This is a genomic window from Sphingomonas chlorellae (genome assembly GCF_056485145.1).
The window spans coordinates 1-57,671 of sequence record NZ_JBQXXM010000002.1; the positions used below are offsets into that span (position 1 = coordinate 1).

The window sequence follows — 57,671 nt, forward strand, 5'->3', positions numbered from 1 at the left end:
GGCTGAAGGGCTTTGGCGGGGCGGTGGTGCGCAACGCCGCCGCCGGCCTGGCGGGCGCCGCCACGCGCAGCCTGCTCGACGGCACCGACTTCGGCGACAACATCCTCGCCGCACTGCCCGACGTCATCGGCGGTACCATCGGGAACCTGGTCGCTGGCGCCGTCGCAGGTGGTGGCAAGATGTCGCCGGGTGAACAGGCGCTCGTCGCCGAGGCAGAAAAGAGCGCCAATCGGGTTTCTGCTGCTGAAGCGGATCGTCGTTATCGTGGAGAGCTAGTGAATTTGGCCGTCGCGTTCGCTGAGGTTGAACAGGCTGCGGCACAGTCCGAATATGGCGACATCGTCGTGACTGGGCAGCTTCGGAACGCACTGTATACTCGTGGGGTTGACCAGCCGCTGTTCTTTCAGATCGGCGGAGGCTCCTCTCGCAATTCTCGCGCGCGTATCGGAGGCAACGGCGGGCCGCCTCTGGAGGACTGGCGGGCGCTGCGCCAGATCGGTGTGCCGCAGATGAACGGTCCTGCTGGCGCCATCTTTGGCGTGCTCGACAATCTGTTCGACGCACCGATCGCACGCAAGGGTATTAACACATTCCAGGTCAGGCAGTTCTATACGTCGCCGAAGGTTCAATCCGTGTTTATTGTCAGGCCGACCAGCATGGGCGGCTCCTACTTCCTACCAATGAGAAGCCGCTGATGGCCTACATCCCCCAAACCTTAGGTGAACTTAGCGATCAATTCGCAGTTATGGCAACAAGAGCTCCCCGTTATGAACAAATGTATAACCCTGATGGCAGTCCGGAGGAGGAGTTCGAGATAACACGGAAGGGGTTGACGAACGTCCGATCGAAGCTGGGTGAACGAGCATATGAATATCTACTAGCTCGAGTCGAGGAGAACTGGCATCGGCTTCAATCAGGAGACCCAGAAGATCTCCGGCAGCTCAAGCTTAGTTTCGGCGAAATGCAACACTTCTTGCAGGCAAAGCATTATAAGGCAGATAATATCACAAGTGACCTGATCGCCCATACCAGCGTTCGCTAGGATTCTGCCAGATGGTTGTCTGACCTCTGGTCTGCTAAATACTTGGCTTGATCGCAGTGTGAAGTTGGCCGCACGGGGTCTCCGGCTTCGTCACCTGTACGATCTGGAGGGGGGGGCGCGTGGAGACCAGCCGAGTCCGGTATCGTGCCCGTCGATCGCGCCGATCTGTGCGCCGTCGCGGATGCCTAGCGCCTCGGCGAGGCTCGCGCGGCTATCGGTATAGATGGCGGCGTGGGATCGGGCGCGGCTGATGGCGACATAGGCGGCGCCGGCATCGACGGTGTTGGCGCGGAAGCTCTCCAGATGGGCGATGACGCGCTCGGCGGTCGTCCCTTGCGCGCTGTGGATGGTGCGGACCCAACCGTGTCGGATATGGCGATCGGCGAGGTGCGCCAGATCGAGCCTCTGGCAGGTGCCGTCGCCGTGCTCGACCCAGAGGCCGGCGCCGCGCGGATCGACCGCGACGACGGTCGCGACCTGGCCGTTCAGGCGGTGCGCGCGGTAGTTGTTGCGGGTGAACTGCACCTTGTCGCCGGCGCGGAACTCGGCCTCATGTTCGGTGAAGGCCTCGGCATGGTCGGCGCCCCAGCGGGCGGGATTCCAGGGGATCGTCTTGTCGCTGGGGCCGATCAGCCGCACGGCGCCGGTCTCGGCATCGACCTGCTCCAGCCGGTAGCCGATGCCGGGGCGCGGCTGCCCCTTGGCGCCCTTGCGGAACGTGACGATCTGCCTCGCCGCGGCGCGGCGCGAGCGGCAGCGCCGGTCCTCCTACTGCGTTGCGGCGCTGCGGGTGGCCCTGCCTCGAAAGGTGCGTCTGCCGGTCGATTCCGCCGTCCGTCCCGTTGACCGGGTTCGTCCGGCGGCGGTTATACGGTGCGGGCGGGCGAGACGCTGCAGTCGATCGCGCAGGCGGTGTGGGGGGACGCCAATCTTTGGTACCGGCTGGCGCAGGCGAATGGCCTGTCGGGACCGGCGGGTGTGGTGGAGGGGCAGCGGCTGACCCTTCCGTCTGGGGTGCAGCGTTCGAGTTTCAACGCGGCGACGCTGAACCCCTATGACCCGGCAGAGGCGCAGGGGGACACCAACCCGACGACGCCGACGCCGCAGGCGCCGTCGAAGCGCAACAAATGCGGGGTGTTCGGCCAGATCCTGCTGGTAGTCATTGCCGTGGCGGTTTCGATCGCGACCTATGGCGCGCTTGGCGGCACGGCGCTGACGGGGCTCAACGCGGTGGCGGCGGGCGCGGCGTCGGGCGCGGCGGGCTCGATCGTCAGCCAGGGTGTCGGGGTGGCGACGGGGATCCAGGACAGCTTCAGCTGGGAAGGGGTTGCGCTGTCGGCGATCGGCGGCGGGGTGGGGGCGGGGCTTGGCCAGATCGGCGGAGCGGTCGGCAAGGTCCTCAACGCCAACGGGTTCGTCAGCGGCGCGGTGCGGGGCGTGGTGGGGAGCGCGATCACGCAAGGGATCGGGGTGGTGACGGGGCTGCAATCGAAGTTCGACTGGGTCGGGGTTGCGGCCGCGGGCGTGGCGGGGGGTGTGTCGAGCGAGATCGGCTGAAGGGCTTTGGCGGGGCGGTGGTGCGCAACGCCGCCGCCGGCCTGGCGGGCGCCGCCACGCGCAGCCTGCTCGACGGCACCGACTTCGGCGACAACATCCTCGCCGCACTGCCCGACGTCATCGGCGGTACCATCGGCAATCTCGTGGCCGATCGCCTGGGAGCGCCGGGGCGCTTGACAGAGCGGGCAAAAGCGCTCGCAGGTGCGCTCGATCCGACGATCCTGGAGGACCCGAAGCGCTTCGCGTCGTTCCGCAGCGATTACAAGACGACCCTCAAGCTGATCGAGCGGCAAGCCGGCGGCGACAGTTCGAGCCTCCTCGCCCGCCGGATCGCCGAAAGTGAAGGACGGCTGCTGGCTGCGGCACCGGACGCCGCTCCACAACCGTCGATACAGCCTGGGTCAGGCGAACCCAGCGATATCGTGGTCACGGCAGATCGCATCCTGATGAGCTTCGAGCGTCAGATGGACACGGCCACCAGAGACCGGTTCGCTGCTTGGGCTACCAAGCTTCAGGCTGACCGCTACGCCTATGAGGACAGCCACCCAGGATATACCTATGAAATCCTGCCCACCGAACGAGCGACAGCGCTGGATTATCTGATCAAGGCGCCGTTACTCAGCGCCGGTTCGTCCGTATATGACAACGCTCCTATCGTGGGCACAGCCAAGAACGCCGCACAGCTCTATACCGGCCGCGATGTCGTCACCGGCGATCATGTCAATCGCTGGGTCGAAGGTGGAACACTCGCAATCAGCCTTATCCCGTTCGGTAAAACCGCTGGAAAAGCCGTTTTCGGATTGGGTGAAAGGGCGCTCGGGCGGGCCGTAGAGCGCGAATTGCCCACGATTGCGTTCAGTAAAACGCACACCCCTGGAATCGCCGACAATATTGAGGCCGCCTTTGCTGACGGTCACCCGTCGGTTTTGAACCGCCTCGAAGGCCGAGACGCTATCCGAGCCCAGCGTGCTGACGCCCTTGCTGGGCGGGCTAGGCCACCATCAGGTTATTCGTTGGACGAGTTCCCGTTCGCGTCTAGCCAGCAGGGCGGCGCCGGGGCGAGAGTTGCGCATGTGCCTGTGACAGAGCAGAACATTCAAGGTGGAATGCTCTCCAGTTTTTATCAAAAATATGGCATCATACATGGTGATCCATTTAAGATGATTGTGGTACCGTGAACACTATGAACATGGCTCTCGAAGCGCTGATCGATCGTATTTTTGACCAACTACGACAGCTTGGATCGGTGCTTCCAGGTAAGCGCCGTGCTGGGCTGCGTCCTGAGCAGGTGCAGAGTGCCATTCATGGTTTGGGCCTGGATGTGCCTGATGAACTGCTGGCAGTGTATAGCTGCTGTGACGGCACCTCTACTTATGAAGGCGATGCCCTAGACGAGATTCAGTTCTTCCCCGGATTCTATTGGATGAGCCTCGCTGATGTCCTGCAAGTCTATCGGGCAATCTCGAAGGGCGACCAGTGGAATCGTGCGTGGCTTCCCATTTTTGCAAATGGCGGTGGCGATTTTTACGCGATAGTTTGCGACAAAGCATCTCCCTATTTTGGAGAGGTCGTTGGGTTTGTACTCGGAGAGCCGGATCAGATCATTGAGTTTGAGAATATTGTGATTCTGCTTGAAACCATCGAACGCTCGTTCGCGGAAGGCATATTTTTTGCTTCTGAGGGCAGGCTGAAAGCTGACTATCCTAAGATGCGGACAATCGCGCGTCAGCTACAACCAAGTTTCATGGAGCATGATGCATAGGCCTGCGCAGGCTAATTTGTTGCCGCAGAGACTGCTGTGTCCAGAGGTTGGAGCGTTGGGGACGACATTTACACACTCACCAAGTCGGGGAACGAACCGGCCTGGTCCACCGTCAGGGGGAGATTCTGGAAAAACGAGGCCGCTAGGTCGTGAACCCATAAACGGGCGTCAGGGGCGAACCTCTTCGCCAGCCGCATAACGTGGTAGATCAGCGGCTGCATCGTTGAGGGCTGAGGTGGTCCCGGAAAACTGGACAGGATGCTAAGCTAATCCCGACGTGAGGAACGAACGGGAATGAAGGCGACGAGGAAGCGCTACGGCGCGGATTTCAAGGCGAAGGTGGCGCTGGAGGCAATCCGTGGGGATCTGACGCTGGCGGAGCTGGCGGCGAAGCATGGGGTGCATCACACGATGATCGCGGCGTGGAAGCGTCAGGCGATCGAGGGGATGTCGGCGACGTTCTCCGGCGCGGGTGATGCGGCGCGAGCTGCCAGCGACGCCGAGGTGGACAAGCTGCACGCGAAGATCGGGCAGCTCTTGGTGGAGCGGGATTTTTTAGCGAAGGCCTCCGGTCGATGAGCGTGGCACGGAGGCGGGAGTGGATCGATCCTGCTCACCACTGCCTGTCGATCGCGGCGCAATGCCGGCTGCTGTCGATCAGCCGGTCGAGCTACTATTACGTGCCGGTGCCGGAGACGGAAGAGACGCTGGTGCTGATGCGGGTGATCGACGCGGCGTTCCTCGACATGCCCTGGTATGGCAGCCGCCAGATGGTCCGGCATCTGCGCCGCAATGGCCATGATGTTGGACGACGACGGGTGCGGCGGCTGATGGCGAAGATGGGGCTGTCGCCGATCTACCAGCGGCCGCGCACGAGTGATCCGCACCCGCAGCACAGGGTCCATCCCTATTTGCTGCGCAAGCTGGCGATCGAGCGGCCGAACCATGTCTGGTGCGCTGATGTGACCTACCTCCCGATGCGCCGGGGCTTCCTGTATCTGGTCGCGATCATGGACTGGGCGACGCGCAAGGTGCTGGCATGGCGGCTGTCGAACACCATGGACGCGGGCTTCTGCGTCGCGGCGCTGGAGGAAGCGCTTGCGCGCTTCGGAAGGCCTGAGATCTTCAATACCGATCAGGGCAGCCAGTTTACCAGCTTCGCCTTCACCAGCGTGCTGCGCGGCGCCAAGGTGCGGATCAGCATGGACGGCCGGGGCCGCTGGATGGACAATGTCTTCATCGAGCGGCTCTGGCGATCGCTCAAGTACGAATGCGTCTATCTGCACGCCTTCGAGACCGGCTCGGAGTTGCGCGCTGGTCTTGGCCGGTGGATCACCTATTACCATCACCAGCGACCCCACTCGGGCCTGGTCGGGCGAACCCCGGCGGAAGCCTATGGGTGGATCGGCGCTTCAGATCATGGGGGGCATGCCCCCCATGATCTGATGACCAGAATGGCGGCATGAACGACAACCCGGATTAGCTTAGCTCAGCCGCAAAACTGTCCAAATAGCCGGGACCACCTCAATCAGCCGCCGGCCTGGCTTGGCGGCAACTCGAATCTTCCGCCTAATTTGTTCGTTCCGAGGTAGGTGCAACAATGGATCAACGTCTTAGATCGATCGTGAGCGATCTGCGAAACAAGGGGTCGAGCGAAGCAGTCGATTGGCTGACTGAGCACTATCCTGCCGGCGGTGCGAACTCCGGCGAGGCCTTCACGATCATCTCGCATCTCTCGTGGAAAAAGCCCGACCAGCGGCGCTTGGCGGACCACTATCTGAGCGGTTTACCCTTTGCCAGTGCGCGGCCTTATGAGGCCTTTGCATCGTTCATGAAGGTGCCTTTGCTGATCGAAATCATGCGGAAATATCTGCCGACGGGCGATCGCAGGCAGTTGTTCGAATATCACGCTGCGCCGGTGCTGACGCGGGCTGCGAAGACCCCGGAAGAACGGGAAGCGGTGGAGAGCTTCCTTGCTGAGGTGAAAGCAAGATAAAAGAAATGGTGGCCTGCTGCCGGTTTCCCGGAATTCTCGGCTTATGCAACGCAGGCCGTGACAATCAATCAGACCGGGCAGGGGGTGAACGTCTGGCGAACGCTCCCGCAGGGTTAAGAACTACGCCAAAGGGATATACTTGGCATCATCATCAGGATGGTATGACAATGCATTTTGATACCTCGCGACATCCACCGTGCGACTGGACACACGGGCGGCGTTGGCTTGAAGGATAAACCATGATCAGAATATGCGAAAAAGGCGAAACCATAACCTCTGACGATATAATGGCGGCCGAGGTAAGGCTAAAAATTGTCATCCCTGAGCCATACCGATCTTTTTTGTTGGAGAATAACGGCGGAAGACCCGAGCCTAGTGGTGTAGATATTATGGAATTCTCGGGTGGTGAGGTGGACATTGCTTGGTTTACGGCGATACGTGACAAAGAAGATAGCAATACAATCGACTCTAATTTGAACATCCTTAGAGAAGGGTACCCTGAAAAGCACGTTCTTCCCATAGCAACTGACTCCGGAGGAGGTATATTATGCATCGATCTCGAAGAAGAAAAAGGCTTTCCGGTGGTCTATTTTGAATGGGGTGGCGCGTGGCAGGGTGATCCCTGCGAGCCACTTTTTGTTGCACCTGACTTTAATGCATTTCTGGATATGATTCACGAATAATATTCTCAAAAGCCACCTTCACTGTCGTTACTGTTCGCACTCGCTTTGCTCGTGCGGTGTGCGGCACTCACGCCGGAGGCGTAAGGAATGTAAAGCACCGTACGCACAGGTGCTGTGCGGAAAAGTAGCGCTTCTCCAATGGCTTGCGCTGGGTACCATGTCACCCGCCGGACATGAGTGTTGTCACCCCTGTCACCTAGGGCGTTGCGGCTCTCGCTGAATGTCCCGGAGTTCTGCGGTTCCTGACCGGGTGTCATGGGTGACGGCGGGGTCGCCGGGGTGCCATTGGCGGCGCCAGGCGAGCGGCGTTGTTCCCACCCAGCGGCGGAACAGTCGCGTCAGGTGCGCCTGATCGGTGAGGCCGCACGCGCCGGCGATCTGTGCCAGCGTGTCGCGCGAGCCGAGCATCAGTTGCTGCGCGCGGCGGACGCGCTGGCGCGTGACATAGGCGTGCGGCGTCTCGCCCAGGCTTGCCTTGAACGCGCGGCAGAAATGCCCCGCGCTGAGCTGGGCCACCGCGGCGAGCCCGGCGGTGACGAGCGGCTGATCGAGATGGCGCGCGACATGATCGGTCACGCGCCGCAACTGCCAGCCGGCGAGCCCGCCGCGCGCCGTGCCGGGCAGGACGAGCCGGTCGGGGACCAGCGCGGGCGCCGGATCTGCCGGGGACGGGGACGGAGGCGCGACGCGCGGCGCGCGGGGCGCGTCGAGCAGGTGCGCCAGCCGTTCGAGATAGCGCCGCGCGCGCCCCGGATCGCCGTCGAGCGCGGCGATCGCGCCGTCGATCAGCCCGGCGAGCGTCGCGGGGCAGGGACGCGGGGCCGGGGGGCCGGACGCACCGGACGCACCGGACGCGCCGGCGGCGAAGGGGGAGTGGAACTGCGCCATTCCGCAAGGGTGCCGCGTCGCCGCGCCGCCGCCCAGCCCAGCCCGGGACGGTGCGGCACCCCCCAAATGGGGGAGGCCGGGGCAGGCGCAGCCCTGTCCAAATCACCGGCGGGTTCGCCAAGACGCGCGCGGGCGGCGGCGGCACGGTGCGACCGAAGCGGGCCGCGCGTGCGGCGCGCCGGAGGAGCCGAGACGATGACCGATGCCGCCCAGCCGCATGCCGATGATGCCACGCCCGCCCCGCCCGCCCCGCCTGCCCCGCGCGATCCGCGCGCCGAGCGGATGGCGCCGCTCGCCACCCCCAGCCGCCTGGGCGAGGCGGCGACGCGCGACCTTTCGACGGGGCTGACCGCGCTGCTCGCCGACCTGTTCGCGCTGTATGTGAAGACCAAGAATTTCCACTGGCACGTCTCCGGGCCGTGGTTCCCCGACTATCACCGGATGTTCGACGCGCAGGCGAGCGAGATCCTGGCGACGACCGACGCGGTCGCCGAACGCGTGCGCAAGATCGGCGGGACGACGATCCGGTCGATCGCGCACATCGCGCGGGTGCAGCGCGTGCTCGACAACGACGCCGATTATGTCGACGCCGCCGACATGCTTGCCGAACTGCGCGACGACAATGGCGACCTGGCGCGGCGGCTGCATGCGCTCCACACGCTGTGCGACGCGCATGGCGACATCGCGACCGCCGGGCTGATCGAGAACTGGATCGACGCCGCCGAGGGCCGCCGCTGGTTCCTGTTCGAAGCCTCGCGGCGGCGGTGAGCGCGCGCCGGCCCGAGCGTCTTCACCCGGGGCGAAGACGCGCCGGAGGGCCGGTGCCGCATTTGCCGAGGCGTCGACCGGAGACGGGCGGCTTGAACCGGTCGACTCGACCATGCCCTAACCCACCAGCCGCACCGGCGCGTGCCCGAACCGGTCGGCGACGACCCGCTCGATCGGGTGCACGATGCCGCGGGTGAGCGCGCGCGGCACGTTCACGGCAAAGCCGCGCGCGACCAGCCCCTCGATCGCCCAGCGCACGCAATAGTCGGCGGCGACACCGATCACCGTCGCTTCGGTGATGCCGGCGGCCTTCAACCCCGCGAAGAAGGCGTCGCGTTCCCGGGCCTTGCCGGTGGCGGGCGTTGCCACCGGCAGATCGCGCTCGGCCCACATGTCGAACACGCCCTTTTCCAGCCGGTGCACCGGGATGCCGGGCGCGATCGCCGCCGCATCGAGCACATTGGCCCATCCGGGCGTGCCGCGGACGCAATGGATCGGGAACTGCGCAGCCTCCGCCGACGCCGGATAGCGATCGGCGCAATGCGTGTCGAAGGTGAACAGCACCCCCGGCATGGAACAGGACTTTCTGGGATTCGACTGGGGCCGCCGTGTCTCGGTCGCGCCTGCGGCGGATGCGCTTCGGCTGGTGCGCGGGTGAGGTGTGGGGCGCGGGCGAGGGGCGCGGGGGACGCCGGGTCCGCCGTCGTGCATTGTGGTCGTGACGATGCGCGTTAGGATCGCTGCATGGCCGATGTCTCGCTGCCGCTGATCGCGACGATCGTTGCGACATTCTTCCTCGCCGGGATCGTCAAGGGCGTGACCGGGATGGGGTTGCCGACCGTGGCGATGGGCGTGATGGGTGCGGTGCTTTCGCCCGTCACCGCCGCGGGGCTGTTGCTGGTGCCGTCGTTCGTCACCAACATCTGGCAGCTTTTCTGGGGTGCGCGGACGGGCGCGCTGTTCCGCCGGCTCTGGGCGATGATGCTGGGGATCGTCGTGGGCACCGTCGCCGGGTCCGCGATGCTGGCGCGGGTCGACGGCGACCGCACCGTCGGCGCGCTGGGGGCGGCGCTGGCGCTCTATGCCGCATACACGCTGTTCGCGCCGGCGCGCGCGGTGCCCGAGCGGTGGGAGCCGTGGCTGTCCCCGGCGGTGGGGCTGGCCACCGGGCTGGTCACCGGGGCGACGGGCGTGTTCGTCATTCCCGCCGTGCCGTACATCCAGTCGCTGAGGCTCGAGCGCGACGACATGGTACAGGCGCTGGGCCTGTCGTTCACCATTTCCACGGTTGCGCTAGCCATCGGGCTGTACTGGCACGGCGCGGCGGCGTTCGGGAACCTGCTCGCGTCGACGCTGGCGGTCCTCCCCGCGCTGCTGGGCATGGCGGCGGGGCAGCGGCTCCGCAAACGCATCCGTCCGCCGCTGTTCCGGCGGATCTTCCTGGCTTTCCTCCTGCTGCTCGGCGCGGAGATGATCGGCCGGGCGTGGTTTTGACGCGGGCGGGGGCGCCGACACCCCCGATCGCCTGACGCTTCCCCGCCGCGATCGTCCCGTGGCGGACGCGATGCGTCGCTGGCGGCGCCGCGAGCGTCAGGTCACGGCGCCGTCGCGCCGTTCCGGGCCGAACGCGCGCGTTCGCGCGCAAGATCGACGAACAGCCTGAATGCCGCGGGCGGATTGCGGCGGCTTGGGTAATAGAGACACAACGGCGCCAGCGGCGGCGTCCATTCGGACAGCAGCCGCACCAGCCGCCCCGCCGCGATATCCTCGCGCACGTCGGATTCCATGAAGAAGCCGATCCCGGTCGAGGCGAGGACCGCCAGACGTGCCAGGCTGGCTTCGTCGAGCGTGATCGGGCCGTCGACATCGACCTGGACGGGCTGGCCTTCGGCCTCGAACTGCCAGCGGAACATCGCGCCGTTGGGCAATCGCGTGCGGATACAGGCATGTGCCAGCAGGTCGGCCGGGACGCGCGGCAGGCCGTGCCGGGCGAGATAGGCGGGCGAGGCAACCACCGCATAACGCCGCGCGGGGCCGATCGGGATCGCGATCATGTCGGTCGGGACCAGATTCTCGCTGCGTATCCCGAAGTCGAACCCTGCGGCGACGATGTCCACCAGATTGCCTTCGGTGACCAGGTCGATCCGGACTTCGGGGAAACGCCGCAGGAATTCGAGGACCAGCGGCGCCAGGATCTCGCGCCCCGCCGTCGCGAAGGTGTTGATGCGCAACGTGCCCGAGGGCGTCTCCTGCTGCGCGCGAACGGCGTCGAGCGCGCGGCGGATGTCGTTGAGCGCCGGCGTGACCTGCTCGACGAACCGGCGCCCCGCCTCGGTCAGCGCAACGCTGCGCGTGGTGCGATTGAACAGCCGCACGCCCAGTTGCGCTTCGACCGCGGCGATCGCGTTGCTGAGCGCACTGGTCGACATCCCGAGATCGAGCGCCGCGGCGCGGAACGACCCCCGGCGGCCGATGGCGAGCACCGCATCAAAATCCGTGAGACTGAAGCGTCGCATTGTCCCGATATACGCAATTCCGCGTCCCTGTTTATCCTGCTTATGCGAACATCGTCAAAGCCCTAAATCCTCGGGTGAACACCAGCGAGGAGAAGGACCGTGACGATCATCCTGCCCGATGTGATTGCCCGCTATTTCGCGGCCGACAAAAGAGCGAATGCCGAGGCGATCGCCCAATGCTTCACGCCGGACGCCGTCGTTGTCGACGAGGGCAACACCTATGCCGGGCGCGAGGCGATCCGGCGGTGGATGGCCAATGCCTCGACCCAATATTCCTATGTGGTCGAGCCGTTCGCCCTGTCCGAAGCCGACGGGCGCGTGGTGGTCACCAGCCATCTGGTCGGCAACTTTCCCGGCAGTCCGGTGGACCTGCGCTATCTGTTCGTGCTCGACGGCGACCGGATCGCCGAGCTGACGATCGTTCCCTAGCCCCGTTCCCGCCCCGCAGCGGCAAGCCGCCCCGCCAGACGCCGCTCCCGGATTGCGGGGGATAAGGGCGCCGCATGGTCCGCCAGCCCCCGGTTGCGCCGTCGCATTTCGCGGTGCCGGACGGATGGTTCGTCAAGCGGGGCGGGCCGGCAAAAGGGGACGGGCCGGGGCGCGACTTTCCGCTGGGGCTCGCGGCGGTGGGCGACGGCGCGCCGGGTTGCAGCGCCCCGGCGGACTGCAAAACGCAACGGCGCCGCGCGGGTCTCCCCGCGCGGCGCTATATGCTTTCGGCGAGGGCGCGTCAGAACTTGGCGCGCGCACCCGCGAAGAAGGTGGTGCCCGTATAGTCGGTCGGGTTCGCGAGCGAGCCGAGGTCGGGCTTCTGGTTGAACAGGTTGTTCACGCCGCCGAAGAACTGGAAGCTCTTGTTGACGTCCATGCTGGCATAGATGTTATGGATCCAGCGTTCCTTGAAATAGGCGTATTGCGGCGCGACGTAGTTGGGATTGCCCTGGAGGCGATCCTTCGAATAGCGCTCGGTCTTGTCCCACCACGACAGGCTGTAGTTGAACGAGAACGGACCGCTCGAATAGGTCACGCTGGTGAACGCCTGATATTTGGGCATGTAGGGCTGACCGCGGTCGTCGGTCGGTTCGGCGCCCGGCGTGCCGATGAAGGTCAGCTTGTCGAGATAGTTGCCGATCACGCGGATGTTGAAGTCGCCGACCTTGGGCAGCGAGAACGAGTAGTTGAGGTTGACGTCGAGGCCCGCGGTGCGGAAGTCGGCGACGTTCTGCGGAAACACGCTGAACCCGGTGATGAGGCCGGTGCCCTGCTGGCGCGTGATGGAGGTGCAGAACGGATTGTTGATCGACTGCTGGTCGACGCACAGCTCGGCAAGCTGCTGCGGCGTGACGGTGTTGATCGCGTTCTTGAGCTTGATGTTGTACCAGTCGACCGAGACCTGGAAGCCGCGCAGCATCCGCGGCTGGAGGACGACGCCCGCCGTCCAGGTGCGCGCCTCTTCGGGACGCAGCGCGGTGTTGCCGCTGGCAATGCCCGCAATGTTGACCGTGCGCGGGTCTTCATAATTGTCGATCTGGGCCTGCGTCAGCCCGGCCTGCGACAGGATCGCCTGGCAGTTGGCGGCGCGGCTCGACTTGCCGAGCCCGCGGTTCGCCACGATGCACGGATCGTCGAAGAAGGCATAGGTCTGCGATGCCGCGCTGTAGAGTTCGCCGATGTTCGGCGCGCGCACCGCCTTGGACAGTGTGCCGCGGAAGCGGAGGTCGCGGATCGGTGCCCAGGTCAGGTCGGCCTTCCACGTCGTGGTGTTGCCGATCGACGAATAGTCCGAGTAGCGCAGCGCGCCGCTGAGATCGAGCGTGTGGAAGAACGGCCGGTCCTTGAGCAGCGGCAGGTCGATTTCGCCGAACACTTCCTTGACGTCGAAGCTGCCGCGCGACGGCAGCAGCTTGTTCGAGAAGGTCAGCCCCTGCTGTTCGAGCACGTCGGGCGTGAAGCGCGAGATCTCCTTGCGATATTCGGCGCCGATCGCATAGCCGACGGCGCCGCCGGGCAGCGAGAACAGGCTGCGCAGATCACCCGTGATCGACGCCGACACGACGTGCTGGTTGATGCGCGAATGCTGCGTGGTGTTCGCGCGGATGAAGTCGAGCCCCGCCTGGCTGGTCATGTTTTCGCCGAACAGGTTGATCGGCTGGCACTGGCCGCGCGTGAAGGTGGTGGGGGAGAGCACGGTCCGCCCGCTCGAATAGGGCTGGTCCGGCGCCCAGTTCGGGTCGAGATTGGCGCGGCAGGTGATCGCGCCCGTGGGATCGCGAACGGCGTCGAGTGCCGCGAAGAAGCGGTCGCTGTAGATGTCGTTGACGAAACGATTGGTGATGTCGGTCTGGCCGAACACATAGGAAATTTCGAAATGGGTGGTGGGGCTGAAATCGCCCTTGACGCCGACGACCGAGCGCCACGTCTCGCGCTTGATGTTCTCGCCGCGCTGACCCAGGTCGAAATTGTCGCGCGTCACCAGCACACCGCCCGCCGCAGGGTCGATCGCGTTGCGGATCGCGGTGGGGATGTAGGGATTGTCCTGCGGAACGAAGAGGTAATAGTCGAAGGTCGGCTGGCCGAGCGAATAGGACTTGGTGTTGGCGTACTTGCCCTCGACGAAGAACTGCAGGCTGTCGGACACGTCATAGTGCGCGAACAGGTTGGCGACATGCCGCTGCACGCTGGGCAGCAGGTCGTTGCCATAGTCGGACACGAGCGTGTCGTCGCTGTTGCGCGTGTAGCCGCCCGGAATGTCGATCCCGCGGTTGTAGACCGCGCCGCTGCCGGTGAAATCGGGGATGCCGTCGAAATCGACGTCGACCGCCCCGACGCGCGAGGTCTGCCCATAGCGGACGCCGCTTTGCGGGATCACGTAGTAGGAGCCCGTCTGCCCCTTCACATAATTGGGGTTGCGGTAAAAGCCGACGCGGTTGGTGCCGACCAGCGCCGAGCGGTCCTTGGTGGTCAGCCGGTCGCTGTCGTTATATTCATAGGCGAGCGCGATGTTGCCACGGCCGTCGGCGAAGTTCTGGCCCGCGGTGACGGCGATCAGCCGCTGGCCGGCGTCGCCATAGCGGCTGATATTGGCCTGGGCCCGCGCGGTAATGCCCTGGAAGTTCTTCTTCATGATGAAGTTGACGACGCCCGACACGCCGTCGGCACCGTAGATCGCCGACGCGCCGCCGGTGAGGATGTCGATCTGCTCGATCAGGTCGGCGGGAATCGTGTTGATGTCGACCGCCTGGGTGCCCTCGAGCCCCGCGACATGGCGGCGGCCGTCGATCAGCAGCAGCGTGCGCTCGGTACCCAGGTTGCGCAGGTTCGCGAGGTTGAGCCCGGTGGCACCGATGCCGGCGCGATCGCCCGAATTGTCACGCGAGGTCGACGAGCCGACCAGCGCGGGCAGCCCGGTGAGGAAGTCGGTGACGTTGGTCGTGCCCGCCTGCTGAAGCGTCTGTGCGCCGAGCGACACGATCGGGCTGGCCGTTTCATAGTCGGGGCGGCGGATGCGCGAGCCGGTGACGACGATCTCGCCCGAGGTTTGCGCGGGCGCGGCTTCGGGCGCGGCGGGTGCGGCCTGATCCTGCGCATGCGCAACCGACGACATCGCGACGGCAAGCGAGAACATCGAGGCCGCGACGCGCAATGCGGTGCCGGCGGGGCGGTGGAACGAAGACATCAAGAACCCCCTTTTTCTGGTTCGTCGAATAGCTTGGCGCGCGTTGCTGCGATCGTCGCCTGCTGCGGAGACATGAATGTCGGTTCATCTTCGCTTGGCAACCGCCATCTTCGCGGATCGGCAGGAATATGACGAACCTGTTGCAGCAAGGACACAAGATGGTCGGGCGCGGCGCGGTCGCGACCGGCCGATGATCGCGCACAAGCCGCTTGCGGGGCGGGGGACGGCTTGTCAGGGTGGGCGGGGCGGCGCAGCAGCGGAAAATCCTTTTTGAACCCTGGCATTCCTGATCGTGCGCGCGGTGCGGCGCTGGGGCTGGCGTTTGCGCTGGCGGCGCTGGTCGGCGGGGCGGGGCCGGCGGGGGCGCTCGACGTCGCGCGGCCGCTCCACCAGTTCCGCCACACGCGCTGGACGCTGGCCGAGGGCGCGCCGGGCAATATCCGCGCGATCGTGCAGGGCCGCGACGGCGATCTGTGGCTGGGCACCGCGACCGGCCTTTATCGGTTCGACGGCATCCGGTTCGAGCGGCTGGTGCCCGACAAGGACGATCCCCGGCGATCGTTGCAGGTCACCGCGCTGCACGCCGCGCGCAACGGCGACATCTGGGTCGGCTATGACTTCGGCGGTTTCGGCGTGGTGCGCGGCGGGCGGCTGATCGACGCCAATCCCTGGGCGCCGCGCGGCGGGGTGCACAGCATCGTCGAGACGCGCGACGGGTCGATCTGGTTCGCCGCCGACGCGCGCGGGCGGCTGTTGCTGACGCGGCGCGACCCGGCGGGACGATGGACGCGGGTCGGCCCGCCCGCCGGCTGGCCCGAGGGGATCGCGGGGCCGGCCTTTGCCGCGTCCGACGGCAGCCTTTATCTCGTCGCGCCGCCCGCGGTGTTCCGGCTGCGCCCCGGCGTGCGCGGGTTCGAGCGGCTGGCGGCGACCGCCGCGCCCTCGGCCGCGCTGGCCGAGGACCGGCTTGGGCGGATCTGGATTGCCGACGATGCGGGGCTGCGGCCGTTGCCGGGCACCGGCGCGAGCCGCGCGGCAGGGCCCGCGCTGGCCCTTGCCGGGGTCAACACCCCCTATGTCGTGCGGCGACTGGCGATCGACCATGACGGCGGCATGTGGATCGCCGGGCAGGATGACGGGATCGTGCGCGTGGTGCCCGGCGGGAGCGGTGCGGGCAGCGCCGGGCGCGCGCCGACGGCCGAGACGCTGTCGGCGGCGGGCGGGATGACGGCGACGCTGGCGCTTTCGAGCCTGGAGGATCGCGAAGGCAATATCTGGATCGGCACCGTATCGGGGCTCGACCGGCTGGCGCCCGCCAATGTCGCGCGGGCCGACGGCGGCGAGGCGATGGTGACGGGAATCGTCGGCGACCGGGCACATGCGCGGATCTTTTTTGCCGGGCTTTCGGGCGTGTACCGCGCGGCGCGCGACCGGGCGCCCGAACTGATCCTGCGCCAACGTTCGATCGGCGTGCTGTGCGGCGACGCGCGGCGGCTGCTGGCGATCAGCCTGGACGGCGCGTTCCGCATCGACCTGTCGCCCGAGGGCGCGGCGACGCGCGTGACGCGCGTGGCGGGGCCGTTGTCGGTGACGTGCGCGATCGACGCGGCGGGCGATTTCTGGACGGGGATGGATCGCGTCTATCGGCTGCAGGGCGCGGCGCTGATCCCCGCCGCGGGACAGGGCGGCGAAACGGGGCCGACGGTGATGCTGCTGCGCCCCGGTTCGGCGGGCGGGCTGTTCATGTCGCGCAGCCTGACGGGGCTGTTCGCGCTGAACGACGGACGCGCCGCGTTGCTGTGGCGGCCGCAGCCGCAACAGAGCATCGGGTCGATCACCACGCTGACCGACCTGGGCGGCGGGGTGCAGTTGCTCGGCGGCGCGCGCGGGCTGGCGCGCGTGGCGGGCGGGCGCGGCGTCGTGCTTTCCGAACGCGACTATCCCTTTCTGGCGGGCGTGACCGGGGTTCGGCGCACCGCCGACGGCGCGACCTGGGTGATCGGCGCCATGGGGATCGTGCGCATGGCGAGCGCGGCGCTCGATGCCGCCTTTGCCCGGCCGGGGACGCCGATCGCGGTCGAATGGCTGGGGCGCGAGGACGGCTATCGCGCCCGGTCGAACGTGTTCGACAGCAACGACATCGTCGAGGATGCGAGCGGGCGGCTGTGGTTCGCGACCAACCGGGGGCTTGCCTGGATCGATCGCGACCGCCTGGTCCACAACCGGCTGGCGCCGCCGGTGGTGATCCGGAGCCTTGCCGCCGACGGGCGGCCCCGCGCGATCGACGCCGCGGGGCTGCGGCTGCCGGCGGGAACGGCGCGCGTCCAGATCGACTATGCGGGCCTGAGCCTGACCGACGCGCCGGCCAACCGCTTTCGTTACCGGCTGGAGGGCGCCGAGCGCGACTGGGTGGAGGCGGGCGGCGAGCGCCAGGCGCTGTACACCAACCTTGCGCCGGGCCGCTATCGCTTCCGCGTGATCGCGGCGAACAACGAGGGCGTGTGGAACCGCGAGGGCGCGGCGATCGATTTCGAGATCGCGCCCTTTTTCTGGCAGACGCGGTGGTTCCTTGCGCTGTGCATCGCGGCGGGCGCGGCGGCGGCATGGGCGCTTTACCGCTGGCGGGTGCGCGCCGTGGCGGCGGGAACGCGCGACCGGATCGAGGCGCAGATGGCCGAGCGCGAGCGGATCGCGCGCGAGCTGCACGACACGCTGTTGCAGGGATTCCAGGGGCTGATGCTGCGGTTCCAGGCGGGCGTCGAGCAGATCGCGCCGGGCGACCGCGCGCGCGCGACGATCGAGGGTGCGCTCGAACGCGCCGACGACGTGCTGATGGAGAGCCGCGACCGCGTGCGGACGCTGCGCGAAGGCGCGGCGCCGGTGCCGCTCGAGCCGCATCTGCGTGCGGTGGCGATGCGCACCGTGCAGCCGGTGGCGCCGACGCTTGCCTGGGGCATCGCCGAGGCGGGAACGCCGCGCGCGGTCTGCGCGCCCGTCGCCGACGAGATCGGCGCGGTGGTGGGCGAGGCGCTGGCCAACATCGTCCGCCATGCCGGTGCGCGCCTGGCCGAGATCCGCATCCGCTATGGCCGCGAGCGGCTGGAGATCAGCGTGACCGATGACGGTCGCGGACTTCCGCCCGCGCTTCGCGACGGCGCCGCCCCGGCGGGGCATTACGGCCTGATCGGGATGCGCGAGCGGGCGCAGCGGCTGGGCGGCACGATCGACATCGCCGCGCGCGCCGAAGGCGGGACCGAGATCCGGCTGAGCGTGCCCAACCGGGTGGCGTATCGGTGAACGATGCGGGGAACGCGGCGTCGGGTTGCATCAAACTGAAACGTGGCGCGGGCAGGTGCGGCGGATCGATGGCGGCTAGGCGCGAGGGGGCGGACGCGGTGCGACGGGGCTGGACGGCAAGGGGAATCGGACCCGCGCTTGCGATGCTGGGGGCGACGGCGACGATCGGCGCCGACGCGGCACCCCCGGCGCGGGGGCAGGCGGCGCCCGCGTCGCCGGTGGTCGCAGCGGCAGCGGCCCCGCGCTTCAGCATCGGCGCGATCGCCGATGCGCAATATGCCGACGAGGCCGATTCGGCGCCGCGCCTGTACCGGCGCACGCCCGCCAAGTTCGCCGCCGCCGTCGCCGACATGAACGCGCGCGACCTTGCCTTCGTCGTCCATCTGGGCGACTTCATCGACCGCGACTGGGCAAGCTATGCCGTGATGCTGCCGATCGCGCGGCGGCTGCGCCACCCGATCCATTTCGTGCTGGGCAACCATGAATTCGCGGTCGACGCGGCCCACAAGCGCGCGGTGCCCGCCCGGCTGGGGATGCCGCGCCGCTATTACAGCTTCGTCCGCCACGGCTGGCGCTTCATCGTCACCGACGGCAACGACCTGAGCAGCTATGCCTGGCCCGAGGGCAGCCGCGAACATGCGCGCAGCATGGCCGCGCACGCCGCGCGCTGGCCCGACAAGCCGCTGTGGAACGGCGGGATCGGCGCGGTGCAGCTCGCCTGGATCGACCGCGAGCTGCGCACCGCCGACCGGCGGCACGAGAAGGCGATGCTGTTCAGCCATTTCCCGCTTTGGCCCGAAAACCCGCACAATCTGTGGAACGCGGCCGAGGTGATCGCGCTGCTGGAGCGCCACCCGTCGGTCAAGATCTGGCTCGACGGGCACAACCATGAGGGCAATTACGGCGTCCGCGCGGGCATCCATTATGTGAACCTGAAGGCGATGCTCGACACGCCCGAGACGAGCTATGCACGGCTCGATTTCCATGCCGACCGCGTCGAGCTGCGCGGCACGGGGCGCGAGCCCGACCGGACGCTGATGCTGCGCCCCGACTGATGCGCGGCCCGCGCCGCCGGGGCTTGCGGCGGGCGGCAAAGGGCGCGATGCCGCCCGGCGGAAGGCCGCCGTTGCCCGCACCCGAACGCACAGGAGCCGCATGATCCGCCTGATCCCGTTTGCGCCGCCGCATTTTCCGGTGCTGGCCGGGTGGTTCGCCAATGCCGCCGAACTGGTGCAGTGGGGCGGGCCGGGGCTCGACTTTCCGCTGGACGACGCGGCGATGGCGGCGATGCTGGCCGAGGCAGCGGCGGTGCCGCCGTTGCGGCGATGCTGGATGGCCGAGGCGGCGGGCGCGATCGTGGGGCATGCCCAGCTTGCCTTCGACCGGGCGAACGGCAATGCGCGGCTGGCGCGCGTCGCGATCGCGCCCGAGGCGCGCGGGCGCGGGCTGGCGGCGGCGATGCTGCGCCCGGTGATCGACGCGGCCTTTGCCGAGGCGGCGATCGCGCGGCTGGAGCTCAACGTCTATTGCTGGAACGCGGCGGCGATCCGGACCTATCGCGGGCTGGGCTTTGTCGACGAGGGCGTGCGGCGCGCGTCGGTCCGCGTCGGCGACGCGCGCTGGGACACCGCAATCATGGCGATGCTCCGTCCCGAATGGGAGGCGCTGCGCGCGGGCTGAGCGCAAGGCGGCGGGCGGGGTGTTTCGGCCGGCGGCGGCTGCGGCGGCGCGCGATCGTGCGCCGTTTGCATCCGCCGACATTGGCGCTATCGTGACGCCGGATTTGCCGGTGGCTCTTTCACATCGTGATTTTCGACGCGAACCCAATCGGGTAGCGACATGAGTGTTCCCCGCGTGCGCGGGGATGAACCGTATTCGGGCCTCATCATCGGCGCTGCCGAAATGTGTTCCCCGCGTGCGCGGGGATGAACCGCGGGAGTGGGTCCGTTGGGAACGCGAATATCAGTGTTCCCCGCGTGCGCGGGGATGAACCGCCCCCCACACCCCCAAAAATTAACCCCCACCCGTGTTCCCCGCGTGCGCGGGGATGAACCGACGGTTCCGCGCGGCATGATCTTCCCGCGCGTGTGTTCCCCGCGTGCGCGGGGATGAACCGGTGCTTGGGTTCAATGGTGCGACCGGCGCGCTGTGTTCCCCGCGTGCGCGGGGATGAACCGGCGTGATTTCCGAAACGCGCGTCACGCAGATCGTGTTCCCCGCGTGCGCGGGGATGAACCGCAGGTGGCCGCGATGTGCGATGGCTGGTTCATGTGTTCCCCGCGTGCGCGGGGATGAACCGGGGAGATCGCCGCGCAGACGGTGCTGAATACTGTGTTCCCCGCGTGCGCGGGGATGAACCGCCACCCGCCAGCCATCGACCGACAAGACGCCAGTGTTCCCCGCGTGCGCGGGGATGAACCGTCGCGGACAAGCAGGTTGCGCTTGAGCTGGATGTGTTCCCCGCGTGCGCGGGGATGAACCGTATGCGGCCCAGCAGCGGTTCGATGCGGAGATGTGTTCCCCGCGTGCGCGGGGATGAACCGACGTTCGGCGATTTCGCCACCGCCGTAGACAAGTGTTCCCCGCGTGCGCGGGGATGAACCGAAGGCGCTGTCGGGGTGGACGGGTAATTTCGCGTGTTCCCCGCGTGTGCGGGGATGAACCGCGCGTCCCCGGCGACTTCGTGCTCGCGGTCGAGTGTTCCCCGCGTGTGCGGGGATGAACCGACCAACGAGGCAGCTCCCGATTTCGACGGCAAGTGTTCCCCGCGTGCGCGGGGATGATTTGCGATGGGTGCTTGACTTGGGTGCGCCGGGGCGTGCCCCTTGTCGATGCGAGGGGGCAGGGCGCATGGCGCAGGACGCAGGGGACTGGATCGGCGATTACTGGGGCAAGGCGCAGCCCGATCCGCATTATTCCGCCGCCGATTTTCACCCGCTGGCCTGGCATATGCTGGACGTGGCGGCGACGGCGGCGGCGTTGTTGCGCGTGCGGCCGGTGATCGCGGCGCATCTGGGGCGGCTGCTGGGCATGGCGCCGGCGCAGGCGGGGGACTTGCTGGTCTGGCTGGCGGCGAACCATGATCTGGGCAAGTTCGCGCGCCCGTTCCAGTCGAAGGTGCCCGCGCTGTGGCGCGAAAGCGATGTCGATCCGCGCCTCGTTCCGCCGACCCGCCACGATGCCGACGGCATGGCGCTGTGGACGCGCTGGCTGTCCGAGCCGGGGGTCGTGCAGCGGATCTGGGCCGATCCGTCCGCGCCGCCGGGGCAGCCGGAGCCGCCGGGGCAGGGCGCGCGGGGGTTGTCGCCGTTGCTGGCGGCCAGCCTGTGCCACCACGGCGCGCCGGTGGCGGCGAGCCGGGCGCCGCTGTTGCGCTGTTTCGGGCCGGGGCTGGCGGCGGCGGCGCGCTGTCGCGACAGCCTGTTCGCGCTGTTGCTGCCCGAGCCGGTGGCGGCGGCGCCGCTGTCGCGCGAGGCGGCGCGCCGGGCCAGCCACTGGGTTGCGGGGCTGGTGACGCTGGCCGACTGGCTGGGATCGTCGCAGCGCTGGTTTCCCTATGCGCCGGCCGACATGGCCGCGCCCGGTTACTGGGACAAGGCGCAGGCGCAGGCCGAACGGGCGGTGCGCGAGGCGGGGCTGGTCGCGCCGTCGCACCGCGTGGCGGCCGATTTCGCGACGCTGATCCGGCGGCCCGACGCGCCGACGCCGTTGCAGCGCTGGGCGCTGGAGGTGCCGATCCCGGCGGGGCCGGCGCTGTTCCTGCTGGAGGACGTGACCGGCGCTGGGAAGACCGAGGCGGCGCATGTGCTGGCGTATCGCCTGCTCGCGGCCGGGCGGGCAGGCGGGCTGTGGTGGGCGATGCCGACCATGGCCACCGCCAACGCGATGTATGCGCGCCAGGCCGAGATGCTGGCCGGGCTGTTCGACCCCGACGGGCCGCGCGCGAGCCTGGCGCTGGCGCATGGCCAGGCGGGGCTGCACCCCGCATTCCGGGCGAGCGTGACCGATTGGGGCGCGGACGAGACGGGGCCGGACGGGGACGCCGACGCGATGCCCGCATCCGCCGCCTGCGCCGCGTTTCTGGCCGACGACCGGCGGTTGAGCCTGCTGGCGGACGTGGGCGCGGGGACGATCGACCAGGCGGTGCTGGCGGTGCTGCCGTCGCGGTTCAACACCGTGCGCCTGCTGGGGCTGGCCGACAAGGTGCTGATCGTCGACGAGGTGCACGCCCATGACGCCTATGTCACCGAGGAGTTGCGCAACCTGCTGGCCTTTCACGCGGCGCAGGGCGGTTCGGCGATCCTGTTGTCGGCGACGCTGACCAACGCCCAGCGGCGGGCGCTGATCGCGGGCTGGCAGGGCGCGGTGTCGACGACCGAAGGCGGCGTGCCCGAAACGCGCTATCCGCTTGCCACCGTCGCCGACGACGGCGGTGCGCGCGCCGATGCGATCGCCCCGGCGCCCTGGTCGGCGCGGCGCACGCCGGTGACGCGGGTCGAGAGTCCCGAGGCGGTGCTGGACCGGCTGGAAGCGACGCTGGCGGCGGGCGGGTGCGCGGCGTGGGTGCGCAATACCGTCGACGATGCCGTGGCCGCCGCCGAGATGGCGCGGGCACGCGGGCTGGCGCCGGTGCTGTTCCATGCCCGCTTCACCCAATGGGATCGCCAGCGGATCGAGGCGGCGGTGGCGGCGCGGTTCGGTCGGCGCGCGGCCGCCGCCGACCGGGCGGGCGGGCTGGTGATCGCGACGCAGGTTCTGGAGCAGAGCCTCGACGTCGATTTCGACCAGTTGGCGAGCGATCTGGCACCGATCGACCTGTTGCTGCAACGCGCCGGGCGGATGCGGCGCCATCCCGAACGCCGCCGCCCGGCCGGGGCGGGCGAGGCGATGCTGGTGCTGTCGCCGGCCGCGCGCGCGGATGCCGGCGCGGCGTGGCTGGCGCCCCATTGGAAGGGGACCGGCGCGGTCTATCGCGACCATGGCGTGTTGTGGCGCACCGCGCGCGAGATCGATCGGCGCGGCGCGCTGGTGGTGCCCGATGCGGTGCGGGCGATGGTGGAAGCGGTGCTGGGCGAGGACGCCTGCCCCGAAGGCCTGCGGGCGGCGGTGCTGCGCGCCGAGGGCGCCGCGCGCGGAACCGCTGCGGTGGCGCAGACGCACCTGTTGCGGCTGGAGCAGGGCTATACGGTCGATCAGCCGTTCGAGGACGAATTGCGGGTGATGACGCGCAATGCCGAACCGCGCCTGAGGCTGCGGCTCGCGCGGCGCGATGCCGCGGGGCGGATCGTGCCCTGGGCCGAGGCCGAGGGCGGCGGCATGGGTGATGCGCGGCGCGCCTGGGCCCTGTCCGAGGTTGCGGTGGGGAACCGGGTTGCGCCGCGCGACGCGCAGAGCCCGGCGGGGATCGCGGGCGAGCTGACGCCGATCGTCGCGCGCTGGGGGCGTTTCGAGCGCGACATTCCGGTTTGCGTGCTGTCCGAATCGGGCGGCGGCCGATGGGAAGGCGCATTGTCGCGACCGGGGGCGGGGGAAGTGCGGCTTGGGTACGGCGCCGAGCTCGGGCTTTTCAAAATCGCGGCGGAGGCATAGTCGTGGCTCTCCCATTGAGCGTGGGATGGACCGTCAGTGGAGTTCCCCTCAGGAGCGTTCCCCACAAGCGCATAGTTAGCGTTGTTTGCAGATAATTCGGGTGCCTATGTGCTCCCGAATAGCGTCGTTTCGGTCCAGTATGGACCGCGTCGCGGTAATTCATAAGTCAGTAGCGCTATATTCAGCTTCATTGAAGCTATCCTCAGCGGATTTGCGCATCCCTGTTGACAAGATATGTTTTCTCTGAAATTTCCCGGCCCAGTAAGAAAAGATTATGAGTGCTACAACGCTCAGACGGTGGGTTGCAGCCGTAAATTAGCCTTTGCGCCAGATGGCGTGCCGGGCTGAGTTGTTGCGTAATGCGGGTTCGAAACCCCGCCAGTCGTTCTTTTGGAAATTTGCGGAGTCGGCGCCTGTGGTTCCGACGACGATGTCTGGCGTCTTTCCCGGAAGCTTGAGTGAACGGGACTGCGCCTTGGGGGTGGCCGATGTCCTATGATCTTCGTGTTGCGCCGTGGATTCCGTTTCGGCGCCGTTCGGGGGCCGTCGAATGGCTGCCGCCCGATGCGGTTGCCGCCATTCACCACAACGATCCGATCGTTGCGCTCGGCTGGCCGCGACCGGACTTCAACGGGGCGACGCTCGAGTTTCTGATCGGGCTGTTTTCGGTGGCGCTCGCGGTGCAGTCCGAAACGGCATGGGACGACCTCGCCGCCTGTCCGCCCGCCCCCGATGCGTTGCGGGCTGCGCTGATGGCCTTGCCCGACGCGTTTCGGCTCGACGGCGACGGGCCGCGTTTCCTCCAGGATCATGCGGCGGCGGATTTCGACAAGCAGGCGGAGCTGCCGATCGAGAATCTGCTGATCGACGCCGCGGGCGAGAACACGCAGAAGCTCAACAAGGACCTGTTCGTCAAACGCGGCCGGATCGCCGCGATGGGCCGGGCGGCGGCCGCCGCCGCGCTACTGACGCTGCAAAGCTATGCGCCGTCGGGCGGGCAGGGCCACCGCACCTCGCTGCGCGGCGGCGGGCCGCTGACGACGCTGGTCGACCCGCGCGCCGACGGTGGGGGCGCCGATGCCGGGCTGGAGGCGCCGTTATGGGCGCTGATCCATGCCAACCTGTTGCTGGCGGACGGCACGAGATCGTTGCCCGCCGACTGGAACAGCGACGAAGGGCGCGCGACGGCGGCGCAGATCTGGCCGTGGCTCGCGCCGACGCAGGTTTCGCGCGACAAGGGGTCGGAGGTCACGCCGCAGCGCGCGCACCCGTTCCAGGCGCTGTTCGGGATGCCGCGCCGGATCCGGCTGGTCTTTCGCGACGGCGAGGGGGTGTGCGGGCTGACGGGCCAGGCCGATACGGTGATGGTTCCGGCGTGGCGGACGCTCAACTTCGGGGTGAACTATGGCTCCGGGCTGTGGATCCATCCGCTGTCGCCGCATTACCGGAGCAAGGAACTGTGGCTGCCGATCCATCCGCAGCCCGACGGGCTGGGATGGAAGGACTGGGCCGGACTGGTGATGGCGCGCGACAAGCGCGTGGCGGCGTGTGTCCAGCGCTATCGCGACGACCATGCCGATTTCCTGGGCGGTGGCGGCCGGTTCGCGGTGCGCGCCTTTGGTTATGACATGGACAATATGAAGGCGCGGGGCTGGGTCGAGGCGGTGCTGCCCGCCTGGCCCGCGGGCGGAATGGGGCCGGACGTGGCCGGCAGCATCACGCTGGCGGCGGAGCAGATGGCGGACGCGGCCCGGATCGCCGCCAATCTGCTGGTCGGCGCGGTGCAGGCGGTGCAGTTCCGCCGGCGCGAGGACGCGCGGGGGGATTTCAGCCATCTCAAGGCGGCGCTGTGGTCGGCGACGAGCGAGCCCTTTTACCGCCGCATCGACGCGGCGGCGCGGCTGAAGATCGACGATCCGCTGTTCATCGTCGATGCCGGGCCGGTCGATCGCGTGCGCTTCGTCGACGAACTGGGACGCGAGACGCTGCGCGTCTTCGACTTCCACGCCGACCAGTGCGCGCTGGACGTGGCCGACGCGTACCGCCAGGTCGCGGCTCGGCAGGGACTGGTTCGCGCCTTTCGCGGCCAGGGCAAGGCGGGCGCGGCGCTGTTCAACGCGCTGGGGATGCCGGTGCCGGCCAAGCCGGCACGCAAGAGCAAGGAGAGCAAGGCATGAAACGCGATGCCGTTGTGCGCGGGTGGTGGCGACAGCGCCTGCGCCCGCAAATCGATACCAGCGCGGCGCGGGCGACCCGCGCGCGGTTGCGCCGCGCCGCGGATTGGCGCGAGGCGATGCTGGAGCCGGCCGCGATCGAACTGGCGCAGCGGCTGGGCGTGCTGGATCAGGAATACCGGCTGGAGATGGCGCTGGGCCTTGCCGTGGTGCTGGCGCATGTGAAGGAGGATTCGCGCTTTCAGCCGCTGATGCGCGCCGCGGGTTATCGCACGACGCCCGCCGACCCCGCGACCGCCGAGCCGCCGCTGCTCGCGCCGCAACGTTTCCGGCGGCTGATCCGCTCGCGCCCCGAGGAACTGCCGCGCGCGCTGGTCCGGCTGGTGCACCTGCTGGGCGGCACCGCCAATATCGGCGAACTGGCGGCCGTGATGCTCGACTGGGCCGCAGAGGACAGCCGCGAGGCGCGGCGCCGTCGCTGGGCCTTCGATTATTATGCCGCGCCGCACGAAGCGCCGGACACCGATGCCGCATCCTCGACCGATACCGACACGACCGAGACCGAAAGGACTTCCGCATGACCCAGTTCCTGCAGCTTCACCTGCTGACCGCCTATCCGCCCGCGAACCTCAATCGCGACGATAGCGGCCGGCCCAAGACGGCGATCTTCGGCGGCGTCGAACGCCTGCGCATCTCGTCGCAGAGCCTGAAGCGCGCGTGGCGGACGAGCGATGTGTTCGCGCAGGTGCTGGGCGAGCGGATCGGTCAGCGCACGCAGCGCATCGGCGCCGAGGTCGAGCGGCACCTGCTCGAACAGGGCGTCGCGGAGGACAAGGCGCGGGCCGCCGCACGGACCGTCGCGGCCGCGTTCGGCAAGGTGAAACCGGAGAATGACGCGAACCCCACCTATACCGAACAGCTGGTGTTCATTCCCCCCGAGGAGCACGCACGCGCGCTGGCGCTGGGCGAGCAACTGGCGGCGGGCACGATCGCGACGATCGAGCCCGAGGATGTGCTGGTCCACGCCGACAGCGCCGCCGATCTGGCGATGTTCGGCCGGATGCTGGCGGACGATCCGGCGTATAATCGCGAGGCGGCGGTGCAGGTCGCCCATGCCATCACGACGCACCGCGTGACGGTGGAGGACGATTATTACGTCGCGGTCGACGACCTGAAGGATGCCCATCGCCGCGAGGATGCAGGCACGTCGTTCATCGGCGTTCAGGAGTTCGGCGCCGGGCTGTTCTACCTCTATATCTGCGTCGATCTTGACCTGCTGGTCGCCAATCTGGGCGGGCAGCGCGCGCTTGCCGCCGACGCGGTCGAGGCGCTCATCCGGGCCGCCGCGACGGTGGCGCCGCGCGGCAAGCAGGCGAGCTTTGCCTCGCGCGCCTATGCGTCGTTCGTGCTTGCCGAAGCCGGCCCGGTGCAGCCGCGCACGCTGGCCGCAGCGTTCCTGGAGCCGATCGGCGAGCGTGCGAACGATCCCGCCGGCGCGTCGGTGACGGCGTTGCTCGCGTTGAAGACGCGGTTCGACGACGGTTATGGTGCGGCGGGGCTGACCCATGCCAGCATGGACCTTACCGGCGAGCAGGCGACGGGATCGCTCGACGCGGTGATCGCCTTTGCCCGCGACCAGGTACCGGCGGCATGACCTCCTTCCTGCTGGCCACGCTCTATGCCCCGATCGCCTCATGGGGCGAAATCGCGGTGGGCGAGCGGCGGACGAGCTGGGACCGGCCCAGCCGTTCGGCGCTGCTCGGCCTGGTCGGGGCGGCGCTGGGCATCGATCGCGAGGACCAGGCGGCGCATGATGCACTCGACACCGGCTATGGCGTCGCCGTGCGCGTCGATGCGCCGGGCCGGTCGATCATCGACTATCACAGCGCGCAGACGCTGGCGCAGCCCGAAATCAAGCGCGCCCGCCCGCACACGCGGCGCGCGCTGATCCGGCACGGCGAGCGGCGGCATCGGCTGGAAACGATCCTGTCGTGGCGCGAGATGCGCGTCGACGCGGCGTATACGGTGGCGATCTGGGCGCGGGAGGACGCGCGCTGGCCGCTGGCGGCGCTGGCCGAGGCGATGCGGACGCCGGCGTTCACGCTCTATGCCGGGCGCAAGGCGCACCCGCTCGGCTGGCCGTTGCAGCCGGCGATCGTCGAGGCGGCGACACTTGCGGCCGCACTGGCGATGCGTAGGGCCCCGAAGGAAACGGCGCCGACCCGATCGGGGCGCCCGGCCAGCGTGAGTTGCGACCAGGACGTCGCGGTTCCGCACGGCCTGATCGCGCCGCGGATCGAGACGCGGCGCGATGCCGCGGCCCATCGGGGGCGCTGGCAATTTGCCGAGCGCCGCGTGCTGACGGGGCAGATGCCGGAGCCGGTGCAATGACGGCGCCCGCCTATCTGACCCGGCTGCGGATCAGCCGTGCGCCGAGCGCTCGCGCGCTGATCCAGTTCATGCTGCCGCGTGACGGCGCGGCGCGTGTGGCGAGCAGCCATCGGTTGCTGTGGACGCTGTTCGGCGACGATGCCGAGCGACGCCGCGACTTTCTGTGGCGCGAGGAGGGCGAGGGACAGTTCCTGCTGCTGTCGCGCCGCCCGCCGGAGGATCATCACCGCCTGTTCGAGATGCAGCCGCCCAAGCCCTTTGCACCCGCGCTGACGGCCGGCGACCGGCTGCGCTTTGCGCTGCGCGTCAACGCGACCGTCCGCCGCAATGGCGATCCGCATCGGCGCGACGTGGTGATGGATGCGATTCACGCGCTGCCGCCGGGAGAACGCGCCGTCGCTCGCCGGGCGGCCGAGCAGACGGCGTCGCGAGCGTGGCTCGACCGGCAAGGGACGGCGCATGGCTTTGCCGTGCGCGAGGCGGCGTGTCTGGGCTATGAAACGCTCAGCATTCCGCATCGGGGCGGCGACATGCAGCTTGGCGTGCTTGACCTGGAAGGCGTGATCGAAGTGACCGATCCGGCGCGGCTGATGCCCAAGCTGCTGGACGGTTTCGGCCGCGCGCGGGCGTTCGGCCATGGGCTGATGCTGATCGCGCCGGCCTAGGCAGCCATGGCACGCGGACCGCATCTTCCGCTTCGGCCGATCGCGGTCCGGGATCGCGCGTCGATCCTGTTCCTGGAATATGGGCAGGTCGATGTGATCGACGGCGCGTTCGTGCTCGTCGACCAGCAGGGCGTGCGCGTGCAGATCCCGGTCGGCGGGCTGGCCTGCCTGATGCTGGAACCCGGCATTCGGATCACCCATGCGGCGGTGGCGCTCGCGGCGCGGGTGGGGTGCCTGCTCGTCTGGGTGGGGGAGGGGGCGGTGCGGCTCTATTCGGCCGGGCAGCCCGGCGGTGCGCGTGCCGACCGGTTGCTCTATCAGGCACGCTGTGCGCTCGACGACACGGCGCGGCTCAACGTGGTGCGCGAGATGTTTCGCGTGCGGTTCGGCGAGGCGCCGCCCGAGCGCCGATCGGTCGACCAACTGCGCGGGATCGAGGGCGTGCGGGTCCGCACGCTGTATCAGGGGATGGCGCGCCAATATGGCGTGTCCTGGGTCGCCCGTCGCTATGAACAGGCCGACTGGGGCGCGGCCGACCTGCCCAATCGCTGCCTCTCCGCCGGCACGGCGTGCCTCTATGGCCTGTCGGAGGCGGCGATCCTGGCCGCAGGCTATGCCCCGGCGATCGGTTTCCTGCATCGCGGGCGTCCGCTCAGCTTCGTGTATGACATCGCCGACATCTACAAGTTCGAGACCGTGGTGCCGGCGGCATTTTCGGTCGCGGCCAAGATCGCGAAGGGCAAGCTGGACGCCGCGCAGGCCGAGCGCGCGGTGCGGATCGCCTGTCGCGACCTGTTCCGCAAGACGCGCCTGCTCGACCGGATCATCCCGTCGATCCAGTCGATCCTCGCGGCGAGCGGGATCGACCCGCCCGACGACGCACCCGAAGCGCAGCCGCCCTCGTTCGCAACGGAGACATCGGGCGATGATGGTCATCGTGGTTGAGAATGCGCCGCCCCGGCTGCGCGGCCGGCTGGCGCTGTGGCTCGCGGAGATCCGGGCGGGCACCTATGTCGGCGTCTATTCGCTGCGCGTCCGGGAGCGGATCTGGCACGAGGTCGCCGAATTGATCGGCGAGGGGTCTGCCTGTATCGCGTGGAGCGCCCCCACCGACAGTGGTTTCGCGTTCGCGGCGGTGGGCGCCAATCGGCGCGAGGCGATCGACCTTGACGGCCTGACTCTGGTGCGTTTCCATCCGGAAGGATTGGCGGTAATCTGACGGCCGGATTTTTGGTGGCTCTTTGAAATTGTGATTTTCGGTGGTAGGCCAAATGGTTATTGGCATGAGTGTTCCCCGCACGCGCGGGGATGAACCGGGTTTTTCGGATTTCGATGCTGCGTGGTTGGAGGTGTTCCCCGCACGCGCGGGGATGAACCGAAGCGCGGGGAACAGGCGTCGCCCGACCTGGCGTGTTCCCCGCACGCGCGGGGATGAACCGAAGTCGGTCCGGACCGGGCTCGAGCAGAAGAGGTGTTCCCCGCACGCGCGGGGATGAACCGTTCAGGTCGACGCCCTTCTGGGTCGCAACCTGGTGTTCCCCGCACGCGCGGGGATGAACCGTCGTCCTGGGCGGCGATCGCGGCCAGTTCCTCGTGTTCCCCGCACGCGCGGGGATGAACCGGCACGGCCGGCTATCAGGCGATGCAGCGGGCGGTGTTCCCCGCACGCGCGGGGATGAACCAGGGGATGTTTCCACCTTTCACTTCCTCGACAACGTGTTCCCCGCACGCGCGGGGATGAACCTCCGCTGCGAGATGCCGTCGATGCGACGCCGCAGGTGTTCCCCGCACGCGCGGGGATGAACCGCGCTCGATGTCCCAGCGCTGCACCTCGTCGGCGTGTTCCCCGCACGCGCGGGGATGAACCGCGTCCGAAACGGGGCTGCTCGATCCTGCCGAGGTGTTCCCCGCACGCGCGGGGATGAACCGTTCAACGCGCCGCAGGGCGACTCTCAGGTCGAGTGTTCCCCGCACGCGCGGGGATGAATCGGGACCGCGCACCCAATACAAGCAGGGGCGGGTGTGTTCCCCGCGTGCGCGGGGATGAACCGAAGAAGAAGTTCTTCGGGATCATCACGGGCCGGTGTTCCCCGCGTGCGCGGGGATGAACCGTCGAAAACCGGCAAGTCCGTCACCTGCTGGGTGTGTTCCCCGCACGCGCGGGGATGATCCGACCCGATTTTCCGGGTTGCCGTCGAAGGCGCGTGTCGTCCCCCATGCGCGGGGATCCGATGCCGACACGCGGATGATGATTCCGCTGCTCTGGAACGTTCTCCGAGGGTGTGACGGCGAAAGGACTTGGCACGCGAGGTCTGGGAGGCTGCGGTGCCGCTTCAGATTTCCGGCAGCGCGTCGGGTGCGGCGTGGGTGTGGCCGTGGGCGATGAAGCGGTCGAGCAGCCAGCGCGTGGCGGGGCCGGGGGGCGTGTCGCGGCGCCAGATGGCGGCGAAGCGATAGCTGCCGCCCGGGTGGTCGGGCATCGCCAGCCGCACGAGCGTTCCCGTCGTCAGGTCGTCGGCGACCATCGGGAGCGGCATGTTCCCCCAGCCGATGCCTTCGCGCAGCAGCGCGTGCTTGGCACCGAGATCGGCCAGGCGCCAGGTGCGCGGGCTGAGCACCGCGAAATCGCGCCCCTCGGTCGCGCGCGAGCGGTCGGTGAGGACGAGCTGGATATGATCGCGCGCGGCGCCCGGCGGGATCGGCGCGAGCCGGGCGAGCGGATGGTCGGGGGCGGCGACGGGCACCATCTCGACCGCGCCCGCCGCGATGCTTTCGATCCCCGCCGTCCCCGACCAGAGCGGGCCGGAAAGACCGAGGCCGGCGGTGCCGTCGACCACCATCGCGGTGACGGCGCCCAGCGCCTCGACATGAAGGCGGAGGCGGACGGTCGGAAAGGCCTGAACGAAATCGCGCAGGATCCGGCCGAGCCGGTCGGCCGGAAACATCACGTCGACCGCCAGATCGACCTCTGCCTCGAGCCCCTGGAGCAGCCCGCGCGCGGTGGCGCGCAGCGCGTCGATCCCCTGCGCGACCGTTCGCGCCTCTGCGAGGACCGCGCGGCCGGCGTCGGTGAGCCGCGGCTTGCGCGTCCCCTGGCGTTCGAACAGCGTCAGGCCGAGCTGCGCCTCGAGATTGGCGACGCCGTAGCTGATGACCGACACCGCGCGGTTGAGCCGGCGGGCGGCGCCGGCGAAGCTGCCGCAATCGACCACGGCGAGGAAAATGCGCAACTGGTCGAAGCTGGGGGTGCCGGGATTGGCCATGCGGGGCGCGCGCTATTCCATTTCATCGAACAACATGGTCGAAATTATCCCCCTGATCGAAAAAGGAGGCAAGCCCTAAATCCCGGTCCAGCAACGGGCGGCGGTCCCGCCCGACCAATGGAGACCCGCGATGATCGAACTTCGTCCCTTTGCCGGCCTGGGCGGCGCCAATCATGGCTGGCTCGATGCCAAGCATCATTTCTCGTTCGCCGATTATCACGATCCGGCGCGGATGCACTGGGGCAACCTGCGCGTGTGGAACGACGACACGATCGCGCCGGGTACCGGCTTTCCGCCGCACCCGCACCGCGACATGGAGATCATCACCTATGTCCGCGAAGGCGCGATCACGCACCAGGACAGCCTGGGCAACAAGGGCCGCACCGAGGCAGGCGACGTGCAGGTGATGAGCGCGGGCACCGGCATCCGCCATTCGGAATATAATCTGGAGCCGGGGATCACGCGCATCTTCCAGATCTGGATCATGCCGACCCGCACCGGCGAGGCCCCGCGCTGGGGCGCCAAGCCCTTTCCCAAGGGCGACCGGTCGGGGCATTTCGTGACGCTGGCGTCGGGCTATGCCGAGGACGGCGAGGCGCTGCCGATCCGCACCGATGCGCGGGTGGTGGGCGCGACGCTGAAGGCCGGCGAGAGCGCCGAATATCCGCTGGGACGCGATCGCAAGGCGTATCTGGTGCCCGCGACCGGCGCGGTCGAGATCGACGGCGTGCGCGTCAACGCCCGCGACGGCGCCGCGATCGCCGAGGTCGAGGTGCTGCGCGTCACCGCGATCGAGGACAGCGAGATCGTGCTGGTCGACGCCGCCTGAGCGGCACCCCGCGTCGCGGCCGTCCCGTTTCCCCGCCACGGGGGCGGGGCGGCCGTGCCGTGTCGGGCGCGCGCGAAAAGGGGATCGTTTCGCGCCGGAAAGCGGTTAACAGGGCACGGCCCCTGCGCGATCCGGCGCGGCGGGCGCAAAGGAGATTCTGCCCCATGGTCCGCCGACTTGCCCGTTCCGCGATGCTGCTGACGCCGTTGGTCCTGCTCGCCGGCTGTGGCGGCGGCGGCGGCTCGGCGAACGCGGTCATGGGCGAGAGCGGCGGGACGGCGAACCGGGCGGCACCGATCCCCGAAGCGCCCGACACGCGCCCGCGCGGCGAGGCGGCGGCGGAGGCAGCCGGGGCGAACGCGATCGCGTCGAACACGACCGGGCCGGCCGCCGCCGATGCGACGGCGATCGCCGACACCGGCCCGCGCAGTTGTGCCGCGACGATCGGCGCGCGGGCGGCCGCGGCGCGCGCGGCGTTGTGCCGCAACGTATCGCCCGCGACGCATCCGCCGTGCAATGTGGCCAATAGCTGCGCGATGATCGAGGACGAGATCGCGCGCAGTTGTGCGATGATCGCCGGCGACGACGCGCCGGTGAAGGGATGCACCCCCGCGCCGACGAGCGCGGCCGCCGCGGCGGCGGTGGTGACGCGCTATTACGCAGCGCTCGACGCGCGCGATTTCGGGACCGCGTGGGACCAATGGGGCGAGAACGGTGCGCCGGGCCAGACGCGCGACCAGTTCGTCGCGGGCTTTGCACACACGCGCGCGACCCGGGTGACGATCGGGCGACTGCCCATGGGCGAGGGGGCGGCGGGATCGCTGTTCCAGCGTGTGCCGGTGGTTGTCGAGGCGGTGCAGGACGACGGCCGCCGCCAGCGCTTCACCGGCGAATATGTCGTGCGGCGCGTCAACGACGTCGACGGCGCGAGCGCCGAGCAGCGCCGCTGGCACCTGGCGTCGGCCAAGCTGGCGCCCGCGCGCTGATGCGGGACGCGGCGAACCGAGGGAAACACCGGATGGGGTGGATTTTCGCGTTCCACGAGCTTATGTACCGAACGTTATGAAACCCGCTGCCTGTGCCTGTGCCGCGACCAAGGGCCGCCCCCGCGAATTCGATGTCGACGAGGCGCTCGCTGCCGCGCTGCGCGTCTTTTGGACCAAGGGCTATGAGGGCGCGTCGCTGACCGACCTCACCGAAGCGATGGGGATCACGCGCCCGAGCCTCTATGCCGCATTCGGCAACAAGGAGGCGCTGTTCTGCAAGGCGCTCGACCTCTATGAGCGCGAGAAGATGTGCTATATCGGCCGCGCACTGGAAGCGCCGACCGCCCGCGGGGTGGCCGAGGCGCTGCTGCGCGGTGCGCTGGAGCGGCAGCGCGATACCAGCGATCCCAGAGGCTGCATGGGGGTGATCAACTCGGTCGCGTGCGGCGCCGAGGCCGAATCGATCCGCGAGGAAGTGCTGAAGCGCGGCGAGGCGGCCAAGCGCGCGATCGTGGCGCGGTTCGAACGGGCGAAGGCCGAGGGCGACCTGCCCGAAAGTGCCGATCCGGAGGGGCTGACCGCCTATATCATCGCGCTGATCCAGGGCATCGCGTTGCAGGGCGGCGCGGGCACGAGTTGCGCCGACCTCGAACGGCTCGTCCAGACCAGCCTGGCGATGTGGCCGGCGCGCTAGGCCGGCCCTTGTAGCGCCGGCCGCCGGCGCTCAGTCGTTCGGAACGGAGAGGACGGCGTTGGTCTTGTCGTCCTGTCGCGAGATCGCGATCGACACCTGCTTGCCGTCCTTTTCGCCGGAGAGCAGCGCGCTGTCGCCGGTCAGCAGCGACTGGGGCGTGTTCCAGCCCTGTTTCGCCAGCGCGGCCTTGTAGAAATCGGCGACCTTCGCGACCGGGTCCGTGGTGGCGAGCGTGACCATCCGGGACTTGTGCCCGCCGGCGTCGGCCTCGATGACGCCTTCGACCGTCGCCCCCGGATAGAGCGGGGCGAAGGCGGGCATCGCCACGGCCGCCGCCGCCTTGCCTTCTGTCGTCCGGATGCTGCCGTTCGCGGTGGTGATCGACGCGGTACCGGCGCTTTCGTCCGACTTGAAGGTCGCGCCGCCCATCGTGGCGGACTTTTCGTTCGATCCGCAGGACGCGAGCAGAACGGCAGCGGCAAGGAAGGCACAACGCATCGGGCAGGTCTCCGCCAGGCCAGGCAAATCGCGCAGGCGTCTGAAACGCCTGAACAAGATGCGGTCTAGCCGCCGCCGCGACGGATGGCAAACGGCCCGCTTGCCGTCGCTGCTCGGGCACCCGCCGGACGGTGCGAGAAGAAATCGTTTTGCCCGGGCAAAAGAGCGTTGCGCCGAAAAATACCGGCCGGTATAAAAAGGCGGTTGACGCGCGGCGAGGCGATTTCTATACCAGTCAGTATGGAAATGCGATCCGTCGCCATCGGGGCAGCGGACCGGCGTGAGGAGGAAGCTGCCATGCGACAGCTTGCGAACAAAGGCGTGCGCGCCCGCTAGGCGCGCCCGGACGAACCGGTGCGGCGGGCAGTGCCTGCCGCAGCCAGCGACATCATCAGGATAGGCAGCCACGGCGCGCGGATGCGGGCCGAAGGCTGGTGCGATCATGGCCGACGCGAGGCCGCCCGGAACGGCGGCCGGCGGCGCGGGACGTGCGGCGACGCGCGCCGCGGGTCCGATCGTGCGGCAAGGGCAGCCCATCCAGACCAACCGACGAACGGCACCTGCCGCCGATGGGCGCGCGGAAAGGACGGCGCACGTCCGGCCGAGGGCACAGGGAGACGAACGATGGCCTATCTCGATCTTGCCGACATGCTTGCCAACGCCGCCCGGGCACCGGTGCCGACGACGATGCCGCGCCGTGATGCGTCCGAGCCGTCGCATCCGTGCCTGGCCGCGATCGCCGCGCGCGCCACGGGCGCCGTGGCGGTGCCCGCACCGGCGCCGACGCTGTCCACGCTGGAATGGCAGGTGGTGACGATCGCGCGGCGTGACCGGCTGTCGTCGCTGAAGGCGCCGGGACTGCTGGCGCGGGCGATCGCGCTGATCTTCGGCATCCGCGGCACCAATCCACGGCTCGCCAATCCGCGGCTGGAGGCGCTGCGCCGCATCGCGGTGGCGGCGTGGCACAAGAGCTATCGCGTGCCGGCGGACGAAATCCGCCGCTTTCTGGCCGCCGGCTATTCGACCGACCAGCTCGAAATGCTGCTCGACCATATCGGCCGCGGTCGCGCGGCGCTCAATCAGGGGAAGAACCATGAACATGCACGCGCCCGTTGAGGGCGAGACGGCGACGACGCGCGTCGCCGATGTCGCGCCGACGCGACGGTTGAAGGGATGGCACAAGCTGGCGCTGGTCGCGGCGCCGGTGGCGCTGGCCGGTGCGGGTGTGGCGTTGAGCGGGCACAAGGCGCCCGCCGCCGCCGCGCCGCCGCCGCCGGTCGTCACCGTCGCCACGCCGCTGGCGCGCGACGTCAACGAATGGGACGATTATGTCGGCCGGTTCGAGGCGAGCCGCACCGTCGAGGTGCGGCCGCGCGTGTCGGGCGCGGTCACCGCGATCCACTTTACCGACGGCGCGATCGTCAAGCAGGGCCAGTTGCTGTTCACGATCGACCCGCGCCCCTTTGCCGCGGCGCTGGCCGAGGCGAAGGCGGGGCTGGCGAGCGCGCAGAGCGACCTGGCGCTCGCGCGTTCGGACCTCGATCGCGCGCAGCGGCTGGTGAGCGTCGAGGCGGTGTCGAAGAGCGATGTCGAGCGGTTGCAGGCGCGGGTGCGCGCGGCCGGTGCGGCAGTCGCGGCGGCGGAGGCGCGGGTGCGTGCCCGTGCGCTCGACGTCGAGTTCACGCAGGTGCGCGCGCCGATTTCCGGGCGCATTTCGGACCGCAAGGTCGATCCGGGCAATCTGGTCGCGGCGGGCGAGGGGCAGGGCGGCACGTTGCTGACGACGATCAACGCGCTCGACCCGATCTATTTCACCTTCGACGGGTCCGAGGCGCTGTTCCTGAAGGCCAAGCGCGCGCGTGCCGAAGGGGCGGGTGACAGCCCCGTCGAAATCCGCCTGCAGGACGAGACCGATTATCGCTGGAAGGGCCGGATCGACTTCACCGACAACGGGCTGGACCCCAAGTCGGGGACGATCCGCGGTCGTGCGGTGCTCGCCAATCCGGGGCTGTTCCTGACGCCGGGCATGTTCGGCAACATGCGGCTCGCCGCGGGCGGCAAGGCGCAGGCGCTGCTGGTGCCCGACGCCGCGATCCAGACCGATCAGGCGCGCAAGCTGGTCCTCACGGTTGCCGCCGACGGCACCGTGGTGCCCAAGCCGGTGACGCTCGGCCCCGTGCTCGACGGGTTGCGGATCGTCCGCACCGGGCTGACCGCGCACGACAAGGTGGTGATCGCGGGGACGCAGATGGCCGCCCCCGGCTCCCGGGTCCAGCCCCGGCCCGGCCGCATCGCGCCGGTGGTCAACGCGTCCGCACCCGCCATCGCCGCCCCGGTCACGGGCCAGGCGACCTTCGCCCGCTGACCGACGCCTGCCGCCGGGTTGCCCCAGGCCCGGCGGCAGGCACCCCATTCCGGCCCCGCCGTCCCCCGTCCCCGCACCATGTGGCGCGGACGGGCGGGCGGCGGCGTGCCCCCGCGACAGGAGGAGAAGGCCATGCGCCTCTCACGCTTCTTCATCACCCGCCCGATCTTTGCGGCGGTGATCGCGATCGTCATCACGATCATCGGCGCGATCGCCTATTTCGCGCTGCCCATCTCGCAATATCCCGACATCGTGCCGCCGACGGTCACGGTGACGGCCAGCTATCCCGGCGCCTCGGCCGAGACCGTTGCGGAAACCGTCGCCGCGCCGATCGAGCAGGAAATCAACGGCGTCGACGACATGCTCTACCAGTCGTCGCAGTCGACCGGCGACGGCAACGTGACGATCACCGTCACCTTCAAGACGGGCACCAACCTCGATGCCGCGCAGGTGCTGGTGCAGAACCGCGTCGCGGTCGCGATCCCGCGCCTGCCCGAGGAAGTGCAGCGCCTCGGCGTCGTCACGCGCAAGACCAGCCCCGACTTCCTCATGGTCGTCAACCTGATCTCGCCCGACAACTCGATCGATCGCAGCTACATCTCCAACTATGCGCTGACCCAGGTAAAGGACCGCCTCGCGCGGCTCGAGGGCGTGGGCGACGTGCGCATGTTCGGCGCGCGCGACTATGCGATGCGGGTGTGGATCGATCCCGGCCGTGCCGCCGCGCTGAACCTCACCGCGGGCGACATTGTCCAGGCGCTGCGCGGGCAGAACATCCAGGTCGCGGCAGGCACGCTCGGCCAGCCGGGCTCGCAACCCAGCGGCAACGCCTTCCAGCTCAACGTCGAGACGCAGGGGCGGCTCAAGACGCCGGCCGAATTCGGCCGCGTCGTCATCCGCACCGATAACGAGGGCCGCCAGGTCCGCGTGAGCGACGTCGCGCGCGTCGAGCTCGGCGCTGCCGACTATTCCTCGAACACCTATCTCTCGAACAAGCCGACCGTGATCCTGGCCGCGTTCCAGCGCCCGGGCTCGAACGCGCTCGCCGCCGCGATGCGGATCAAGGCGGAGATGGACGAGATTTCGAAGACCTTCCCCAAGGGCCTCGAATATCGCGTGATCTACAACCCCACCGAGTTCATCGCCCAGTCGATCGACGCGGTGTACCATACGCTCGGCGAAGCGGTGGTGCTCGTCGTCCTCGTCGTGATCGTGTTCCTCCAGAAGTGGCGGGCGGCGATCATCCCGGTGGTGGCGATCCCGGTCTCGCTGATCGGCACGATGGCGGTGCTGCTGCCGCTCGGCTATTCGCTCAACAACCTGTCGCTGTTCGGGCTGGTGCTCGCGATCGGCATCGTCGTCGACGACGCGATCGTCGTGGTCGAAAATGTCGAGCGCAATCTCGCGCGCGGCATGACCCCGCTTCAGGCGGCGCGCACCTCGATGGACGAAGTTTCGGGTGCGCTGGTCGCGATCGTGCTGGTGCTGTTCGCGGTGTTCCTGCCGACGCTGTTCCTCAACGGTCTGTCGGGCGCCTTCTACAAGCAGTTCGCGGTCACGATCTCGGTCGCCACCGCCATTTCGCTGCTCGTGTCGCTGACGCTCTCCCCGGCGCTCGCCGCGGTGCTGCTCAAGCATCACGAGGGCGAGGCGAAGGGGGCGGTGGGGCGTGCCATCGGGCGCGCGGCCGATGCCTTCAACCGCGGCTTCGAGCGGATGAGCAACGGCTATGCCCGCCTCACCCACAGGCTGGTCACCCGGCCGAAGCGGATGATGGTCGTCTATGCCGGGCTGATCGCCGCGACGGTGGCGACCTTCTGGGTGACGCCGGTCGGCTTCATTCCGGCGCAGGACCAGGGCTATTTCCTGACCGTCATCCAGTTGCCGCCGGGCTCGTCGCTGGAACGCACCGATGAAGTGATGCGCAAGGTCGTCGCGCGCATCCTGCCGATCCCCGGCGTGAAGGGGTCGGTGATGCTCGCGGGCTTTGACGGCCCGTCGCAGACGCTCGCCCCGAACAGCGCCGCAGCATACGTGCCGCTGCAGAGCTTCGAGGAGCGCAAGAAGCTGGGCGTCACGCTGGCGAGCATCATGGACGAGGCGCGCAAGCGCACCGCCGACATCAACGAGGCGATGCTGCTGGTGGTCCCGCCGCCGCTCATCCAGGGGATCGGTTCGGCGGGCGGCTATCGCCTGATGGTCGAGGACCGGGGCGAGCACGGCTATGGCGATCTGGCCAAGACCGCGTTCGGGCTGATCGGCGAGGCGAACAAGACGCCGGGGCTGAAGCAGGTCTACACCTTCTTCAACACCGCGACGCCGCGCGTCTTCGCCGATATCGACCGGCGCAAGGCCGAGATGCTGGGCGTACCGCCGGAACGCGTGTTCGAAGCGCTCAACGTCTATCTCGGCTCGGCTTTCGTCAACGACTTCAACATGCTCGGCCGCACCTATCGCGTGACCGCACAGGCCGATGCGCCCTTCCGCGCGACCGAGGCCGATATCGCCAACCTCAAGACGCGGTCGAACAGCGGCGCGATGGTGCCGATCGGTTCGGTGGCGACGTTCGAGAACAAGACCGGCCCGTATCGCGTGACGCGCTACAACCTGTTCCCGGCGGTGGAAGTCGACGGCGACACCGCCCCCGGCTACAGTTCGGGCGCATCGCTGGCGGCGATGGAGAAGATCGCGGACGCGCTGCCCGCCGGCTATGCGAGCGAGTGGACCGGCATCGCCTATCAGCAGAAGATGGCGGGAAGCACGGCCGGGCTGGTGTTCGCGCTGGCGGTGCTGTTCGTCTTCCTGGTGCTGGCGGCGCAATATGAGAGCCTGACGCTGCCGCTGGCGATCATCCTGATCGTGCCGATGTGTCTGCTGGCGGCGATGGCGGGCGTGAACCTGCGCGGCATGGACAACAATGTGCTGACGCAGATCGGGCTGGTCGTGCTGATCGCGCTTGCCGCCAAGAACGCGATCCTCGTGGTCGAGTTCGCCCATCAGGCGGAAGTCCGCGACGGCCTGTCGCCGGTGGAAGCCGCAGTGCGCGCGGCGCAGGACCGGTTGCGGCCGATCCTGATGACCAGCTTCGCCTTCATCCTCGGCGCGGTGCCGCTGCTGATCGCGAGCGGTGCGGGCGCGGAGCTCCGCCAGGCGCTGGGGACCGCCGTGTTCTTCGGGATGATGGGCGTCACCGGCTTCGGCCTGCTGTTCACGCCGACCTTCTATGTGGTGTGCCGGGCGCTCGGCGCGCGGCTGGGCCGGATGCGCCGTCGCCCCGCCGGGACGCATGCTGCCGGTGACAGCCACGGTCCGGCCGGGCTGATGCCCCAGCCCGCCGAATAGGGTGTGGCGCCGTTCGCCCCCTGTCTCTGCCCGGTGCCGGGGCGGGGGCAGGGGGCGGCGGCGATGCCTCCGTTTCTTCGTCCCCCATTTCGTTTGCAACCCCAACGCCGGTCGCCGGCGTGCCAGGGAGAACCACCGCAATGCAACGCCTTGCCCCGTTCCTGTCCGCCGCCTCTGCGCTGGCGCTTTCGGCCTGTGCGGCCGGTCCCGATTATGTCGCCCCCGCGCGCCCGGCGAGCGCCGGCGGCAGCTTTGTCGCCGCCGGCCCGGCGGTGACGCCCGCCGCGCCGCATGCCGACTGGTGGCGGCTCTATGACGACCCCGTGCTCGACGGCCTGATCGCGCAGGCGCTTGCCGCCAACACCGACATTCGCGAGGCGGTGGCGCGGATCGAGCGCAGCCGCGCCGTGCTGCGCGGGGCGCGGGCCGACCGGCTGCCCAATGCCGAAGCGAGCGCGGGCGCCGATTACGGCCGGATGACCCAGGCGCAACGCGCGCCCGGCGGTGCGCGTGAGGACTGGCAGGTCGATCTGGGGCTCAACGTCCAGTATGAGGCCGACCTGTTCGGGCGGATCGGCCGCAATGTCGAGGCCGCACGCGGCGATGTCGCGGCGGCCGAGGCGGATGCCGATGCGGTGCGCGTGATCGTCGCGGCGGAGACGGCGCGTGCCTATGCCGATGCCGTGTCGAGCGCCGAGCGGCTGGCGGTGGCCGAGCGGATCGTGACGCTGCTCGACCAGTCGCTCGACCTGACGCAGCGGCGGCGCAGCGTGGGCCTGGCGACGCGGCTCGACACCGCGCGGATCGCCGCGCTGCGCAACCAGCGCCAGGCCGATGTCCCCGCGCTGGCGGCGCAGCGCGATGCCGCGCTGTTCCGGCTGGCGACGCTGATCGGCAAGACCCCCGCCGAGCTGCCCGAGGCCGCGCGGACGCGGCGCACGACGCTGCGTCTCACCCAGCCGATTCCGGTGGGCGACGGCGCGACGCTGCTCGCGCGGCGACCCGATGTACGCGCGGCCGAACGGCGCCTGGCGGCGGCGACCGCGCGGATCGGCGTCGCGACCGCAGACCTCTATCCCCGCATCACGCTGGGCGCGTCGGGCGGTTCGACCGGGACCGGGTTCGACAATCTGTTCGGAGCGGGGCCGCTGCACTGGCTGCTCGGCGGACTGATCCGGTGGACGCTCAATCCCGAGCCGGCGCGTGCGCGGATCGCCGCCGCCGAGGCCGACAGTCGCGCCGCGCTGGCGCGTTTCGACGGGACGGTGCTGACGGCGTTGCAGGAGACCGAGACCGCGCTGTCGGCCTATGCCCATGCCCTCGACCGGCGGACCGCATTGCAGGCGGCGAAGGACGAGGCCGAGGCGGCGGCCCGCATCGCGCGCGCGCGCCAGGCCGAGGGCGACATCGATTCGCTCCAGCTGCTCGACGCCGAGCGCACCTTTGCCGACGCCCAGGCGGCGCTGGCGGCGCAGGATGCCGCGATCACCGCGGCGCAGGTCGACCTGTTCCGCGCGCTGGGCGGTGGGTGGCAGCGGGGGTGACGTTACGGAAAGCAGCGACGATCGGAGGGCGAGCAGCGGCAATACTCGCGCGGTGTGTCGGGGATTTCCGGCGATGTTTCGAAAATGAAAATCTTCGCACAGTCGAATATATTCCGAAATGGGACAGTCATTGAGGGGCTTTTTATTGAAAAAGCCTGTCGGCAACTCGACGAATCGTGAAGAACGAAGATAAGGACTCGCTTGGGCAACAAGCTCAAGGGGGATTTCATGAAGTATCTGATGCTGCCGGCGATGCTGCTGGCGGTTGCGCCCGCCTATGCGCAGGACGCAGCCAAGAAGCCCGACGCGGTTCCTGCCACGATGGCGCCGCCGTCGTCGGTGATGGCAACGGCGCGGAACGTGATGCCGGGGGGCAGCGCCGTTCTGCCGTCGAACACCGAAGTGCTGGTCTCGACCAACAGCGAGATCAACTCGAAGAAGGTGCGTGAAGGTGACAAGTTCGTTCTGAGCGTGGCGCAGGACGTGATGCTGGGCAATTACATCGTGATCCCGCGCGGCACGCCGGCGCACGGCGTTGTCACCTATCGCACCGGCAAGGGTGCGTTCGGCAAGTCGGCGAAGATGGAGATCGAGGTTCGCAGCCTTGACCTCAACGGCCGTTCGGTGCCGCTGGTCGGCCATTTCCGGCAAGAAGGCCGCGGCAATACCGGTGCGACGGTGGGTGCCGTCGTCGCAGTGGGCGTGTTCAGCGCCTTTGTGACCGGGCGCAGCGCCGTGATCGAGCAGGGGCGCGAGTTCCGCGTCTATACGCGCGAGCCGCTCGACGTGACGATCCCGGGCGCGCCGTCTGCCGCTCCCGCTGCGGCACCAGCGCCCAGCAACCCGTAAACGAGAGGGGCCGGCGGGGCGATCTCCCGTCGGCCTCGATCGGTCTTGTTCGGGCCTGATTGCGTCTGGCGCTTGGCGTCCCGCCTCGCAGGGAGGCGGGACCTAAAACCGGCCATCGCATGATCCACAAAGGGCTGCGCGCATCTCGCGAGCAGGACGTCCGAGACCGGTGGATCGTGTTCGAGCCTCAACCACGATGCCTGGCCGGTGGAACGCACGGCTCGACGTTGTGGCGGGCCTTTCCCCTGCGATCATTTGTGAGGCAGCGCGCGCTTCGCCGGTGTGTCTTTGGCGATCGGGATGAACAGCCGGAACGTCGTGCCGCCGCGGCTGCCGGGTTCTACTTTGACTTGTCCGCCGATCACTTCGGCGCGGCGGCGCTGGTTCGACAGACCGCGCCCGCCGCTGTCGGCGGCGAGATCGAAGCCGCAGCCGTCGTCGGTCACGCCGATCACGATCGATCCGCCGATCACCTGCGTCGTGACGGTAATCGTCGATGCGCCGGCGTGCTTGATCACATTGGTGAAGGCCTCCTGCATGATGCGCAGGATGTGGAGCGTGTGGCGCTGGTCGAGCCATTCGAGCGGCGGCGTATCGCCGACTTCCCAGCGCAGCCGGATGCCGCTGCTCTCGAGACGCGGCTGCAGCCGGAAGCGCAGCGTTCCGAGCAGCAGGAGCAAGTCGGTTTCCGTGGGCTCCATCGAATCGATCGTCAGCTTCAGGTCGTCGATGCAGCCGCGGAGGATCTGGGCGATCTCGTGTGCGTCGATCCTGCCGTGTTCGACGACGCGCAGCGCCGTAACGAGCGACGAGCCGAGCCCGTCGTGCATGTCCTGCATCAGCCGCTGGCGTTCTTCGAAAATGAGTTCACGGCGTTCGATCGCTCGCAGCTTCTCGTGGCTGGTGCGGAGTTCCGCCTCGCGTTCGGCCAGCCGCTCAGCGAGCATCAGATTCGATCGTTCGACCTGGGCGATCGCATCATTGTAGCGGCGCAGCAGAATGTGGCAGAAGGCGATCGTCGTCGCGATCTGAGGATAGACGGACAGGAACAGCCGCTCGATATCGACCAGGTTGTTCTGGAGAAGCATGTCGTGCAGCCCGAGCTGCATGGTGATCAGTCCCCAGACGCCGAGCGCCAGCCCCTCCACCGAGCGCGCGCGCCAGCTCCAATACGCGCCGCTTGCCGACATCACCGTACCCATCAGGTACATCGCCGGATACATCATCGGCGCCGCCAGTGTGGCGTCCACGCCGCCGCTGAAGAGGGGCAGGGTGAGCAGGCCGAAGAACAGGGCCATGCCGATCAGCGCGCCGCTCAGCACCGGCTGGCGGTGATTGTGGACGCGCACCAGAAAGAGGTGGACGTTGACGATCATCCACATTGCCGAGTTGACCGTGATCCATCCGAACCACGCATCGGAGATCGGCATCCGGTCGATCCCCAAATAGCTTTGCATGCATCGCAGGAAGGTGACGACCGACATGGAGAAGAACAGCAGGTACAGCGTCTCGCGCCGACGCTTCATCCAGACGAACAGTGCGAAGAACCCGGTGGCGAGAAATGCCGCGCTGCTCAGATAGGGAAGCTCGGCCTGGAAGAAGTTGCGCACCATATAGGCCGGCCGGACTGCGCCATATCCGCCCACCCACAGGCTCGACAGCGCCCCGCCGATGCCGCGCACATGACACAGCCGGAAAACGATCTCTCGCGGGGGGGCTGCATCGGCGGTGTCGTCGAACGCGATCCATAGCGGCAGGTTGGATCCGTTCCACTGAAGGTTGGCGTGCGACTGATAATGGAGGCGACCGTTAACGTAGATCGCAAGTTCCCCATCGGACTTCCAGCGCGGCACATAGAGATAGGCCTCGGCCGGAAGCCTGGCGCCGGCAGGCAGGCGAAAGCGGTACCAGGTCGTCTGTGTGGGCGTGACGCTCAGGTCGGCCGGTCGGCTGGGCAGGATTTCCGGCCGCGGGGCATAGGGCATGTGCACGGCGTGCCAGGTGCCCGCGATCCGCGCCGAATCGATCGTCGACGGCGGGCGAGCATAGCCTTCGCCATATTGGACGAGCACCTCGGCACGGTCGAGGTGAACCCCGGCTGGCCGGCTGGCCCAATAGACGAGCGCCACCAGTGCAGCCACTGCCGCCACGACGATCGCATAGGTCCGCAGGTTCCTAGAGAATTCCATGGCTCCGCGCTTCGAAGATCGCCTCCGCCTTCGATTTGACTTCAAGCTTCTGGTAGATGCGGCGGACGAAGGTCATCACGGTGTTGCGCGAAACCCCCATCAGTTCGGCGATCTCGTCATAGCTGAAACCCTTGGTGATCAGTTCCAATGCCTCGCGCTCGCGCGGTGACAGCGGTGTGGCGAGCGGTTCGGGCGGTTGCGGCTCGGGCGGCTGCGGTTCGGTGGGGCGGAACCGCAGCAGAATCCGCCGGGCAATGCGCGGGCTGATCGGACTGCCGCCCGAATGGAGACAGCGAATCTCCTGCGCCATCGTCTGGGCCGAGCTGTCCTTCAGCAGATAGCCCGCTGCGCCTGCCTCGATCGAGCGGATCACGTGACGATCGTCCGCGAACGTGGTGCTGACCATGATCCCACAATCGGGCCAGGCGAGATGGGCGGCCCGAATGACGTCGATACCCGACCCGTCGGGAAGCCCCAGATCGACAACCAGAACATCGGCCGGAGCCCCGCCCAACAAGGCGAGTGCCTGCGCGACGCTGTGTGCGGTTCCGGCGAGCGACAGATCCTCCGCAGCTTCGATTGCTGCGACGAAACTGTCCTGGAACGAAATGTCGTCCTCGACAAGGGCCACACGGATCGACGCCATCGCTGCGGTGTCGGACATATACTCTCCCCGGCAGTAAGCCTGCCTAACATGGTTTCTCATCCGTAATGTCGCTATTTCTAGCGATATGCCGATCCAGCCGACCTGCACATATCAGGGGCTTGCAGGTCGGCGAATTCGGTTCGCGCGGTCCTGCACGGGGAGGGGGGACCGTCGGTGGGATCGAAGAGGAAACGCGCAGCAACCTGTGCGGCGTTGCTGGCCGGCGCCGCGCTGCCGGCGCCTGCGCTGGCGCAGACCGCGAGCCAGATCACGCCGCCCAGCTTCGCGCCCGCCGAGCGCGCCCCGGTGCGGGCGCCGCTGGCACTTCCGACCGACACGCTGGAGGTGCCCGAAGGGGCAGAGCGGATATTCATAACGCCGGCAAGGGTTGAGGTGATCGGCGGCAGACTGGCGCCCGATGCGGCGGCGGCGCTGCGCGCGCGGCTGACGGGCAAGCGCGTGTCGCTTGCCGAGATCTTCGCGGCCGCACGCCGTGCCGAAGCCGCCGAAGCACGCGCCGGCCGCGTGCTCGTGCGCGTGCTGGTGCCACGCCAGGAAATGGCCGACGGGGCGGTGCTTCGCATCGTCGTGGTCGAAGGGTTCGTCGAGCGTGTCCAACTGTCGGGCGTGCCCGCGCCGGTGCGCGCTCGGGTCGCGGCGTTGCTCGCCGGAATCGAGGGGCGGGCAGATCTTGACCTTGCCGAGATCGAGCGGCGGCTGACCCTGGCGGCAGACGTCCCCGGGCTGACGCTGCGCTCGACGCTTTCGGCGGGGGTGCGTCAAGGCGGAACGGTGCTCCGGATCGACGGCGCCTGGCATCCCGTGACCGGGTTCGTTGCCGTCGACAACAGCCTGTCTTCGGCATTGGGGCGGACGGCATTCGCAGCGGGAGTCGATTTCAATTCGGTGCTGGGGGCCGGCGAACTCCTCTATCTGCGGGCGTCGGGACTGCCCAATATCGGCAACGGCACCAGCATGCTCGACGCGACGCCCCGCAACCGGGCCCTGGCCGTGGGGACGATCCTGCCGTTCGGCGGTGACGGGCTGACGCTGCGTGCCGAGTTCACCGATGCGCGCACGGCACCGCGCCATGTCGCGACCCTGCCGGGATTCGCCAGCCGCTATCGGCGGCTGGCGATATCGTTACGCTATCCGCTGGTGCGCCGGCGGGCGCTGTCGGTCGGGCTGGAGGGGCGGTTCGACGCCGAGAACGAACGCGTGCGGATCATTGAACCGCTCAGCTTGCCGATCTCCAGCGACCGCCTGCGCAGCCTGCGCATCGCGACCGATTTCGCCGCATGGCTGTCGGGAGGGGGCGTGGCGACGGCGCGGGCAGAGGCTTCGTTCGGGATCGACGGCCTGGGCGCGCGATCCGCAGCCGATGCCAGCGCGATACTACCGCTGTCGCGTGCCGGTGGCGACGCCGATTATCGCAAGCTTGAGGTATCAGCGCGGATCGAACAGCCCTTTGCGGCGCATCTTTCGCTGAATCTGAGTGCGCGCGCGCAGACGAGTTTCGGGGAGGCGCTGCTCAATTCGCAGCAGTTCGGCATCGCCGGGCCGGATGCGATCTCGCCGCTGCCCTCGGGTGCGCTGCAGGGCGATGCCGGCCATGTCGTCCGGGTCGAGGCGCGCGCGCCATACAGCGTCGACCGCGCGGGCTGGTCGGCGCGGCTCTCACCCTATGTCTTCGCGGCGCAGGGCGCAGTGCGGCTGGAGCAGCCGACGGCGGTCGAGCGGCGCGTCACCCAGGCCCTTGCCTATGGTGTCGGGCTACGGATCGCCGGCCAGTCACGCGGCGCGCCCGACCTGTCCGTCACGGTCGAATATGGCCGCGCGCACGTGGCCGGGTACAGGCCCGACCGCCTGTCCTTTTCCCTGTTGACCCGCTTCTGATCGGAACGCTGCCATGAACAAGCTATCGCTGGCGCTGCTCGCCACTTCCGCGCTTTACCCGGCCGCTGCGTTTGCGCAGGACCTGCCCTCAGGCGGCGCGGTGCGTGCCGGAACCGCGACGATCGAGACGCAGGCGCCCGGGCGGTTGACGATCACCCAGGGCACCGATCGTGCGATCATTGAATGGCAGCGCTTCTCGGTCGGCGAAGGCGGGCGCGTCGACATCCGTCAGCCCAGCGCATCGTCGGCGTTGCTCAACCGCGTGACCGGCAGCGCCAGCAGCGAGATCGCAGGGCAGATCAACGCGAACGGCCGGGTCTTCCTGATCAACCCCAACGGCATCCTGATCACCAAGACGGGCAGCGTGAACGCCGCGGGCTTCACCGCCTCGACGCTGGATATCGCCGATGCCGAGTTCATGGCCGGATCGGACGTCTTGACCGTAACGGGGCAGCGGCCGGACAAGGCGGTCGATTTCCTGAAGGGTGGGTTCGCGGCGGCGCTCAGCGGGGAGGGCACCGGGCTGGTGCGCGCGCGGCTGCAGCCTTTAGGCGCCAACGGCGGGCAGGCGCTGGACCTCGGCGGAGACGGCTTCCTGCAAGTGGCGGTGCCGGCAACGGGAATCGCCGTGGCCGGACGCATCACGGCGCGAGACATCGTCCTGACCACCGGCGACGCGCGCAGCGCCGCGCGGGGAATCGTCAATGTCTCGGGCGTGCTCGATGCGGCCAGCGCGACGCAGAGCGGCGGAACGATTACCGTCACCGGCGGCGACGTCGTACTCGCCGGGGCGACGCTGGACGCATCGGGTGGCGCGGGCGGGGGCGCGATCCGGATCGGCGGCGACTGGCAGGGTGGCGGCACGCTGATGCGTGCGACGACGCTCAGCGTCGATGCGGCCAGCGTGCTCCGTGCAGACGCGACGCGTGCGGGCGATGGTGGAACGGTCGTGCTCTGGTCAGACGCGGACACGCGCTTCGCCGGCACGGTGCGTGCCGCCGGTGCCGGCGGCGGTGCCGGTGGCGATGCCGAGGTTTCGGGCAAGGCGTTGCTCGATTATCGAGGCAGCGCCGACTTGCGCGGCAGCCGCTTCGGTACGCTGCTGCTCGATCCATATAATGTGACGATCTCGACCGGCAGCAATTCCAACCAGAGCGGTTTCACCGCGACCGGCAACAACAGTGTCATCAACGTGACCGCGCTGACCAACGCGCTCGCCTCCGCCAATGTGACGGTGTCGACCGGCAGCGCGGGTACCCAGACCGGCAACATCACCGTGACGGCGGCGCTGAACTGGTCGAGCGCCGGCATGCTGACGCTGAAAGCGGCGAAGAGCATCGCCTTGAACGCGGCGGTCACCGCCGCCAATGGCGGACTGACGCTGAATGCCGGCATCGGCTCGAGCATCACCGCCGGCGGCGCGGTGTCGGTCGGCACCTTCGTGCTCAATTCGGGGAACTGGAGCCAGAAAAGCGCCAGCCTGCCGGCCTTCAGCGCCGGCGATTTCCGCATCGGGAGCGACGCCACCTTTCTGCGCGTGACGGGCGGCAGCGGCGCTGCGGCGACGCCCTACACCGTGGTCGACGTCTATGGGCTCCAGGGCATCGGCACCTATCTCAGCGACAGCTTCAACCTGGGCGCCAATATCGATGCGAGCGGCACCGCGTCGTGGAACGGCGGCGCCGGGTTCATGCCGATCGGCGGCGCCGATCGCGGCACGTCCTATCAAAGCGCCGTTTTCGACGGCCAGGGCTTCACCATTTCCCGACTGACGATCAATCGTCCGGATGTCGGCTCGATCGGCCTGTTCGGTTCCGCCGATGCGACGATCCGCAACGTACACCTGACCGGCGCAAATGTTGTCGGCGGGTATAGCGTCGGCGTGCTGGTCGGCGCGGGCAACAGTTCGGCGATATCCAATTCCTCCGTGACCGGCACCGTCACCGGCACATCGGTCGGCGGGCTCGTCGGTCTCTCGTCCGGGACGATCGACGGCTCGTGGGCCGATGTGACGGTCAACGGGGACACCGGCGCATATACGGGCGGTCTGGTCGGCTTGAACGGGGGCACGCTGACCAATTCCTACGCGGTCGGACACGTCTATGGCAGCCAATCGGCGGGCGGCCTGGCCGGACTGAACCTCGGCTCGATTTCGGCCGCTTATGCGACGGGCGACGTGACGCCGATCACAGGTGCCTACAACAACAATCTGGGCGGGCTCGTCGGCAGCAACGCCGGCACGATCACCGCGTCGCACGCCAGCGGCGCCATTCTGGCGAGCGCAGACCCGGCGGGCGTCGGCACTCGGAATGTGGGCGGTCTGGTCGGCGCCAACCAGGGCGTCATCGGCGGTTCCTATGCCACTGGTACAGTTATCGGCCAATTCTCGGTCGGCGGTCTGGTGGGCTTCAACGGAGCGGATGGAGCCAGCGCGTCGATCACCGGTTCCTATGCCAGCGGAAACGTGACTGGATATATGGACGTGGGCGGGCTGGTCGGAGCGAACGGCGGCCAAGGGGCCGATGCCGCCTTTGGTGCGCAGGTCAGCGGTTCCCACTACCGCGCGGGAACGGTCAGCGGCTTTTATGACGTCGGCGGCCTGATCGGCCGGCTTTATGCCGGCACCGTCACAGAGTCGTACAACAAGGGCGTCGTCAGCGCGGACTTCAAGGTGGGCGGGCTGGTCGGCCTCATCGATGCAGGCGGCAGCGTCATTAGCGCCTACTCGACCGGGGCGGTGACCGGCCAGGGCTATGGTGTCGGGGGGCTGGTCGGCGAGAATTATGGCGAGATCACCGACGCCTATTCGTCGGGCAGCGTCACCGGAGCGCCGGGCTGTTATTGTTATACCGGCGGCCTTGTCGGGCTGAGCAACGGAAGGATCGCGCGGAGCTATTCGATCTCGCCGGTAACGGGCGGGAACCCGAGCTGGAGCGGCGCATTCGTCGCCTATTCCGATCAGGGTACCGCCACCGATTCCTATTGGAGCACCGATGTCGCCGGCGGTCTTGCCGCGACCGGTTATGATGCGGCCGGGCTGGCGGCGGGGCTGACCGGGCTTACCACGACTCAACTTCGCACTGCGCTTCCCGGTGGCTTCGGCGCGTCGGTCTGGGGGATCGTTCCCGGCCAGTCGACTCCGTTCCTGCTGTGGCAGCCGGGGGTGGTCCGCGGTACCGTCTATAGCAGCTATCGCTACAATGGTGCCGGCGGCGCGCCGGTGGGAGCGGGAACGACCGTCAACGTCCAGGTCGACGGTACCGGTCTCCAGTCGACCATGACCGACGCGAACGGCGCCTATCTGCTGTTCTTCGACACGCTGACCGAGGGCAGCCAGCTGCTCGCCTATACGGGCAACGCGGCGGCCTACCGGCTTGTAGGGGCGACGCTTGGGCCGGTGTCGCTCTATGGCGGAACGCTCGACATCGGCACCTCCGCATCCACCTTGTCGAGCGCCTCGGCCGGGCTGGCAACGGCGATCGGCAGCAACAGCGTGGCGCAGACGGTGATCGACAGCCTCGGTTTCCGCGCGTTCGACCTCACGGCGCCGACTTTCGCATTCGACCAGTCGTTGCGCGCCGAGACTGTTTTAATCGCGAATGGCGGCGCGGTGACTCAGACCGCCGGGACGATCACGGTCGACAATCTCGCGCTGCGCGGCGGGAGCTTCACGTTCGGGACGGCCGGCAATCTGATCGGGCAGCTCGCGGCCGATGCGGGGGCGATCACGCTCGTCAGCGGGCGCGCGTTGAACATCGGCACGGCCGGGTTGCTGCAGGGGATCAACGCGGCTTCGCTGTCGCTGACCGCGAATAGCCTCACGCAGACAAGGTCGGCCACCGTGGGCGGCGCGACGGTGCTGAATGCGGCTGGCGGCCTCGTGCTCGATTCGAGCGCCAACCAGCTCGTCGGCACGGTGAGCCTAAGCACCGGGGCGGGCGGCGATGCGACGCTGACCAACTCGATCGCGACCCAGTTGGGCGCGTCCACGATCGGCGGCAAATTGGCGGTCGCGTCGACCGGTGCAATCGGGCAGACGGGCACGCTGAACGTTGCCGGCACCGCCGGATTTTCAAGCGCGGGGGTGATCACGCTGGACGGTGCGAACCAGCTGAGCGGCCCGGTGTCGCTGTCCACCACCACGCATGCGACACTCAACAATGCGGGCGCACTCTCGCTCGGCGCGGTGTCGGTAGGCGGCAACCTGGCCGTCAGCAGCGGCGGAAACCTGAACCAGACCGGCGTCGCGGCGGTGACGGGCAATTCGAGCTTCAGCAGCACGGGCGCCGGCGCGACGATCCTGCTCGGCCAGGACAATCAGCTAATCGGCGCGGTGGCTCTGAGCGCATCGGGCACTGGGAGCAGCGTCAGCCTGACCAACGGCCGCGCGACCCAGCTCGCCGCGTCGAACGTTCAGGGATCGCTTCGCCTCGATTCCGCCGGTGCGGTCACGCAGAACGGGGCGCTGACGGTGACCGGGACGGCGAACTTCGCCGCGGCCAGCGGGGCGATCACGCTGGCGGGCAACAGCAACCAGTTCTTCGGCGCCATCCAGTTCAGCACCGCGGCGGGTGCCAATGCGACGGTGGTCAACAGCCGGGCGACGCTTCTGGGCGCGTCGACGATTGGCGGCAACCTGAGCGTTACCGACCGCACGGCGGGCAGCATTACACAGAACGGCGTCCTGAGCGTCGCCGGCACGGCCTCGTTCACGACCCAAGCCAGCGGGCAGACGATCACGCTGTCGCAGAACAATCTGTTCGGCGGCGCGGTGTCGCTGTCGACGACAGGCACCAATGCGCACGCCGTTTTGAACAACGCGCGGGCGACGACACTCGGCGCGACAGGCGTAACAGGTAACCTGACCGTCAGCTCCGCCGGCGCGGTGAGCCAGTCGGGAGCCCTGACGGTGGGCGGGACTGCATCAATCACGGCCAGCACGGGGGGCGTCACGCTCGGCAGCGCCAACATGCTCACCGGCGCCGTCTCGATCAACACCGCCGGGGGCGACGCATCGCTGGTCAATGGGCGCGCGACGCTGCTCGGACCTTCAACGATCGTCGGAGGCTATGCGGTCGGCTCGACAGGCGCGATCACCCAGACCGGGGCGCTGTCGGTGTCCGGCACGACGACGCTGACGGCGATCGGCGGCAACAGCTCGATCACGCTGGGCAACGCGGCCAATCAGCTTGTCGGCGCGGTTTCGCTCATCACGCCCGGCACTGGAAATGCGAGCCTGACCAATGGGCGGGCGACGCTCCTCGGCGCCGCGAGCATCGGCGGGGGGCTGGCGGTCACGGTTCTGTCGGGTGACCTGACCCAGAACGATGTGCTCACCGTCGCCGGGGCGTCGAGCTTCAGCAACACCGCGAGCGGGGGCAGAATCACCCTCGGTGCAAACAATCTGCTGACCGGCACCGTGACAATCGGCACGACGGGGGCAAATGCCGACGCGACGCTGGTCAACGCCCGGGCGACGAGTCTGGGCGCCAGCACGGTCGGCGGCAGGCTGGGCGTGGTCTCGGCGGGCGATTTGACCGTTTCGGGGGTGGCAAGCGCAACCGGCGGCACGACACTGCTGTCCGGCGGCAACCTGACGATCGGTGCGTCCGGTCGCGTTGCGGCGGGTGCCGGTGCCGACGTGGTGCTGTCGGCCGCAGGCAATTTCCTGAACAGCCGCGGGAGCACCGCGATTGCCGTGTCCGACGGCGGCCGCTGGCTGGTCTATGCGAGCGCGCCGGTCGGGAGCAATTTCAACAATCTCGACAGCGGAAACACCGCGATCTGGAATGCGACCTATGCCACGCTGACTCCGGGCAGCGTGACCGCGAGCGGCAATCGCTACCTGTTCGCACTCCAGCCGACGCTCACCTTCTCTTCGACTTCGGCGAGCAGCGTCTATGGCGAGGTGCCGCTACTGGGCTCGGCCTGGTCGGTGTCGGGGCTGCAGGCAGGCGTGAGCGGCGCGTTTGTGGGCGACACCCCGGCGAGCGCCTTTGCCGGCGCGCCGCTGCTGAGCTCGGTAGCGGCGGGTACCGGCATCGGCAGCTATGTGATCACGGCGTCGCTCGGCACGCTGACCTCGCAGAGCGGCTATGGCTTGGCCTTTGCGAGCCCCGGGCTGCTGACGATCACGCCGCGCGCGCTGGTGATCACGCCCGACGCCGTCTCGCGCGTCTATGGCGACGCCAACCCGGCAACCGGCTCGGCGACAGGTGACAATTTGGTCAATGGGGATACAGTCACGAGCGTGGCGCTGTCCTCGCGGGCGGATCGCGGTTCGGGCGTGGGCGCCTATGATCTCGTCGGCTCCGCGGCGAGTGGAACGGGCCTCGCCAACTATTCGATCAGCTATGCCACCCGCCTCGGCGGTCTGACCGTCACCCCGCGCGCGATCACCGTCACCGCCAATCCGATCAGCCGCATCTATGGCGACGCCAATCCGGTGCTGACCTATCAGGTCGGCGGGCTCGGACTTGTCAACGGCGACACGCTGGGCGGCGCACTCGCGACCAGTGCCGCGATCGGCAGCGGCGTCGGCGATTATAGGATCGGCCAAGGCACGCTCGCCAACGCCAACTACGCGATCAGCTACACGGGCTCGTTGCTCAGCATTACGCCGCGCGCCCTGACGATCACGCCGGATGCGGTGGCCCGGATTTACGGCGACGCCAATCCGGCGCGCGGCAGCGCAACGGCGGACAACCTGGTGAACGGCGACACGATTACGAGCGTGGCGCTGGTCACAACTGCCGACGGGCGCAGCGGTGTCGGCGTCTATGACCTGTCTGCGAGCAGCGCGATCGGCAACGGTCTTGCCAACTATTCGATCAGCTATGCGCCCCGTCTCGGCGGTCTGACCGTCGTCCCGCGCGCGATCACCGTTACCGCCAATCCGATCAGCCGTACCTATGGCGACGCCAATCCGGTGCTGACCTATCAGGTCGGCGGGCTCGGACTTGTCAACGGCGACACGCTGGGCGGCGCACTCGCGACCAGTGCCGCGATCGGCAGCGGCGTCGGCGATTATGCGATCGGCCAAGGCACGCTCGCCAACGCCAACTACGCGATCAGCTACACGGGCTCGTTGCTCAGCATTACGCCACGTGCCCTGACGATCACGCCGGATGCGGTGGCCCGGATTTACGGCGACGCCAATCCGGCACGCGGCAGCGCAACGGCGGACAATCTGGTGAACGGCGACACGATCACGAGCGTGGCGCTGGTCACAACTGCCGACGGGCGCAGCGGTGTCGGCGTCTATGACTTGTCCGCGAGCAGCGCGATCGGCAACGGCCTCGCCAACTATTCGATCAGCTATGCCACCCGCCTCGGCGGTCTGACCGTCACTCCGCGCGCGATCACCGTCACCGCCAATCCGATCAGCCGTACCTATGGCGACGCCAATCCGGTGCTGACCTATCAGGTCGGCGGGCTCGGACTTGTCAACGGCGACACGCTGGGCGGCGCACTCGCGACCGGTGCCGGGATCGGCAGCGGCGTCGGCGATTACGCAATCGGGCAGGGCACGCTTGCCAACACCAATTACGCGATCAGCTACACGGGCTCGATCCTCAGCATTACGCCACGTGCCCTGACGATCACGCCGGATGCGGTGGCCAGGATTTACGGCGACGCCAACCCGGCGCGCGGCAGCGCAACGGCGGACAACCTGGTGAACGGCGACACGATCACGAGCGTGGCGCTGGTCACAACTGCCGACGGGCGCAGCGGTGTCGGCGTCTATGACCTGTCCGCGAGCAGCGCGATCGGCAACGGCCTCGCTAACTATGTGATCAGCTATGTCACCCGCGCCAACGGCCTTACCGTGACGCCCCGCCCGATCACCATTACCGCCGACGCACTCACGCGCAGCTATGGCGATGACAACCCGTCGCGCGGATCGGCAACCGGCGACAATCTTGTGAACGGCGACGTCATTACCAGCGTTCGGCTATCGTCCTCGGCAGGCGCGATGTCCGGAGTGGGCCGCTACGACCTTTCAGCGTCGGAGGCGGTCGGGACGGGGCTTTCCAACTATTCCATCCGCTACGCGATGCGGAGCGGCGGCCTGACGGTGACGCCGCGGCCAATCACCATCACGGCCGACGATCTCACGCGCATGACCGGTACGCCGAATCCGCCCCTTACCTATCGCATCGGTGGCGGCGGACTGGTCAACGGCGATCAACTCCGCGGCGCGTTGACTGTCGCGGCGGACGGCGCATCGATGCCGGGTCTCTACCCGATCCTGCGCGGTACGCTCGATGCAAGCGGCAACTATGCGATCAGCTATATCGCCGGCCATCTGCGCATCACCGCGGCACCGCTGCTTCCGTCGGGCTATAGCGCCAGTGCGTTGCTGTCGAGGGATTGGGCGTTGATCCAGTTGCCCAGGCCCGAGACGGCGATGCTGGTCGCGTCGAGCGTCGTCGGCGGCTTCGAAGAGGCGAATCCATTGGACGCGCCTCGCGACTGATCACGAGCCAAATTAACGGCAAGGTTGAATCGGATTTCTCGCTCCGGCATCTCCTGGGACGCGCTTGTCGCCGAGTACGCGAGCGCGTCATGACCCAGCGTTCGGCATGAGGTGCGGGCTCAAGGGGCCGGCGTTACGTGTTGGATGCATGTTGTCGTGTCGCAGTCGGCACGCGAATGCGATATCTGTCTCAATATAATTACATTCCGTCTCAAATCGTGCCGATCGGTTGACCTTGGGCGGGCGACTGCGCTTACGCCTGCGCAACAGGCCGTGCTGAACCCTGCAAGCGGCGGCGCTTTCCCGGGGAGGGGTGGCGATTACGCCTGACTGGCATCGGCGCGTTGCGACGCGTCGAGCCGGCCGGGGAGCGGGCGGCTCGATCGCGTCAGTTGAGTGGGGATCATTGTCCATGTTGCAGTTTCGACGCGCGGCTTCGCGCGGTGCTTTGGCGTGCGCGCTGCTGGGGGCCGGTTTCGGCGTGTGCGTGTTGCCGGCCGTTGCGCAGACTGCGTCTCAATTGACCCCGCCGAGCTTTCAGCCGCAGATCCAGCGCGACGGCGCCGCGCTGAAGCTGGCCGGGCCGGCGGCGGCGGCGCTGCCCGCCGATGCCGAGCAATATCACGTGTTGCTGAACGACGTCGTGGTCGAGGGTGCACCGCCGGCGCTGGATCCGGCAATCGCGCGAGCGCGTGCGGCCCTGATCGGCCGACGGGTGAGCGCGGCCGACATCTTTCGCGCGGCACGTCAGCTTGAGGCGGATGCCGCGGCAGAAGGCCGCGTGCTGGTGCGCGTGCTGGTGCCTGAACAGCGCATCGAGGATGGCCAGACGCTGCGGCTGGCGCTGATCGACGGGTTTATCGAGACGATCGATACGCAGTCGCTGCCGCGGGCGGTGCGCGGGCGCGTCGCGGCGGTGCTTGCGCCGCTGATCGGGCGGCCGGGGATCGGCTACCGCGAGATCGAGCGGCGACTGCTGCTCGCCGGGGATACGCCCGGGGTGATGCTGCGCTCGACGCTGGCCGCAGGCACCAGGCCGGGGGGCAGCCAATTGGTGATCGAGGCGCGCTATCGCCCGGTCGGCGGC

The 57,671-nt window shown here is 68.4% G+C and carries 42 protein-coding genes, 1 pseudogene and 2 CRISPR repeat arrays (1 of these 45 running past the window's edge); of the genes and pseudogenes, 34 read left to right on the top strand and 9 right to left on the bottom strand.

Annotated features, from left to right (window positions below; genetic code table 11):
* Both ACT3CF_RS06620 and ACT3CF_RS06625 read left to right on the top strand, forming a co-directional pair.
* Positions 1 to 695 (top strand): annotated as a pseudogene (locus tag ACT3CF_RS06620) (hypothetical protein); the annotation flags it as partial.
* On the top strand, positions 695 to 1,042 hold the full coding sequence (locus ACT3CF_RS06625) for a hypothetical protein (RefSeq protein ID WP_478421397.1): 348 nt from the start codon (positions 695 to 697) through the stop codon (positions 1,040 to 1,042). The pseudogene ACT3CF_RS06620 and the gene ACT3CF_RS06625, both read left to right, overlap by 1 nt.
* Before the next feature lie 90 nt (positions 1,043 to 1,132).
* Here the strand turns inward: ACT3CF_RS06625 and ACT3CF_RS06630 are convergent, their stop codons facing one another.
* On the bottom strand, positions 1,133 to 1,681 hold the full coding sequence (locus ACT3CF_RS06630) for a hypothetical protein (RefSeq protein WP_478421399.1): 549 nt from the start codon (positions 1,679 to 1,681) through the stop codon (positions 1,133 to 1,135).
* A 234-nt stretch (positions 1,682 to 1,915) separates the two neighbouring features.
* On the opposite strand from ACT3CF_RS06630, the gene ACT3CF_RS06635 reads away from it, so the two are divergent.
* The 7 genes from ACT3CF_RS06635 (at position 1,916) to ACT3CF_RS06665 (ending at position 7,040) form a co-directional block, all read left to right on the top strand.
* Complete coding sequence (locus ACT3CF_RS06635; RefSeq protein WP_478421401.1) at positions 1,916 to 2,599, top strand: LysM peptidoglycan-binding domain-containing protein; 684 nt, start codon at positions 1,916 to 1,918, stop codon at positions 2,597 to 2,599.
* 17 nt (positions 2,600 to 2,616) lie between these two features.
* Positions 2,617 to 3,777 carry a NucA/NucB deoxyribonuclease domain-containing protein gene (locus ACT3CF_RS06640; RefSeq protein ID WP_478421402.1) on the top strand — a complete coding sequence of 387 codons (1,161 nt, stop codon included), beginning with the start codon at positions 2,617 to 2,619 and terminating at the stop codon, positions 3,775 to 3,777.
* Positions 3,778 to 3,788: 11 nt separating this feature from the next.
* Positions 3,789 to 4,361 (top strand): SMI1/KNR4 family protein, encoded by a 573-nt coding sequence (locus ACT3CF_RS06645; RefSeq protein ID WP_478421403.1) that lies wholly within the window; start codon positions 3,789 to 3,791, stop codon positions 4,359 to 4,361.
* Positions 4,362 to 4,655: 294 nt separating this feature from the next.
* Positions 4,656 to 5,827 (top strand): IS3 family transposase gene (locus tag ACT3CF_RS06650; RefSeq protein WP_478421404.1). Its coding sequence is split into 2 segments (ribosomal slippage): positions 4,656 to 4,920 and positions 4,920 to 5,827, totalling 1,173 coding nucleotides; the frame shifts between segments, so codons are not numbered across the junction.
* Positions 5,828 to 5,985: 158 nt separating this feature from the next.
* Entirely contained in the window at positions 5,986 to 6,357 is a 372-nt protein-coding gene (locus ACT3CF_RS06655) for a hypothetical protein (RefSeq protein ID WP_478421406.1), read from the top strand.
* 5 nt (positions 6,358 to 6,362) lie between these two features.
* Entirely contained in the window at positions 6,363 to 6,593 is a 231-nt protein-coding gene (locus tag ACT3CF_RS06660) for an HNH endonuclease (protein WP_478421407.1), read from the top strand.
* 3 nt (positions 6,594 to 6,596) lie between these two features.
* Positions 6,597 to 7,040: an SMI1/KNR4 family protein gene (locus ACT3CF_RS06665; protein WP_478421409.1), complete on the top strand. Its 444-nt coding sequence runs from the start codon at positions 6,597 to 6,599 to the stop codon at positions 7,038 to 7,040.
* Positions 7,041 to 7,232: 192 nt separating this feature from the next.
* On the opposite strand, the gene ACT3CF_RS06670 is transcribed toward ACT3CF_RS06665, so the two are convergent.
* Positions 7,233 to 7,928: a helix-turn-helix domain-containing protein gene (locus ACT3CF_RS06670; protein WP_478421411.1), complete on the bottom strand. Its 696-nt coding sequence runs from the start codon at positions 7,926 to 7,928 to the stop codon at positions 7,233 to 7,235.
* A gap of 282 nt (positions 7,929 to 8,210) precedes the next feature.
* On the opposite strand from ACT3CF_RS06670, the gene ACT3CF_RS06675 reads away from it, so the two are divergent.
* Positions 8,211 to 8,696 (top strand): Dps family protein, encoded by a 486-nt coding sequence (locus tag ACT3CF_RS06675; RefSeq protein WP_478421912.1) that lies wholly within the window; start codon positions 8,211 to 8,213, stop codon positions 8,694 to 8,696.
* A gap of 117 nt (positions 8,697 to 8,813) precedes the next feature.
* On the opposite strand, the gene ACT3CF_RS06680 is transcribed toward ACT3CF_RS06675, so the two are convergent.
* A complete protein-coding gene (locus ACT3CF_RS06680; RefSeq protein WP_478421412.1) occupies positions 8,814 to 9,269 on the bottom strand; it encodes a cysteine hydrolase family protein in 456 nt (151 codons plus the stop codon).
* Positions 9,270 to 9,440: 171 nt separating this feature from the next.
* Between ACT3CF_RS06680 and ACT3CF_RS06685 the strand changes: the two genes are divergently transcribed.
* Entirely contained in the window at positions 9,441 to 10,190 is a 750-nt protein-coding gene (locus ACT3CF_RS06685) for a sulfite exporter TauE/SafE family protein (RefSeq protein WP_478421414.1), read from the top strand.
* Between the two features lie 101 nt (positions 10,191 to 10,291).
* On the opposite strand, the gene ACT3CF_RS06690 is transcribed toward ACT3CF_RS06685, so the two are convergent.
* Complete coding sequence (locus tag ACT3CF_RS06690; protein ID WP_478421416.1) at positions 10,292 to 11,212, bottom strand: LysR family transcriptional regulator; 921 nt, start codon at positions 11,210 to 11,212, stop codon at positions 10,292 to 10,294.
* Positions 11,213 to 11,311: 99 nt separating this feature from the next.
* Between ACT3CF_RS06690 and ACT3CF_RS06695 the strand changes: the two genes are divergently transcribed.
* Positions 11,312 to 11,641, top strand: a complete 330-nt coding sequence (locus tag ACT3CF_RS06695) for a nuclear transport factor 2 family protein (protein ID WP_478421418.1) — start codon at positions 11,312 to 11,314, stop codon at positions 11,639 to 11,641.
* A 301-nt stretch (positions 11,642 to 11,942) separates the two neighbouring features.
* Here the strand turns inward: ACT3CF_RS06695 and ACT3CF_RS06700 are convergent, their stop codons facing one another.
* Positions 11,943 to 14,888, bottom strand: coding sequence for a TonB-dependent receptor domain-containing protein (locus ACT3CF_RS06700; protein WP_478421419.1), 2,946 nt, complete (start codon positions 14,886 to 14,888; stop codon positions 11,943 to 11,945).
* 270 nt (positions 14,889 to 15,158) lie between these two features.
* Between ACT3CF_RS06700 and ACT3CF_RS06705 the strand changes: the two genes are divergently transcribed.
* From ACT3CF_RS06705 to cas2e, 11 genes are all read left to right on the top strand, one after another.
* Positions 15,159 to 18,185 (top strand): sensor histidine kinase, encoded by a 3,027-nt coding sequence (locus ACT3CF_RS06705; RefSeq protein ID WP_478421421.1) that lies wholly within the window; start codon positions 15,159 to 15,161, stop codon positions 18,183 to 18,185.
* 143 nt (positions 18,186 to 18,328) lie between these two features.
* Positions 18,329 to 19,240, top strand: coding sequence for a metallophosphoesterase (locus ACT3CF_RS06710; RefSeq protein ID WP_478421423.1), 912 nt, complete (start codon positions 18,329 to 18,331; stop codon positions 19,238 to 19,240).
* A 100-nt stretch (positions 19,241 to 19,340) separates the two neighbouring features.
* Positions 19,341 to 19,865 carry a GNAT family N-acetyltransferase gene (locus ACT3CF_RS06715; RefSeq protein WP_478421425.1) on the top strand — a complete coding sequence of 175 codons (525 nt, stop codon included), beginning with the start codon at positions 19,341 to 19,343 and terminating at the stop codon, positions 19,863 to 19,865.
* 163 nt (positions 19,866 to 20,028) lie between these two features.
* A CRISPR array of direct repeats spans positions 20,029 to 20,972; the repeat unit is 29 nt; unit sequence GTGTTCCCCGCGTGCGCGGGGATGAACCG.
* 63 nt (positions 20,973 to 21,035) lie between these two features.
* On the top strand, positions 21,036 to 23,774 hold the full coding sequence (gene cas3 / locus ACT3CF_RS06720) for a CRISPR-associated helicase Cas3' (protein WP_478421427.1): 2,739 nt from the start codon (positions 21,036 to 21,038) through the stop codon (positions 23,772 to 23,774).
* Positions 23,775 to 24,262: 488 nt separating this feature from the next.
* Entirely contained in the window at positions 24,263 to 25,951 is a 1,689-nt protein-coding gene (casA, locus tag ACT3CF_RS06725; RefSeq protein WP_478421429.1) for a type I-E CRISPR-associated protein Cse1/CasA, read from the top strand.
* Positions 25,948 to 26,529: a type I-E CRISPR-associated protein Cse2/CasB gene (gene casB / locus ACT3CF_RS06730; RefSeq protein ID WP_478421431.1), complete on the top strand. Its 582-nt coding sequence runs from the start codon at positions 25,948 to 25,950 to the stop codon at positions 26,527 to 26,529. The genes casA and casB overlap by 4 nt, the downstream gene beginning before the upstream one ends.
* The gene (gene cas7e, locus ACT3CF_RS06735) at positions 26,526 to 27,602 is read left to right on the top strand and encodes a type I-E CRISPR-associated protein Cas7/Cse4/CasC (RefSeq protein ID WP_478421433.1); all 1,077 of its coding nucleotides are present in this window, start codon (positions 26,526 to 26,528) and stop codon (positions 27,600 to 27,602) included. The genes casB and cas7e overlap by 4 nt, the downstream gene beginning before the upstream one ends.
* The gene (gene cas5e, locus ACT3CF_RS06740) at positions 27,599 to 28,339 is read left to right on the top strand and encodes a type I-E CRISPR-associated protein Cas5/CasD (RefSeq protein ID WP_478421434.1); all 741 of its coding nucleotides are present in this window, start codon (positions 27,599 to 27,601) and stop codon (positions 28,337 to 28,339) included. Before cas7e ends, cas5e begins: the two co-directional genes overlap by 4 nt.
* Positions 28,336 to 29,004: a type I-E CRISPR-associated protein Cas6/Cse3/CasE gene (cas6e, locus tag ACT3CF_RS06745; RefSeq protein WP_478421435.1), complete on the top strand. Its 669-nt coding sequence runs from the start codon at positions 28,336 to 28,338 to the stop codon at positions 29,002 to 29,004. The genes cas5e and cas6e overlap by 4 nt, the downstream gene beginning before the upstream one ends.
* A gap of 6 nt (positions 29,005 to 29,010) precedes the next feature.
* Positions 29,011 to 29,949 carry a type I-E CRISPR-associated endonuclease Cas1e gene (gene cas1e, locus ACT3CF_RS06750; protein ID WP_478421436.1) on the top strand — a complete coding sequence of 313 codons (939 nt, stop codon included), beginning with the start codon at positions 29,011 to 29,013 and terminating at the stop codon, positions 29,947 to 29,949.
* A complete protein-coding gene (cas2e, locus tag ACT3CF_RS06755) occupies positions 29,933 to 30,223 on the top strand; it encodes a type I-E CRISPR-associated endoribonuclease Cas2e (protein WP_478421438.1) in 291 nt (96 codons plus the stop codon). Before cas1e ends, cas2e begins: the two co-directional genes overlap by 17 nt.
* 68 nt (positions 30,224 to 30,291) lie before the next feature.
* Positions 30,292 to 31,177: a CRISPR direct-repeat array (repeat unit 29 nt; unit sequence GTGTTCCCCGCGTGCGCGGGGATGAACCG).
* A 160-nt stretch (positions 31,178 to 31,337) separates the two neighbouring features.
* On the opposite strand, the gene ACT3CF_RS06760 is transcribed toward cas2e, so the two are convergent.
* Entirely contained in the window at positions 31,338 to 32,267 is a 930-nt protein-coding gene (locus tag ACT3CF_RS06760) for a LysR family transcriptional regulator (RefSeq protein ID WP_478421440.1), read from the bottom strand.
* Positions 32,268 to 32,397: 130 nt separating this feature from the next.
* Between ACT3CF_RS06760 and ACT3CF_RS06765 the strand changes: the two genes are divergently transcribed.
* From ACT3CF_RS06765 to ACT3CF_RS06775, 3 genes are all read left to right on the top strand, one after another.
* Positions 32,398 to 33,096 (top strand): pirin family protein, encoded by a 699-nt coding sequence (locus ACT3CF_RS06765; RefSeq protein WP_478421441.1) that lies wholly within the window; start codon positions 32,398 to 32,400, stop codon positions 33,094 to 33,096.
* 164 nt (positions 33,097 to 33,260) lie between these two features.
* A complete protein-coding gene (locus tag ACT3CF_RS06770) occupies positions 33,261 to 34,082 on the top strand; it encodes a hypothetical protein (protein ID WP_478421442.1) in 822 nt (273 codons plus the stop codon).
* A 76-nt stretch (positions 34,083 to 34,158) separates the two neighbouring features.
* The gene (locus ACT3CF_RS06775; RefSeq protein ID WP_478421444.1) at positions 34,159 to 34,776 is read left to right on the top strand and encodes a TetR/AcrR family transcriptional regulator; all 618 of its coding nucleotides are present in this window, start codon (positions 34,159 to 34,161) and stop codon (positions 34,774 to 34,776) included.
* A 30-nt stretch (positions 34,777 to 34,806) separates the two neighbouring features.
* Here the strand turns inward: ACT3CF_RS06775 and ACT3CF_RS06780 are convergent, their stop codons facing one another.
* A complete protein-coding gene (locus tag ACT3CF_RS06780) occupies positions 34,807 to 35,718 on the bottom strand; it encodes a hypothetical protein (RefSeq protein WP_478421445.1) in 912 nt (303 codons plus the stop codon).
* Positions 35,719 to 35,898: 180 nt separating this feature from the next.
* Here ACT3CF_RS06780 and ACT3CF_RS06785 point away from each other — a divergent pair, with 180 nt between their 5' ends.
* The 5 genes from ACT3CF_RS06785 to ACT3CF_RS06805 all read left to right on the top strand — a co-directional run bounded on the left by ACT3CF_RS06785 (position 35,899) and on the right by ACT3CF_RS06805 (position 43,374).
* Positions 35,899 to 36,390 carry a hypothetical protein gene (locus ACT3CF_RS06785; RefSeq protein ID WP_478421446.1) on the top strand — a complete coding sequence of 164 codons (492 nt, stop codon included), beginning with the start codon at positions 35,899 to 35,901 and terminating at the stop codon, positions 36,388 to 36,390.
* Positions 36,368 to 37,639 carry an efflux RND transporter periplasmic adaptor subunit gene (locus tag ACT3CF_RS06790; protein WP_478421448.1) on the top strand — a complete coding sequence of 424 codons (1,272 nt, stop codon included), beginning with the start codon at positions 36,368 to 36,370 and terminating at the stop codon, positions 37,637 to 37,639. The genes ACT3CF_RS06785 and ACT3CF_RS06790 overlap by 23 nt, the downstream gene beginning before the upstream one ends.
* Before the next feature lie 132 nt (positions 37,640 to 37,771).
* Positions 37,772 to 40,981, top strand: a complete 3,210-nt coding sequence (locus tag ACT3CF_RS06795) for an efflux RND transporter permease subunit (RefSeq protein WP_478421449.1) — start codon at positions 37,772 to 37,774, stop codon at positions 40,979 to 40,981.
* A gap of 140 nt (positions 40,982 to 41,121) precedes the next feature.
* Positions 41,122 to 42,525 (top strand): efflux transporter outer membrane subunit, encoded by a 1,404-nt coding sequence (locus tag ACT3CF_RS06800; protein ID WP_478421451.1) that lies wholly within the window; start codon positions 41,122 to 41,124, stop codon positions 42,523 to 42,525.
* Positions 42,526 to 42,753: 228 nt separating this feature from the next.
* Complete coding sequence (locus tag ACT3CF_RS06805; RefSeq protein WP_478421453.1) at positions 42,754 to 43,374, top strand: hypothetical protein; 621 nt, start codon at positions 42,754 to 42,756, stop codon at positions 43,372 to 43,374.
* A gap of 251 nt (positions 43,375 to 43,625) precedes the next feature.
* Here the strand turns inward: ACT3CF_RS06805 and ACT3CF_RS06810 are convergent, their stop codons facing one another.
* On the bottom strand, positions 43,626 to 45,563 hold the full coding sequence (locus tag ACT3CF_RS06810) for a sensor histidine kinase (RefSeq protein ID WP_478421454.1): 1,938 nt from the start codon (positions 45,561 to 45,563) through the stop codon (positions 43,626 to 43,628).
* Positions 45,550 to 46,227, bottom strand: a complete 678-nt coding sequence (locus ACT3CF_RS06815) for a response regulator (RefSeq protein WP_478421456.1) — start codon at positions 46,225 to 46,227, stop codon at positions 45,550 to 45,552. Before ACT3CF_RS06815 ends, ACT3CF_RS06810 begins: the two co-directional genes overlap by 14 nt.
* Positions 46,228 to 46,383: 156 nt before the next feature.
* On the opposite strand from ACT3CF_RS06815, the gene ACT3CF_RS06820 reads away from it, so the two are divergent.
* The 3 genes from ACT3CF_RS06820 to ACT3CF_RS06830 all read left to right on the top strand — a co-directional run.
* Positions 46,384 to 48,105 (top strand): ShlB/FhaC/HecB family hemolysin secretion/activation protein, encoded by a 1,722-nt coding sequence (locus ACT3CF_RS06820; protein ID WP_478421457.1) that lies wholly within the window; start codon positions 46,384 to 46,386, stop codon positions 48,103 to 48,105.
* A gap of 13 nt (positions 48,106 to 48,118) precedes the next feature.
* Complete coding sequence (locus ACT3CF_RS06825) at positions 48,119 to 56,584, top strand: MBG domain-containing protein (RefSeq protein WP_478421458.1); 8,466 nt, start codon at positions 48,119 to 48,121, stop codon at positions 56,582 to 56,584.
* 520 nt (positions 56,585 to 57,104) lie between these two features.
* Positions 57,105 to 57,671: the beginning of a ShlB/FhaC/HecB family hemolysin secretion/activation protein gene (locus ACT3CF_RS06830; RefSeq protein WP_478421459.1), read on the top strand. Its footprint extends 1,077 nt past the window's final position; the window shows 567 of its 1,644 coding nt (coding positions 1–567); its start codon is at positions 57,105 to 57,107; its stop codon lies off the right edge, out of view.

Bases quoted from the DNA above. Each gene is read 5' to 3' on its own strand.
- cas5e (WP_478421434.1), top strand. From the start codon at position 27,599: ATGACCTCCTTCCTGCTGGCCACGCTCTATGCCCCGATCGCCTCATGG.
- ACT3CF_RS06670 (WP_478421411.1), bottom strand. From the start codon at position 7,928: ATGGCGCAGTTCCACTCCCCCTTCGCCGCCGGCGCGTCCGGTGCGTCC.
- ACT3CF_RS06660 (WP_478421407.1), top strand. From the start codon at position 6,363: ATGGTGGCCTGCTGCCGGTTTCCCGGAATTCTCGGCTTATGCAACGCA.
- ACT3CF_RS06805 (WP_478421453.1), top strand. From the start codon at position 42,754: ATGAAGTATCTGATGCTGCCGGCGATGCTGCTGGCGGTTGCGCCCGCC.
- ACT3CF_RS06625 (WP_478421397.1), top strand. From the start codon at position 695: ATGGCCTACATCCCCCAAACCTTAGGTGAACTTAGCGATCAATTCGCA.
- ACT3CF_RS06790 (WP_478421448.1), top strand. From the start codon at position 36,368: ATGAACATGCACGCGCCCGTTGAGGGCGAGACGGCGACGACGCGCGTC.
- ACT3CF_RS06760 (WP_478421440.1), bottom strand. From the start codon at position 32,267: ATGGCCAATCCCGGCACCCCCAGCTTCGACCAGTTGCGCATTTTCCTC.
- ACT3CF_RS06795 (WP_478421449.1), top strand. From the start codon at position 37,772: ATGCGCCTCTCACGCTTCTTCATCACCCGCCCGATCTTTGCGGCGGTG.
- ACT3CF_RS06645 (WP_478421403.1), top strand. From the start codon at position 3,789: ATGGCTCTCGAAGCGCTGATCGATCGTATTTTTGACCAACTACGACAG.
- ACT3CF_RS06810 (WP_478421454.1), bottom strand. From the start codon at position 45,563: ATGGAATTCTCTAGGAACCTGCGGACCTATGCGATCGTCGTGGCGGCA.
- ACT3CF_RS06770 (WP_478421442.1), top strand. From the start codon at position 33,261: ATGGTCCGCCGACTTGCCCGTTCCGCGATGCTGCTGACGCCGTTGGTC.
- ACT3CF_RS06690 (WP_478421416.1), bottom strand. From the start codon at position 11,212: ATGCGACGCTTCAGTCTCACGGATTTTGATGCGGTGCTCGCCATCGGC.
- ACT3CF_RS06680 (WP_478421412.1), bottom strand. From the start codon at position 9,269: ATGCCGGGGGTGCTGTTCACCTTCGACACGCATTGCGCCGATCGCTAT.
- ACT3CF_RS06710 (WP_478421423.1), top strand. From the start codon at position 18,329: ATGCTGGGGGCGACGGCGACGATCGGCGCCGACGCGGCACCCCCGGCG.
- cas6e (WP_478421435.1), top strand. From the start codon at position 28,336: ATGACGGCGCCCGCCTATCTGACCCGGCTGCGGATCAGCCGTGCGCCG.
- ACT3CF_RS06785 (WP_478421446.1), top strand. From the start codon at position 35,899: ATGGCCTATCTCGATCTTGCCGACATGCTTGCCAACGCCGCCCGGGCA.
- cas7e (WP_478421433.1), top strand. From the start codon at position 26,526: ATGACCCAGTTCCTGCAGCTTCACCTGCTGACCGCCTATCCGCCCGCG.
- cas3 (WP_478421427.1), top strand. From the start codon at position 21,036: ATGGCGCAGGACGCAGGGGACTGGATCGGCGATTACTGGGGCAAGGCG.
- ACT3CF_RS06775 (WP_478421444.1), top strand. From the start codon at position 34,159: ATGAAACCCGCTGCCTGTGCCTGTGCCGCGACCAAGGGCCGCCCCCGC.
- ACT3CF_RS06685 (WP_478421414.1), top strand. From the start codon at position 9,441: ATGGCCGATGTCTCGCTGCCGCTGATCGCGACGATCGTTGCGACATTC.
- ACT3CF_RS06765 (WP_478421441.1), top strand. From the start codon at position 32,398: ATGATCGAACTTCGTCCCTTTGCCGGCCTGGGCGGCGCCAATCATGGC.
- ACT3CF_RS06700 (WP_478421419.1), bottom strand. From the start codon at position 14,888: ATGTCTTCGTTCCACCGCCCCGCCGGCACCGCATTGCGCGTCGCGGCC.
- ACT3CF_RS06780 (WP_478421445.1), bottom strand. From the start codon at position 35,718: ATGATCGCACCAGCCTTCGGCCCGCATCCGCGCGCCGTGGCTGCCTAT.
- ACT3CF_RS06800 (WP_478421451.1), top strand. From the start codon at position 41,122: ATGCAACGCCTTGCCCCGTTCCTGTCCGCCGCCTCTGCGCTGGCGCTT.
- ACT3CF_RS06675 (WP_478421912.1), top strand. From the start codon at position 8,211: ATGGCGCCGCTCGCCACCCCCAGCCGCCTGGGCGAGGCGGCGACGCGC.
- casA (WP_478421429.1), top strand. From the start codon at position 24,263: ATGTCCTATGATCTTCGTGTTGCGCCGTGGATTCCGTTTCGGCGCCGT.
- ACT3CF_RS06665 (WP_478421409.1), top strand. From the start codon at position 6,597: ATGATCAGAATATGCGAAAAAGGCGAAACCATAACCTCTGACGATATA.
- cas2e (WP_478421438.1), top strand. From the start codon at position 29,933: ATGGTCATCGTGGTTGAGAATGCGCCGCCCCGGCTGCGCGGCCGGCTG.
- ACT3CF_RS06825 (WP_478421458.1), top strand. From the start codon at position 48,119: ATGAACAAGCTATCGCTGGCGCTGCTCGCCACTTCCGCGCTTTACCCG.
- ACT3CF_RS06715 (WP_478421425.1), top strand. From the start codon at position 19,341: ATGATCCGCCTGATCCCGTTTGCGCCGCCGCATTTTCCGGTGCTGGCC.
- ACT3CF_RS06815 (WP_478421456.1), bottom strand. From the start codon at position 46,227: ATGTCCGACACCGCAGCGATGGCGTCGATCCGTGTGGCCCTTGTCGAG.
- casB (WP_478421431.1), top strand. From the start codon at position 25,948: ATGAAACGCGATGCCGTTGTGCGCGGGTGGTGGCGACAGCGCCTGCGC.
- cas1e (WP_478421436.1), top strand. From the start codon at position 29,011: ATGGCACGCGGACCGCATCTTCCGCTTCGGCCGATCGCGGTCCGGGAT.